Source organism: Nocardia transvalensis NBRC 15921, assembly GCF_000308875.1.
Taxonomy (GTDB): domain Bacteria; phylum Actinomycetota; class Actinomycetes; order Mycobacteriales; family Mycobacteriaceae; genus Nocardia; species Nocardia transvalensis.
This window is the reverse complement of sequence record NZ_BAGL01000055.1, coordinates 55,639-113,309: the sequence shown is the minus strand read 5'-3', so window position 1 is coordinate 113,309 and position 57,671 is coordinate 55,639. Positions and strand designations below refer to the sequence as shown.

The following is a 57,671-nucleotide window of genomic DNA, read 5'->3' as shown; positions in this document are numbered from 1 at the left end:
GGCGACTCCTTGCTCGATCGGTATCGCTCGAGCCATTCTTCTGCTGCGGCGAAATCGCGGGATTGTTTCAGCAGCTGTCCGAGATCCGCCATCGCCTCGATATCGCCCGCGTCGGCGGCCTTCCGCAGCAACTGTTGCGCTTCGGTCGTGTCCGCGCGTTGCTCGACCAGTCGTTTCCCGAGCAGTACGCCGAGTTCTCGCGTGGCCCAGATATCGCCTGCGGCAACCGCTTTGCGATACCAGGCCTCGGATTCGCTCAGCTCGCCGCGATTTCCGAGTAGCGCACCGATCTGCCCCAGCGCGGCGATGTTCCCGGCTTCCGCGGCTTTGCGGTACCACTGCTCGGCCTCGGTGTGGTTGCGGCGCTGATGGAGCAGCCATCCGACGCCGTACATCGCATTCGCGTCGCCCGTGTCGGCGGCTTTGCGATACCACTGCTCGGCGTCACCACGCTCACCGCGATCGAACAACAGCAATGCGAGACTTGTCATAGCGGGGACGTCACCGGAGTCGGCCGCGGTGCGATACCACTGTTCGGCGGCTGTGCTCTCTCCTCGATCCTTGAACAGGTTTCCCAGGTTGTTCATCGCAGTGCTCTCGCCGGCCGCCGCGGCCAGGCGATACCAGTGCACGGCCTCGTCCACGTCGCCCTGCGATTGCCGTAACCATCCGATGTTGTTGAGCCCCATCGGATTGCCCGCCTCCGCGGCTTTGCGGTACCACCGTTCGGCCTCTTCCAGTTCACCGCGTTCGTGAAACACCCACCCCAGACTGTTCATCGCACCGGCATTTCCGGCGATTGCGCCGGCCCGGTGCCATTGTTCGGCCTCGCCGAGTTCACCACGGACCTTCAGGACGAGTGCGAGGCTGAACATCGCGGCGGCATTGCCCGCCTCGGCGGCTTTGCGATACCAGTGTTCGGCCTGTACGAGATCATCGCGCGTGGCGAACAGTTCCCCGAGACGGTGCATTGCGTCGACATCGCCTGCGGAAGCGGCTACGCGATACCGTTGTTCGGTCTCCGCCAGAGCACGCGCCCGGTGCGAGTGCCGGAGACTTTCGGCGGCGTCCGGGTAGCCTGCGTCGGCGGCTTTGCGGTACCAGTGTTCGGCCTCCGTGAACTCGCCGCGGTTGTAGTAGATCACTCCCACGTTGTTCATCGCGATCGCGTCGCCGGCGTGTGCCGCTCGCCGGAACCAGTGCTCGGCCTCCGCCGAATCCTCGCGCCGAGCGGCGAGAGTCCCGAGGCCGCACATCGCCTCGACGTCGCCGTCTTCGGCCGCTGTGCGGTAGAACTGCTCAGCCTCCGTCAGGTCACCGCGCCCCCGCAGCAGATTCCCCAGAACCCGCATCGCGCCACTCTCGCCGGCCGCAGCGGCGCTGCGGTACCACAGTTCGGCGTCGACCAGGTTGTCACGGTGCCGAAACAGTGTGCCCAAGTTGTACATCGCGGCGCTGCTGCCGGCCGCAGCGGCGCTGCGGTACCACAGTTCGGCGTCGACCAGGTTGTCACGGCGCTGAAACAGTGTGCCCAGGTTGTACATCGCGACGCTGCTGCCCGCGTCGGCAGCAGTGCGATAGAACCGCTCGGCTTCCGAGTCGTCGCGATCCTCGAGCAACACTCCCAAATTGACCATCGCGCCGTGCTCGCCCGCCGCCGCGGCCGCGCGGTACCACTGCTCGGCGTCGCCGATCCTGCCTTCTCGATGCAGCTGCACACCCCGCTGTAACATCTCGCCCGGATCCATGCTCTGACCGGTTCCGGCCGCCCGGCGGTGCCGGGATTCCGCGGCCGCGTTCTCGCCGCCTGCGGCGGCAGTGTGATATCGGGTCTCGGCGGTGTAATTTCCGTCGGAATCTGCGGACCTGCCGCGACCCAACACCCGGCGAACAACTCGCCGTATCCCTTGCGCCCCACCCTGGTCGGTGAGTCCCGCATCGGGGGGATTAGCCGGCGCGGCCGCATCCCGGATGACCCAGGCACCGCGCTCGACCTCGTCCTCGAGCGCACCAACGGGCCAGTCCACACAACCGTCGAATATCCGCACACCCTCCACGAACGGGGCGACCAGCGCCGGATCGGCCGCGAGATCGACCAGCGCGATCCGGCCGTCGACGTGACTGAGCGCGGGAACGTCATCGATTCGAGCATCGACCCGCAGCGTCGCCACACACAGCGGGGAGTCGGGTTCGACCGGACCACCGGAGTACACCACCCTGGACCGGGCGGCCAGTTCCGCCCACTGCGGCAACACCTCACCCACCGCCGTGGTGCCGGGCCGATTGAGCACGACGGCGACACTGCCGCGATGGTCGTGCCGGACAAGGAGAACAACCGTGTGCTGTAGGCGGGTGTCGACGGCGGCGGTGGCGGCGAGCAGCATGCCCGGGAACACCGTGCTCGCGCGGCGATCGGCTCGCGGTTCAGCCGCAGCTGCGAAATCGGCCGCGCGATCGACATTTTCGGGCACACGATCAATGGAGCCAGCGCGGCGCCTTTGACGTCTCGGCACAAATTCCTCCTTATGACGGGCTCCGGACCCGCTGGGCGCCCGGCGGTTCATCGCGCCGCGGGCCAATTCGGCTCCATCGGTGGCGTCCTGGTCGCGAGCCTCATGGTCAGAATGGGGAGCGCCACCCAGATCACCAGGACGATCATCGCGATCGCGGGCGGAATCGACGGCGGCTCGCTGTCGGCAACGGCCGTGTGTGGTCGGTTGGTCGCGACGCCGTACAAGACGAGTAGTAGGACGAAATCCGCTACGAACAGCCGGCATCCGCCGACGATCAGCGTCGGCCGCGCGGCAACCGCGCCGCCCGCCAGCGCGAGGGCCCCGACCGCGACGACGATCGCTTTGATCACCAGAAGCACGTCCACACCGGGTCGCACCTGTTCGTCGGGCGCCCCGCCGACCAGCCACGCGAAGCCGTATACCAACAGGAGCCCCGCGCCGACGAGACTGCCGAATCCAGCAAGAATCCTTGCCCATACCTGTGCCGATCCCATGAAACGACTACAGCACGGCGATATGGGGATTCGGTGAAGAAGCTGGACAGATACGGTCAGGGTGAGAGCAACGGCAGGATGACGGTGAACCACAGGAGGATGCCGAGCGGTATCGCGAACCCGATCGCTCCGGGTCGGTGGAAGAGTGGCTTGCCGGGGTCCATCGGACGGCCCGGCATGCCCGGGATGGGTGGTGGCAGTTGGTCGATCCGTGAATGAGCACCCATATTGGCGATGATCGTGACGGCGTTGATCAATAGTGACAATGGACCCCACCACCCGAGCCAGACGCTCTCGATCGTCATCCGGCGCAGAGTCGCGAGACCACAGTCGCGGCAGAACGGTCCCGGCATCCGCACGAACTGCATCCACAGGATGAACCCGCGATGACTCCGGATGGTGACCGCGGCCGCGGGCGTTCCCCCGCAGTGCAGACAGTAGAGCGCCTGGCCGGCCGTGGTGGGCGGCAGCGGAGGCTGTGGCCGTGGGATGTCGTTCGTGGCCGGGCTCAGCTCGTGGTCCAGTCCGGTCAAGGAGATGCCGAGCACGTCGGATTGCAGTATGTCCAGAAGCTCGCGCCGGCCCAAACCGTCGTGCAGGACTTGCGAAGCGGCGGTGGAAGGGTCGGCGACCAGTCCCAGCGCCAGCATTCCGGGTGGTACTCCCTGCAGGCTGTAGCGTCGGGCGAGGCGGACGGCGGTCCGAACGGCCTCCGCGCAGGTATCGGTGAGCCGGATACCTTCCCAGTGCGTCGAACTGCCGGTGGCCGGATCCAGCACGACCTTGCGAGCGAGGACGTCGGAATCCCCGCAGTGCAAGGAGATTCGGCTCCAACTGCCGGACGTCTCGATCCGCATCAGCGCGACAAGCAGATCGCGGGAATCGACCGGCTGTGTGCCGGCCTGAGATCTGGCCTGCCAGAGCGCATTCACCACGGTGGGATGCAGTGGCAGGTCCACGGTGATGCCGGGGAAGGTCATGGCAGATCCGTTCGACTCGGCGGCACGGTCCATGTGAAAGTGCCGAAACGCTGGTGCCACTGCTGGATTGTGCGAAGTTTGTGACCGAAATCGGGGTCCCGCGCCAACCAGGTCGAGGTCGGGGCGGGCGATCTCAGCGAGAGTGAGCTGTGGCGTTGAATGCACACCTGGTCGTAGTGCGGCTGTTGGTTCATATCCGGGACAACTGCCGGAGGACGCCGATGGTTGGGCGCGAACCGCTCTCGGTTCGCGGGGCTCAGGCGATCAGGTCGAGCTGTACCCGGACGCGTTGCAGGGCATCGTGTACGTAGCCTTTCGCCGTACCTGTGGCGACACCCATGATGCGTGCGGTTTCGGCGTAGGTGTTGCCTTCGTAGGCTCGCAGCACGACCGCTTCTCGCTCGCGTGGGGGCAGGGTGTCCAGCGCGCTGATCAACATCTGGCGCAGGACGACGATGTCATCCATGTTCAGGCCCGCGCGGTCGGCGAGCAGCGCGATCCGCTCGTCACCGTCGGAGTCGAATCGTTCGCGATCGGTGGCCGCCCGCCGCCAGGCGTCACGAACGAGGTTCTTGGCGACCGTCCAAAGGTAGGCGCGCAGTTGGTCGGCCGTGGTGACCTCGGGCCTGGCGGCGTACACGCGCATCAGCGCGGTCTGCACGATGTCCTCGGCGTCGGTGCGGCTGCCGACCTGCCTCGTGGCCCAGGCGAGCAGCATGTCGCTGGCGGAGTCGAATGCCTCGAGCAACAGGTCGTCGAACCGATCCGCCTGCCGCGCCGGGGCACTGCCGCGACCGATGCGAATGACCGCCGGGCCGTGGGCATCCTGGGCGAGCCAGGACAGCGGGTCTCGGGCGCAGTCCGCGAGCACGGCGCCCAGGAGCGCCGTCAGTGCGGTCTCGGCGGGCAGGCCGGACTCGGGGAGGCTGTTCATGTGATCTCGCCATGCTGTTCGCGGCCGCCGGGCTGACGGACCTGTCGGTATCGGAACACAATACCGACGAGGGACGGCCGCGTTCACAACATCCGGCAGCGCCTTCGTCCGGTCAGGGCTTGGGCAGGGTGCGGCCGCCGGGCGCCGTGGGGCCGCCGGTCTCGGTGCAGTCGCTGAGCACGATGTGCGCGGCGCCGGGGACCGCCGATCCGAGGCTCGGGAATTTGGGTGCGCGCAGGCCGAGCCCGTTGATCGCACTCTGCTCGGCGTCCTCTCGATTCACGCCCCACGCCCAGGCGATGCTGTCGTCGGGCGCCTGGGCGACCGCACCGCAGCCGTTGACGAAGTACACGTAGGCGGAGCAGTCCCGCCCGCCGCCGCAGCGCGCGTCCGCCGCCCGGCCCGCCTCGGCCGGACTCGGGTAGTTCACGGCCGAGGCCACGGCGCCGGTGCGGAACGAGATGGCGATGGCGCCGTGCTGATCCGCGCTCGCGTGCGCCGTACCCGCACCCGCTCCGACCAGTACGCCGGCCGTCAGCAGTGCGAATGTGCCGGTTGCCGTCCGTGACAGCGACATGGGATTGCCCTCCGATGAGTTCGTGACGCCGATGTGGTCATCGGCTACCGGGTACGACCGTGGTTGTCCCGAAAAGGTTGGGCCCGATCACGAACCGGCCGGAATCCGACGTCGCCGCACTCCCCACCGCGGGGGACGGCGAGGTCGCCCCGGGTACTATCCCGTCGCCGCGCGGTCTGTGTCGCACCGCAGGGGGTGGAGGTAGGGATATGGGATTGCGGAACCCCGAAGTCGGCGGGTCCGGACGGTTGAACGCGACCGCGGTACGGGTGTTCTCGACCTCCGGGGAAGTCGTCGGGGCCGGATTCGTCGTCGGCCCGGGGCTGGTCGCGACCTGCGCGCACGTGATCGCCGACGCGCTCGGCGTCGATCCGGAAGGGGGACAGGCGCCCGCGGCGCCGGTCCGGATCGATGTCCCGCTGCTGCGCCCCGGAGCGCTGTTGACCGCCCGGGTCCGCCGGTGGGCGCCGATCGACGCGTCCGGCGGCGGCGATATCGCGGTGCTGGACGTCGACATCCCGGACGGCGATTCCGTTGCCGCACCGCCGTTCTGGCGTGCCGACGAACCCTGGGGCCGGGAGTTCCGGATGCTGGGGTTCCCGGTGGAGCACGATGACGGCGTCTGGGTCTCGGGCGAATTCCGCGCCCCGCAGGGCAGCGGCTGGCTGCAGTTGCAGGCCGCGACCGGCGGCCAGCCGATCACCGCCGGGTTCAGCGGCGCCGCGGTGTGGGATTCCAGTTCCGCTGCGGTGGTCGGCATGGCGGTGGCCTCGGACCGCCGCCGCTATACGCGCACCGCGTTCATGATTCCGATCGCCGAGGTGCTCGGCGCGGACCCGACGCTGCTGCCGAATCCGTATCGCGGACTGGAACGGTTCGACGAGCGGGACGCACACCTGTTCTTCGGCCGTGACGCCGATACCGATCGTGTGCTGGCGGCTGTGGATCAGCGCGCGGTGGTCGCGGTGGCCGGCCGGTCCGGCACGGGAAAATCCTCGTTGGTGAGTGCCGGGGTGATCCCGCGGCTACGGGAACGGGGTATGAGCGTCGCGGCATTTCGCCTCGCCGGTGATTCGTCGGCACACGGTACGGAGCCAACCTCCGCCGACCCGTCGGCCGACTCGGCCGCGGTGGTGGCCGCTCTCGCGCAACAGGTTGCGCGGCAAGCGGACTCGTCACCGGAGTCGGCGACTGAGCTGGCGAGCCTGGTTCCGGCGCAGGGGCTGGTGGTGTTCCCCGACCAGTTCGAGGATCTGGCCGCTACTGCTCCCGACCGGGCGCGAGCGTTGCTGGGGTGGCTGGTCGAATTCGCCCGCGCCGCCGAGGATGCGGGCACCCGGGTGCGGGTGGTGCTCACCCTGCGGTGGGAGGCGCTGAACGAACTGGTGGACGACGAGCTGGCGCGGCTGCTCGACGGCGCGACCGTCGCGCTGGCACCGATGGGCCGGACGCAGCTGCGGGAGGTGATCCGGGGTCCCGCCGAACGCGCCCCCGGCGTGGACGTCGCCGCGGATCTGGTCGAGCGCCTGGTCGAGGACACCGTCTCGGAGCCGGGCGGGCTGCCCCTGCTGGAGTCGATGCTCACCGAGCTGTGGGAACAACGCGGTGGTGGCCGGCTGACGCTCGCCGACTACGAACGTGCCGGGCGCGCCGGCGGTTCGATCACGCGGCGGGCCGAGCGGGCCCTGGCACAGTTCACCGACTCCGGCAGTGCGGCGGAGGCGTGGCGGCTGCTGCTGATGCTGGCCGCGCCGACCACGAGCGGCGGATTCGTGCGGGCGGTCGCCTCGCTGTCGGACTTTCCGGAATTGCGCGATATCGCCGGCCGGCTGGCGCGCGACCGGCTCGTCGTCGTGGGCCGCCGGTCCGACGGTGCGGAGACCGCCGAGCTGGCGCATCAGGCGCTGGTCGACAACTGGCCGTTGCTGCGCGAACGGCTCGAGCGCGACCGCGACTTCCGTTCCTGGCAGCGGCAACTCGAAGAGGAACGGCTGGGATGGGAAGCGGCACACCGCGACAGCGGCGCGTTACTGCGCGGCAGTGCGCTCTCCACCGCCGAGGAGTGGCTCGCCGCCCGGGCCACCGACATCCCGCAGGCCGACCGCCGGTATCTGTACGCCAGCCGTAAGCTGCGGCGACGCGAGGTGCGCCGCCTGCGCGCCGGTATCGCCGTGGTGGCGGTGCTGGCGCTGGTCGCCGCGAGCACCGCCGTCGTGGCGTATCGGAGCAGCAGGGACCGGGCCGAGCAGCTGCGGTTGTCGGCCGGGATCAGCCTGGCGCAGGAGTCGCTGCGGATTTCGGAGAGCGACCCCCTGAAAGCGCTCCAGTACGCTCAGGCCGCGCAGCGCAATGCGCCGGGTCGTCCCGAAGTCGAGGCGGCCCTGGTGCGGGAGCAGATCGCCTGGGCCGGAGTCGCATCGCTCGACCCGGTTCCCTGGGCCGCGCCCGAGTTGCTGAGCACCGATCGCGAGGGAACGCTGTTCCTGATCGTCGGCAAGGACGGCTCGGCGACGGTCTGGACCGGCGTGCTGACCGGTGACCCGCAACCCTGGGTGCTGCCGATCCCTCCGTCGACGACCTTCACCGCCGGCGCGGTGAGCGCCGATGGCAGCCGGGTGGCGCTGTTCACACGCTCCGGCGAGGTCATGATGTGGTTGCCGCGTGAGCGCCGGGGGCCGATCGCAATCCGAGCAGCGGACGGCGCGACCAGCAGCGTCTCCACCCTGGGAAGGTTCTCGGACGACGGGACACAGCTGGTGGTCACCTACGACCCCGACCGCGCCGAGAATCCGCGGGTGAACCGGCCCGACCGGATCGAGGTCTACGACACGTCGAGCACGCGACCGGCTCTGGTCGCGGCGTACTCCTCGCAGGACCCGACCGATCGGCTGCCCAGACGCGTCGACCGCACGACGGTATGGTTCCGCGAGCAGTCGGTGGACGCCGAGCCGGCGAATGTCGTGCGCGACATCGCGACCGGTGCTGTCGTGCGCCGGTTGCCGAGCGGCCGAGGCCGTGCGGGCGATGCGATCATCGGCTGCGCGACCACGCCTACCAGCGACATCGTGGTGTCGGATCCGGAGAGTGGTGACGAGCGGATTCGCCTCCGGGTGCCGTCCGCGATCTGTCAGAGCGCCTTCATCGACCAGTCCGAACGCTATGCGATCATGACGGACCTGGATGTGGGTGACGCATTCGGCCTGAGCTATGTGGTCGATCTACGGTCCGGCGAGCTGTTCAAGTTCCAGCAACTGCCGATCATGTCGAAGGACGGATTCTTCGTCCGGCCCACTCCGGAGGGGGTCGAGGTTGACGTCGCGTATCCGATCGGGCTGATGCGATACAAACCGGCGACCCGCGTCGACGACCTGAACCAGTTCCGGGATCCACCTCCCGTCGATTTCGTCTGGGCGCCCGGCGGCAACGCCACCCTGGCGATATATCGGGTGGCAGCGGACCGACGCCGGGTGGACGCGCTGCGGTTGTGGCCGAGTCAGACCCGCATGTCCAGTGCGGTGACCGGGAGCGGGCCGGGCGAACTCGACCTCGGTAGCGGGGATATCGCCTTCGGGTTCACCGGTGACGGCCGCTATCTGTTCGCGGTCGGGCAGACCGACGAGTTGCGCGTCTACGCGGCCGAGGATCTGCGGCTGGTCCGCACGATGGCGCTGCCTGTTCCGGCCGCACTCGGCAGAGATGTGCCCAAGAACGGCAAGGACATCAAGGTGCTCGGCGACGAGGTCGTGGTGCTCTATGCCGGTGTCCTCACCCGGTGGCGGGTCGACGACGGTGCGCCGGTGGGAAATCCGATACCGGTCTTCGAGAACACCGACGAACTGCGCATGCTGGCGGAGATCGGCAAGGCGGTCCCGCGTTCGGACCGCACTGGTCAGGTCGTCGTCACATCGCCGGAGGGGTTGGCGGTGTGGGACCTGCACGACGGTCGCAAACTGCGGGCGTGGAACCGGGACACGCTGAGTACGATGCCGTCGTTGTTGCTGCCGGCTGGGAAGCCCGAAATCTATGTGGGCGGGCGGATCTGGAATATGGACACCGGTGCGATGTCGACTCCGTCCCATCCGATCCCGACCATGTCCACGGTGCGTGGCGCCACCGAAGACGGCCTGATAGTGGCGGTGAAATCGGATTCGGTCGAACTGTGGGACGCCGGGCGCGGTCGCATGTTCGAATTCCATCCGCCGGGGCCCGGGCTGGAGGTCGGGGTGCGCGCGGACAGCATGGTTCTGATGTCGCAGGACGGCGCCGCCACCATAGACCTGAGCCGGGAGAACGCGTTCGCGCGCCTGTGCGCGATCAGTGACCGCGATTTCACTGCGGCCGAACGTGACGGACTGCCGATCGGCGCCGACAGCACCGAACCGTGCCGCGACTGACCGGAACCGTGCCGTCGGGCGACGATCCGGAATTCGTGAGCATGCCCGGCCTCGGGGAGCAGGCGGGTGAACACCGTTCACGGTTCGCCGGTCCGGTCGTGCGGAGCGAATCCCGCGATGTCGGCGCGCGAGGCGATCTGTAGCTTGTGCAGAATCGTGGCGACTTGCGCGTCGACGGTGCGGCGCGATTTTCCGCGCCGGGCGGCGATCGCGGAATTGGTCCACCCTGCCGCCGCCAGCGTCGCGACATCTCGCTCGGCGCTGGTCAGCGTGGTCCACGAGGAGGGGGACCGGGACGCATTCCCGACCGGCGCCGCGGGCGTGGCGCTGTGCAGAGTGCCCGCGGCCAGTCGCTGGACCTCGCTCCACTCCGGCCGCAGGTGTGCGCCGCGGGCCTCGGCGGCGGCGTATGCCGTGGGGCCCAGTACTTTTTCGGCGGTCCGGACGGCCTCGGCGGCAAGGTCGGCGAACGGTCCGAGCTGTCGGAGATCGATGCCGAGCCTGTCGCGCAGCCGCCGGGCGCCGCCCGCCAGGAGCGCGATTTCGGTCGCCACCGCCGCCGTCGCCCGCCGAGCCGGACGGCGGGCGGGATCGGTGACGGTTCGTGCCAGCGACCACGCGCGCAACTCCACGGCCCACAGTGCCGCCCACCGTTCGCGATCGGGCACGAGGTCGGCCAGCACCGTGCGTTGAATCGCCAGGGCCGCTTCGGGATCGCCCAGCCTCGTCAGCACCGGCACCGTCAAGGGATACGTGCACGACGCGCTGGCCAGGATCCGAGCACGGCTCGCGGCGGCCTGAACCTCGCGCGCCCATCGGATCCCGTGTCAGCCGAACGCGCGGGTGAGTTTCCGGTCGCCGCGCACGAACATGCAGGCGGCGCTCTTGTTCGCCTCCGAGGACTCCCGGGGGAGAAGTGGGGTGGTAGGTCATGGGTACCGCACATACGCGACGGCGGTGACGAGGCCCGCGCCGACCAGGGCGCCCGCCACGACGAAACTGCCGACGGCCACCCGCTTGTCACGCTCGACTGCCCGCACCGATTCCTCGTGGGTGACGTAGCCGGCATGGCCACCCCACTGGCGTACCTCGCAGTACGACGCACAAGAGGGGCCGCCGATCGCAAGGACCGTCATCAGGACTCCCGCGGCGGCGGCGAGGCACCCACCCACTATCAGACCGATAGCGACGTAGCGGACCAGCGTCGATGAAGCGCTGTGGTACCGGGCGGATGCCGCGCGGGGCGGTACGGGTGACTGCTTCACGCGATCGCTCCGATTCCCATGCTCGCTACCGTCATCCTCGCGCCCCTCCGTCTCGTATCCGCAGACGCCGGCTGCCCGTGTGCAGGCGCGGAGTCCGCGTATTTCCTCCCGGTGTGCCACGCTCTGACCCGAGCCGCGCACCGTCGCGCGAGGTTGCTGCGTGATCGCGGCCGGGTGCGGCGCTGTTCGGTGATGCTCACGCGGGTATAGACCCGCTGGGCGGCGAAAAGGTTGGGTGGAGACTTCGTCACGTGGTTCGCGTGACGCGAGTGGTGGGAGGAGCCTCGGATGCGGGCAGGCGTATCAGGCGGGGGCACTGCGGGTTTCGGCTCGGTGGCCGTGCGAGTTCTCGCCGAGTCGGGAGCGGTCGTCGGTGCGGGGTTCGTCGTCGGCCCGCGGCTGGTCGCGACCTGCGTGCATGTTGTATCCGAAGCTGCCGGGGCCGATGCGCGGGAAACCCGGCCACCGGACACCGCGGTCTGGATCGACTTTCCGTTGTCGCCCGCTACCGGCCGTGTCCGTGCGCGGGTGCGCCGCTGGGCGCCGATCACGGCCGACGGCGGCGGCGATATCGCCGTGCTGGAGATTGTCGAGGCCCTGCCGGAACCGGTGGTGGCGCCGCCGTTCTGGCGCGCCGAGGAACCCTGGGGCCGGGAGTTCCGAATGCTGGGGTTCCCGGCCGAGTTCGACACCGGCGTGTGGGTGTCGGGAGAGTTCCGGGCGACGCAGGGGGTGGGCTGGCTACAGCTCCAGGCGGCGACCGGCGGGCAGCCGATCACGGGCGGGTTCAGCGGCGCCGCGGTGTGGGACGCGGCCTCCGGGGCTGTGGTCGGCATGGCGGTGGCGGCGGACCGGCGGCGATATACGCGGACCGCCTTCATGATTCCGATCGCCGAGGTACTCGACATCGATCCGGCGATGCTGCCGAATCCGTATCGCGGGCTGGAGCGATTCGAGGAGGGTGACGCCGCGCTGTTCCACGGCCGTGACGCCGATATCGAACGAGTGCTGGCCGCTGTGGACCAGCGCTCGTTCGTGGCGGTAGTCGGCGGGTCGGGCACCGGGAAGTCGTCGTTGGTGAGCGCCGGTGTGGTGCCCCGGGTGCGTGAACGGGGTATGGCTGTCGCTGCCGTTCGCCTCACCGGCCTGTCGACGACCTCGGATGCGCAGGTGCACGACGGAGGGGACGATGTGTCCGCTCTCCTCATGGATGTCGTGCGACAGACGGTGACCGACGAGAGCCGTAGAGCAGAACTGATCGAACGCATCCCGGATGCGGGGTTGCTGGTGTTCCCGGATCAGTTCGAGGATCTGGCGGCGACGGCGCCTGCGCAGGCGCAGGACCTGATGCACCGGCTCATCGACCTCGTCGCCGCCGCCGACACCGCCGGCAAGACGATACGTGTGGTGCTGACGCTCCGGTGGGAGGCGGTCGGTGAACTCGTCGACACCGAGATCGCGAGCCTGCTCGACGGTGCCACGGTGGCGCTGGCGGCCATGGAGCGTGACCAACTGCGGGATGTGATTCGCGGGCCGTTGGCCCATGCCCCGGGTGTCGGTATCGATGCCGATCTCGTCGAACGGCTCGTCGACGACACGGTGCATCAGCCGGGCGGCTTGCCGTTGCTCGAGTCGGCACTGACCGAACTGTGGGAACAGCGCGGCAGCGGGCGGCTGACCCTGGCCGACTACCACCGTTCCGGTGGCGTCGCCGGTGCGATCACCCGCCGCGCCGATCGCGCGCTCTCCCGGTTCACGGAGCCGGAGGCAGCGGCGGTGCGGCGGCTGCTGACGATGGTCGCGGTACCGGCCAGGACCGGTGCCGGATTCGTCCGGTCCGCGGTGGCATTGGCCGAACACCCGGATCTGCACGGTCTCGCAGGGCATTTGGCCCGTGAGCGCTTGGTGGCTGTCGGACGGCGGTCCGACGGCGTCGTGATCGTCGAACTGGCCCACCAGGCCCTGATCGACAACTGGCCCACCCTGCGCGGCTGGCTCGAACACGATCGGGACTTCCGTTCCTGGCAGCAGGAATTCGACAGCAGGCGAGCCGAATGGGAAGCGGCGCACCACGAGAGCGGAGCATTGCTGCGCGGTAGCGCGCTGGCTACCGCCGAGGAATGGCTGACCGCTCGCGCCTCCGATCTCTCCCCGGCACAGCGCCGGTATATCCAGGCGAGCCGGCGCGTGCGGCGCCGGGAGGTGCGCCGCTGGCGGATGGTGACCGCCGCAACGGCCGTGCTGGCGCTGGTGGCCGCGACCACGGCGGTCGCGGCGTACCGCACCAGCCAGGAACGCGCGGAGCAACTGCGGCTGGCGGCCGGGATCAACCTCGCCAAGGAGTCGATGCGCTTGGCCGACTCGCAGCCGCTGACGGCCCTGCAGTTCGCACAGGCGGCACACCGGCACGCTCCGGGCAACCCGGAGGTCGAGGACGCCCTGCTGTACCAGCAGGCCGCTCTCGGTGCGCTCGCCCGTTTCACGCCCGGGGAGATGCCGACCGGTGCGGACCGCATCCTGGCGTCGGCCGCCACGGACGGGGCGGCGTCGGTGGCTGTCGGCGTCGACGGCACGGCCCGGGTCCAGACCGGACTTCGGGAAGGAAAGCCGGTGATCTGGAAGGTGCCGGCCGAGGAGCGCGTGGCGGCGGTCGCGATGTCCGGCGACGGCGGGACACTGGCCGTCGTCGAGCGGGGCGGACGGGTGTCGGTGTGGGATGTGCGCAGCCGCACCGGGCCGGTGCACGTCCGGGCCGGTGTGCCGTCGTTGCCGGACCATGCCGTGAAAGCGCGGCTTTCGGCCGATGGCGGGATGCTGGTGTTGTCGATCGATCCGGAACGAGGACCCGAGAAACCGTCCCCGCCGGATGTTCTCGAGGTGTACGACACCTCGACCTCGCACCCGACTCGCATCGCGGCGCCTCCCGCCGCGGCGGATCGGCGCGATCAAGTTCCGATATGGGTCGGCGCGAACGGCACGGAAATCACGTTCGCCGAGACCGACGGCACGGAATACTTCAACGTGGTTCGCGACCTCGGCGGGAATGTGATCCGCGTGCTGCCGGACGGAATCCCGTCTCGGGGAGGCATATATTCCTGCCTACCGGCACCGCCGGACCAGCGGCAGCGCACCCTGGCGGTTTTCGATATCCGAACGGGAGTCGAGCGGTCCCGTTTCGATGTGGATTACGACTTCTGCGTCCGGACGAGATTGGACAGTACCGAACAGTTTTTCATCGACGGTGACAACCACGCGGGCGACGCTGTCTTCAGTATCAGGTTGATGAGCTTGACGACGGGCAGGATCTATCGAGCCGAGGTCGGCCGCAGTACCGGAGGGAACAGCACGATCGTCACGGATACCGACCGAGGGCCGGTACTCAACGAGTTCGCACGAGAAGGTCTGCTGCGCTCCTCGCCCGCCGAGCCTGTCGGCGACGACGGTATGTTCACGCAGGTGCCGAATGCGACGGCATGGTCGAACGCGGAGACCATCGCCACCTATATTCGCGACCCCGCCGCTGCCACGAGCAGCCTCGAGATCGACCGGGTGCGGCCGCGGGCACAACGTCTGGCGCGGCTCGCTCTGGGTGGCGCACCCGACGATATCGATCTCGGCGACGAACCGGTCATGAAGTTCACGCCCGACGGCCGTTATCTCGTCGCTGTCGGCGAGCGGCCGCAACTGGTGGTCTTCGACGCCTGGACCCTCGATGTGGTCCAGCGTATCCCGCTGCCGGTCCCGGTGGAGCTCGACGGGGTCGACGGGTTGCGCGGCGCCGTCGTGTTCTCCGGCTCGGACGAGGTCCTGGCGATGTACGGCGCCATACTCACCCGCTGGCGAATACGCGACGGCCGATCGGTGTCCGATCCGCTGCCACTGTGGCGTGACGAAGACGAACTCGTACGGCTGAGTGCCGACGGTGGTCTCGGGCGGCCCGCCGGCCGGCCCGACGAGATTCTGGTTACCTCTTCGAAAGGGGCCGCGGTGTGGAACGTGGCCGATCGGCGGCGCGTCAGCACTTTCGATGTCAAGGAGCGCCAGGAATACAAGGGTGCGTACTACGACCCGATCGACCCTGTCGTGTACGTGCAGACCGGACGTGTGGAAATGTGGAATCCGGCGACCGGTGCGGTAACCGTACCGTCGCGGCCGATGCCGCCCGTGCCGTACCTACGTGGAACCACTCCGGGCGGTCTGTGGGTGGCAATCGACGGGGCCGCTGTGAATCACATCGACATCTGGGACCGCAATCGCGGGAAGATATCTTCGCTGAAACTGCCGGGCACAATATACGATGTGACCGCCGATGATAATACGGTACATATCCTGTATCGCGGTGGGACACTGCGTATGAATCTGGACCGGGACAATATATTCGATCGCCTGTGCGCAATTCACAACCGGGACTACTCCGCGGAGGAACGTGCTCAGCTGCCGGTCGGGGCCGACGACGCACCGCCGTGCCGGAAGTGAGATCGCTACCCAACCTTTCGGCCACCCGGCCGGTCTACGTCAGCATGGGCCGGTCGGATCCCCGGGAGGAACAGATGACAGCGAGTCGGACGGACGGCGCCGCCGAGATGACGGCCAGGGCACGGCACCTCGATGCTCAGGGCAACCACGCCGGTGCCGAACACTGGTATCGCGAAGCCGCCACGGTCGGCGACGTCGCCGCGATGGCGAGCCTGGGACGACTGCTCCTCGACCGCGACGAACTCGTCGAAGCCGAGCGCTGGCTTCGCCGGGCGGTGGATGCCGACAATCTCGATGCCACCGTCGCATTGGGCCGATTGTGGGAGCGGCGTGGCGAGCGTGCCCAGGCCGAATACTGGTACCGCAAGACCGCCGATACCGGCAACGCCGCGGCGCAGAACAAGATGGGAGTGCTGGCCCAGGATGACGGAAACCTCGTCGAGGCCGAGCACTGGTACCGCAAGGCGGCCGCCGACAACCCTTATGCCGCACACAATCTGGCGTCGCTGCTGAGCCGGTGCGGCAATCTCCGAGAGGCGGAGCACTGGTGCCGTACGGCCGCCGCGGGCGGCATCACCCGCGCGATGAATCTCCTCGGATCGCTGCTGGAGGACACCGACGAGTTCACCGAGGCCGAATACTGGTACGGCGAAGCCGCTTCCCGTGGTGACATGGACGCGGCGTTCAACATGGGTCGGCTGCTTCACGATCGAGTGGCCAGGTCGGGCGGGGGCGCACTGTTGCGGCGCTTGTTCCTGCTGCCGGAGCACCGCCACGACCTGCTGGAAGCCGAACAGTGGTACCGGCAGGCGGTAGCGGCGGGCAATATCCTCGCGATACACAACCTGGGTCGGCTGTTGTACGAGCGTGGCGATCTCGTCGAGGCGGAACACTGGCTCCGCCGCGCGGTCGACGGCGGCGCTCCCGGTGCTGTGAAAAGCCTGGGATCGTTACTGCGCAAGCAGGGAAAGAGCGCCGAAGCCCGGCACTGGTTGAGTCAGGCGGCCGCTGCCGGAAACGTCCGGCCGGCGTCACGGCCCGGCAGGAAAACCCCCGAACTCGCTCAGCCGGACTCCTACCGCCTGCTACTCACCATGGTGATGGGCAGTCACGCCACTGCGGAACGGTTGATCGCCTACGAGGCAAAGAAGATGTCGAATGCCGACCGGGCCACATTGATCATGCGTGCCGTCGACCGGCTGCGTGAGGATCGGAAACGCCAAGGCTGATCCGCCCGCACCGCGACCTTCGATACCGAACACGGCATTCTCGGCCAGGCGTGGTCGCCGATGGGCGGCCACCGGATCGCGCGTCTCACGGCCGGGCGTCTTCCCGGTCGTGGCTGGTCCTGCCCGGTGAATCTAGGCTGGGCAGCCGTCGGAGTTCGGGTCTTCGGCAGTGTGCCGGGCAGTAGTGGGGAGGTGTGGTGTGACGGGATATTCGAGCCGACGGCCACGGCTGGGGAAGGCCGGTGTCGTCGCGGTCATGGTCTTGGTGATGTCGTGGATCACTGGGGGTGTGGCCGCGGCCGAGCCGGTTCACGCACCGGTGCGGCGGGCGCCGGCGGGCGGATTCCAGGAACTGTCCGTGCCTTCCAGCATGGGGCCGATCAAGATTCAGGTGCAGTGGGCGGCGCGCGGCGGCAGCGCGGCGCTGTATGTGCTCGACGGGCTGCGTGCGCCGGCCGATCACAGCCAGTGGACGACCGACACCGACGCGCTGCGCCGATTCGCGGGCGACGACGTCACGGTGGTGTTCCCGGTCGGCGGCCGCTCGAGCTTCTATACCGACTGGCACCGGCCGAGCAGCACCAATCGGCAAGCGACGACATACCGGTGGGAGACGTTCCTCACCACCGAATTGCCCGCTTTCCTTGCGCGTTACGGCGTTTCGCGCGCCAACAACGCCATCGTCGGCGCCTCCATGGGTGGGAATGCCGCGCTGACGCTGGCCGCTCACCACCGCGACCAGTTCACCTTCGCCGGATCGTTCTCGGGGTTCCTGCACCCGACCTTCCCGATGTGGGACGAGGCGATGCGCGCGGCCATGTGGGACGAGGGCAACTTCAACGTCGACGACATGTGGGGTCCCGCAAGCGATCCCGCCTGGCGTCGCAACGACGCCACCGAACAGGCCGAACTGCTGCGCGGGCTCCCGATGTACGTCTCGGCCGGTAACGGCGTGCCGGGCCCGCTGGATCTGCCCAGCGGCGTCGGCAACACGGTGAATGCCATGGGCCTGGACGCGTTGGCGATGGTGGCGACGCAGATGTTCCGAGATCGACTGGCGGCGTTGGGCATTGCCGCGCGCGTCGATATCGTCAACGGGACCCACACCTGGCCGTACTGGCAGGAGGCGCTGGCGACGGCGCGTCCGATGATTCTCGAAGCCCTCGGCGCCGGCTGACCCGATCGATACCGGGAATTCAGTCGTTCGCGGGCGGCCAGACGTAGAAGCGTTCCGGGGTGATCCGCACGATCAAGCGCTCGGCGTCCGGTTCCGGGGGCGGGGTGGCGCCGTTCATGTAGCGGTCGTACATCTCGTGCAGCAGCACCTTGCCCGGGTCGGCGGTGATGTCGACGCGGCCCCGGACCTCGACGTAGCGGCCGTCGTCCCGGCCGTACAGCAGCAGGCTGACGCGCGGATCGCGCCGCATGTTGCGGGTCTTCAACCGGCCCTCGATGGTGCTGAACACGAGGGCGTCGTCGTCGTACTTCACGAAGATCACCGACGATTGCGGGCGTCCGTCGGCGTTGGTGGTGGCGAGAATCGCCGCGTGCGGCCCATCGATGATGGTGCGGGCCGCGAGGTGCGAGGCGGTGGTCATGCCGGTCCTTTCGTTCGGGTTGCGGGGATATGGACCACGGCCGCTCGGAAAAGGAATCGGGTCGAGCCGAAAATTTCGTGCACCGCGTCCGCGATACAGTCCCGGCGTCCCGGAAAGGAAGGTCGTCGTGCCGACGGAGGACCGCTCACCGAACGCCGAATTCACCGCGCTCACGCAGCCGCACCGGCGCGAACTACTGGCGTATTGCTACCGCATGCTCGGCTCGCACGACGATGCCGAGGACCTGGTGCAGGAGATATACCTGCGGGCCTGGCGCGGCTACGGCGGATTCGAGGCGCGCTCCTCGGTCCGGACGTGGCTCTACCGCATCGCCACCAACGCGTGCCTGACGGCGCTGGCGCACCGCAGCCGCCGCGTACTCCCGTCGGGCCTCGACACCGCCAGCGCAAACCCTTATGCCACACCGGATTCCGCCGACACCCGCACCGAATGGCTGGGGCCGCTGCCGGACGCCCTGGTGACACCCGCGTCCGACGATCCGGCGGCCGTGGCCGTGACCCGCGACAGTCTCCGGCTGGCGCTGATCGCCATGCTCCAGCAGCTGTCGGGACGTCAGCGCGCCGTGCTGATACTGCGCGACGTGCTGGACTTCCCGGCCGCCGAGGTCGCGGACCTGCTCGGCACCAGTACCGCCGCGGTCAAGAGCACCCTGCAACGCGCCCGCGCCCGTCTCGACGGTCTCGCGGATATCGCGGCACGCCGGAACGAGCCGACCGACCCGCGCGGCCGCGCCCTGCTCGACGAATACATCGCCGCGTTCGAGAGCGCCGACGCCGCCCGGCTCGAGCGCATTCTGCACCGGGACGCGGTGATCGAGATGCCGCCGTCGCGAACCTGGTTCTCCGGCAAGCGGACGTGTGTCGCCTACCTCGCGAACCAGGTGCTCGGCGTACCCGGCACCTGGCGGATGCTCCCCACCACGGTCAACGGCCAGCCCGCCGCCGCGGCCTACCTCCGGGACGACAGGGGGGACTACGTCGCCTTCGGAATCGGCGTTCTGACAACGGAATCCGGCGAGATCACCCGGATCACCGTGTTCGGCGATCCGGAACTCGTGCGCCGCTGCGGATTCCCGGCGAACGACCCCGCGAGCCGAAGCCGCCGGACAGCTCAGGGCTGACAGCTGTCGATCCGCGCCGCGGCGGACGGGGGATCGTCTCCGTAGAGTTCCCGCTCCCACAGTTCGGCGGCCACTCGCTCGACCCCCTGGGTGAGGTGGCGGCGGTAGGTGGAGAAGGGGAGCCCGAGGACCTCGGCCGCTCGTTCCTGCGTCGGGGCCGGGTGGAGATAGGTGCGATCGAGAACGCGGTGGAGTTTGCCCGCGCGCGGGTCGGCCCGCAGCGATGCGATGATCGTCGTGAGCATCTCGCGCAACGCGTCGCCGGTGGCGCCGCCGGGACAGGCCCGGACAACTCGCGACCGCAGCAGCGGATTGCGGTCGAGGCGGCCGCCGCGACCCAGTTCGCGCAGGGCCGCGCGGACCGCGTCGGTGAATTCCGGTTGCGAGAGAACGAGTTCGGGGTCGGGCTGCGCCGATCGGGTGGGGCCGGGGCCGACGACACGGTCGTTGGTCAGCTCCAGCCACTGCTCGATGCCGACCCGGCGCCAATCGTGGGCGTACACCGCGTAACTCAGCCCGCCGATCGGGTAGTCGGTCGCGCGGTGGAAGTCGATGTGGTTCATGAACGGCTCCCAGTCGTCCGAGGCGGCGAACGCGCCGATGAAATCCCACGTCGCGCCCCGCTGAGACAGCCACGCGTGGGTGGAGAACGCGGTCACCACGTTCATCGTCGGGGAGGGGAGCTGGTTCATGTCGGCGTCGACGAGGAATCGCCCGGCGTGTACCGGCGCTCCGGGCCTGGGCGGACCGTACCGTGTGGCGTAGTCCCACATGGCGCGGGTGCCGGGGTCGCCGGCCAGGTCGGCCTCGGTCGCCTCGTGCAGGGCGAGGCGGCAGAAGTAGCCGACCGGCGCGCTGCCCGATCCGCGCACGGCGACAAAGCGTTCGGGCTGGCGGGCCAGCCAGTATTCGACCAGATCCGCCTGGTCGGACCCCTGGTGGCGCTTCGTCATCGCCAGCATCGACTCCCGGTCGGACGGCCGATACCGGTCGGGGAACGCGCGCCCGAACGTCGACCAGTCCCAGTAGCCCGAGATCGCCGGATTGTGCCGATGCAGGAACACCAGGTCCGCGATCGGCGGGCCGCCCTGGTCGCTGCTGTCGAGCAGGCCGATGAGATGACCGCGGACCCGCTGGTGGATGGCAGCATACGATTCCGGGTCACGCCAGCGCAGGTCGGCGTCGAGCACGTCGCGGGCGATGTCGTGGGGAGCCAGCCCGACCGGGCCGTGCTCCATGATCGCCAATCCGCGCAGCCACTCGAACACTTCGGCGCAGCCGGGTTCCCCGATCGCGGCCCGTAGCAGCGCCTCGGTGGTGTGGCGGACGTGCGCGCACACTTCGAGCGCGACACGGTGGCGTGGCCCGGGTACCGAGTCGACGAACCGTTCCAGGAGTGCTCGCACCGCGTCCGGCGCCTCGACCAGACTCGCCGGCAGTTCGCTCGAGGTCTGCCGCACGACATCGACCAGCAGCGACAAGGCGAGCGGATGGCCGTGGGTGAGCGCGAGTATCCGCTCGTGCGAGTCCTCGTCGACCGCGGCGGCGCGCAGATAGGCGCGGGCCTCGTCCGGGGCGAGGTTGCGCAGCGAGATCACTCGCAGCAGCTCCCGCCAGCCCGGATCGTTCGACCAGGCCCGCCCCGGTGGGTACCGGCCCGCGACCACGACCAGCGCCGTGGTGGGCAGCCCGGGCAGGAACGTTTCCCGCAGCCAATCCTCCAGGGGCGTAAGGCGTTCGAACGTGTCGATGAACAGGACGAACCTGGCCCCGGCCGGATCGAGAGCGCTGCGGAAGGCCTCGGGCGTCGGTTCCGCGGTGCGGCCGTCGATCCGGGCGGTGCGCACGCCGGCGGCCTCGGCCACCTCGGCCAATTCCGCGAGCAGCGCGGTCTTCCCGACGCCACCGGGACCGTAGAGATAGAGGACGGTGAACAGGGGTTCCTCGGTCGCGAGCGCCGCGCGGAACAACTCCACCTCACCCGTGCGCCCTACGAACCGGCGCCGCCGCGCCGACCGCAGTCGGTCGGCGACCGTTCGCGACGGCGTCGAAGGAATCGTCATTTGCCCTGTGTATCAGCATCCGAGCAGTACCCGGGCGAGAACGCCCGGCCGTAGCAACGCCCTCGGCGCATCGACGAACGTCGACACGCGGAGGAACCGCGCGGCCACCACCGGGTCGTGCCTGCCGACCTCCAGTAGTTGCCGCACACAGCGATTCGCCACGCGAACCCGGAGCGATCGCGGCCCCTCCACCAGCGGCTGAGTGAGGTCCTGTCCGACCGCCAGTTGCCAGGCGACCCGCACCGGTGCGGCGGCGGCGCGAAAGTACCGGCGTTCCAGGTCCTCACCGTTGTCACGCAGGGCTTGCCGCAGCGCCGTCGCCTCGAGCGCCGTCACCGACATGCCCTGGGCGTAGATCGGATTGAATCCGCACAGCGCGTCACCGAGTGCGATCAGCCCGCGCGGCAACCGGGCCGCCCGGTCGTAGCGGCGTCGGCGGTTGGCGTCGTAGCGATAGGTCGCCACCTTCGACAGCGGCTCGGCGTGGCGAAGCGCGTCGAGGACGTGCGCCGGAACGTATCCTTCGACGCCGTCGACCATCGAGTCGAATGTGCTGCCCGGGTGGTTGTTCCGGTAGCCGGTGGCAGTGAACAGCCAGGTTTCGTCCTCGGTGGCCAGCAGCGCCATGCCGGTGGGGCGGACCGGTGTCGGGCCGATGAGCACGATCTTCTCGGGCTCGGTGCCGGGTTCCAACCGCAACCGCACGCTCGAGTAGCCGATGTGCACGGCGACCGAGTCCTCGGCGAGGGCGCCGTAGCCGAGTTCGGTGAGCCAGACCGGGACTCGGGTGCCCCGGCCCATCGCATCCACCACGAGGTCGGCCGCGAGCACCTCCTCCGCGCTCCCCGGGATGCGGGCCATGATCCGCACGGCGTCGATGCGCTCGCCGTGCGGCGTGGGCACCAGGCCCACCACATCGCGCCCGTCCGCGATCCGGACCGACGGGAGCGCCACGACCCGCTCCCTGATCCGCCGTTCCAGGTGCGGCCGGGTCGGCAGATGCGTACGAACTCCGGGTTCGACAGCGGCCGAGAGCCGGTTGCCCGCGATCGAGAAATACAACTCGGTGTAGTCCTCGATCACCTTCGACCCCTGCGCGACGAGTTCCGCCAGCAGCCCGGGAAACAGCGCTTCCAGTGCCTGCGACCCGCCCGGCAGCAGCGCGTGCACGTGCTTGCCCTGCGGTACACCCCGGCGGGGCCCCGGCACGTCGTCGAACCGGTCGCGTTCGACGACGGTGACCCGGTCGTAGGCGTCCGACAGCACCCGCGCGGCGAGCAGACCCGCCAAGCTCGCGCCGAGGACCACCGCATGCTCACCTCTGCGAATCATCGCTCTCCTCCTGATGTTTCAGCGACGACGGCAAGCATGGGGCTCGGCATTGCTCGATTACCAGCCCATTTCACTGCTCGTTCGTTGTTTCCAGACCTCGGCCGCTACCGCGTGTTGTTGCGGTGCGGATCGTGTGTATCGCGTTGTGGCGCAGGCTCTGTGCGAGTGTGGTGGCGGCGGGCAGGGGAGTCGGGTGTCGCGCTCATGTGGGGGTCACCGACAGATTCAGGTGGGCCAGGCGCCGCACGATCAGGCTGGGAACGTAGGCCGGTTCGGGTTCTCGCTGTACGACGGTGCTGGTCGTGTCCAGCAAGATGCGTACGGCCCGAACGGCTTCCGCGCGGGCGAGGTGAGCGCCGAGACAGAAGTGGATGCCGCGACCGAAGCTGTGGTGCTGTGTCGGCCGGGCGCGGTCGAGGTCGACGTCGCCAGGGTGGTCGAAGATGCGGGGGTCGCGATTGGACGCACCCCACATCAACATCAGCCGGGCGCCCTGTTCCAGGCGCACCCCGGCCAGGCGCGTGGCCGTGGTGGTAACACGAAAATGCCCACGGAACGGGCTCTCGATACGCACCGCCTCCTCCACGAGCGCGCCGATACGCCCGGGATCGGCACGCACCGACCGCTGCAGATCCTGGTCCCGGCTCAGGAGTCGGACCGCCGTCCCGAGCAGGCTCGTGGTCGATTCGGCGCCCGCGGTCACCAGTTGCACCAGCAGCATGGCGCCTTGGTCGCGCCGGAGCGTCCCCGAGGCGACGGCCGCGGCGACGGTGTCCAGCACACCGCCGGACGCTCCCGGGCGGACGTCGTCGAGCCGGGCGCCGAGGTAATCGGCGAACTCCAGCACCGCCAGCGCCGCCCGGCCCGCGCGCTCGGGGTCGGCGACACCGGAGACCAGGTCGATCGCCGCGTCCGACCACTCGGCCAGCCGCCGGTGATCGGCAGCCGGCAGCCCGATCAGCCGGGCGATCACCTCGACCGGGACCCGGTGGGCGACCGCACTCATCCAGTCCCCGCCGCCTGCGGCGACCAGTCCGGCGACAGCGGGAGCGACGGCGGCGTCGATCGTGCCGGTCAGCTGCGCCACCGAGCCCGGACCGAACCACGACCGCACCAGGGCCCGCTGCGCGGTGTGCGCCGGCGGATCCGCGGTCGCCAGCACATCCAGGCCGCCATCGGTGCCGGACACCGATACCGTCGTCGACCCCGACGCCGCCGAGAGCATCGCGACCAGGTTGCTCGAATAGGTCTGCGGGTCGGCCAGAACGGTGCGGATCGCATCGAATCCCAGCACCACGTACATGCGCTGATCGGGCGAAAAATGGACGTCACCGGTTCCGCGCAGCTCCTCGATCACCGGATAGGGATCGTCGAGCGCGGCCGGGGAGAACAGGTCGGACACGGTCATGGCGGATACCGTCCTTTCACACGTGATATAACGTGTTATACAACATGTAGGGCCGACTGCGGTACCCTCGACCGGTGAACGATGACGCTGCCGCCCTGCTGCGCGAGTCGCGCGATTCTCTGCGTGTGGTGCGCGAATTCGGTCCGGCTGAACGGGAACGGCGTAACGACATCGCCGCGGTCGCCCGCACGCTGGCGTCGCGCAACGGCTACAAGGGTGTCACCATCCGTGCTGTCGCCGCGGCGGCGGGAACCACGCCGGTCACCGTGTACCGATACTTCGGTTCCAAAGACGGCCTGATCCAGCATCTGATGGCCGAGTGGGCGCTCGGGGCCCTCGATCGCCTCACGCGGCTGCCCGCGGATCCCGACGCCGGCATCGCCGACCGAGTCGCGACCGCGTTCACCCGGCTCCTCGACTGGGCTGCCGAGGATTGCAATTTGCTGCAGGCCGGGATGAATTCGGTGCACAGCGGGGACGGCCCCGGCATCGGAGTGTGGCGTCCGTTGTTCACCGAACTTGTGCGCGCCGCGGTCGCCGACCCCGACTGGACAGACGATCACGATCGCGCGCTGGTGCTGGGCCACGTGCTGACGACGTGTCTGCTGGACCTCACGACCAACCCCGCCAACATCTCCGATATTCGTCATGTCATCTCCCGCGCAGCACATCTGCTGTTCGACGAGCACCGCGAGCAGTGAATTCGAGAGTATTACTCGCCGGATACTGTCATAATCGTCCGCGTCGAATGTATCCGTACGATCGAGCCGAGGGATGTGCGTGCCGTGGCATCGAAAGATTGGCTGATCGGACGCGATCGCAGCGCAGCGGCGTCGCACCGCATCTACGCCGCGGCAGCCGAATTGATCGCGCGTGACGGATTCGACAAGTTCACCATCGACGCTTTGGCCGCGAAAATTCATTGTTCACCCGCCACGATATATCGCCATGCCGGTGGCAAAGCCGCCATACGGGAAGCGGTGCTCGGCATTTTCTCCGCGCGGGTCGTCAACCTGGTCCGCGACAGTATTCGGGATCTCGACGGCCCGGAGCGGGTGGTCACCGCCGTCATCGTAGCGCTGCAACGGATCCGGTCGGATCCGCTGGGCCCGATGATGATGAATTCGATAATGAGCAAACACGAGGGTGAATGGCTTGTCGAATCGTCCGCGGTGGAGGGTCTCGCCGACGAGATGATCGGGCGGCCGTTACGGGACCCGTCGGCGGCACAGTGGCTCATCCGCGTGGTCTTCATGTTGTGGCGCTGGCCGGTGAAGGATCCCGAGGCGGAATGCCGGATGATCCGGACGTTCCTGGCGCCCGGGTTTGCCGACGGTATTTGACCGGCAGATCGCCGACGGCGCGGATTCCGTAGTCATTTGGGCGGTGGCACGGAGCCCCGTTGTGCGGGCCACCCGCCGTCGGGGGTCGGGATGCTGAGGGGCCCGGTCGGTGTCGGATCGGCCCGCCGCAGCGGGTCCGCGCCGGGTGGTGCGGTGGCGGTGTTGTCGCCGGGCGGGCGCGGGGCGTTCGCGGCACCGCGGGGGAGGATCGACGGGTCGGCGTTCGGGCAGCGTGCGTGCAGGTACGGCTCCGGGAAGTCCGGTACGGAGCCGGGCAGCCTGGGAAGGTCGTAGTCGCATGCGTATTTCGGGTACGCGCTCACCAATGCCCAGGCGGCATTGTCGTGCAGGCCCGTGCCGATGGCGTCGAGAGTCGAGCCGGTGCGTTGCTGCGGGAAGAAGAACTCCTGCAGGGCGGGAGTGTGTACGTAGGCCATTTGCGAAGTGGTGGCAAGGTTTCCGAGTAACTGCACCATGGTCGGTGAGTTGTCGGCGATAAGGGTGTCCACTGCGGTGAGAGCCTGCGGGGTGGTGCCGAGGAGAGTCTCGTAGCCGCCGGTCATCGATGACATGCCCGCTGTCGTCCGCGACAGGTTCTGGGCGGTCGCCCGCAGGCCCCCGGCCGTGTCGCCGAGGGTGGTGAGGACCGTCTTGCTGTTGTGCAGCAGCGAAACCGTCTGGGGCAGTACCGAATCCAGGGTGGACAGCAGGAACATGCCGCCCTCCAGGATGGCCGCGAGCTTGTCGGGGCCCGCCGAACTCGTTCCGAGTTCGCGCGTGATGGCCTCGACGCGTCCCGGATCGATTTGCGTCAAGGTGCCGTCGAGGTGGGCGAGGAGGGTGGTCAGCGTGGTCGGGGTCGAGGTCTGTCGCTGGGCGACAACGGATCCGTCGGTCAGGTACGGCCCGGCATCGAGAGCGGGAACGAAGTCGAGGTATTGCTCGCCGGCGGCCGACAGGGACGCGACTCGCACAGTCGCCGTGGCCGGGATCCGCGTGCCGGAGTCGACGGCGGCGACAGCGACGATCGTGTCGCCGACCGCGTCGACCGACTGCACCCGCCCTACCCGCACGCCGCGGATCGTGACGTCCTGGCCGGCGAGCAGGCCGCCGGACTGCCCCAATTCGACTCGCACCCGGTACTGCGACCGGAGCGGGTCGAGCCGCAACGAACCCAGCACGAGATAGCCGGTGCTGAGGACGAAAACCAGCACCAGGGCGAGCAACGAGGTCAGCGTTCGGTGCCGGGCCAGGCGTCGCGCGATGTATACCAGCACTCGGGCCGGACGTTCGAAAACCATGTGCCGCACGCCTCCTCGCGTCATCGGACCGGCTCGACCTTGTTCTTCAGTCGGTCGAGGGTGTATCGCAGCGACCCGATGAAACTCGCCCAGTCCGTGGCGTCGGGCATTCTGCCGCCGGAATCGGCGGGTGTGTTCGGGTCGGGCACCGCGCCCGCCGCGAGCCGGACGACATCGACATCCACGTGTGCCGACGAGGCGTCGGTGACCTTCAGAATGATCGGGATGATGCTGTTGAGCGCGTCGAGATCGGCCTCGGGGTTGTTCGCGGCGACGTTCAACCCGTCGGCCAGCCTGTTCATCGAGTCGACCAGGCTGCGGTCGCTGGTCCCGTTCACCGACGGGTATCGGTCGAGTTGCCGCGCAATACGATTCACCTGGCCGATCAGGTCGACGAGTTGCTGGGTGTTGTCGCCGATGACCTGCGAGGCGGGTGCGGCCGCAGCGACGGCGTCGCTGAGGTCGCCGCGCTGTGCCGCCGCCGTCGCGCTGAGATCCGCGGCGCCGGCCAGGATGGCGCGGATGCGGTCGGAGCGGGCCGCGAGGTTGTTCACCAGATCCCTGGTCTGTTCGATCAGGGCGCCCAGCCGGTCGCCGCGACCGCCGACGGCCTGGCCGAGGTTGTTGGCCAGGCTCGTGACGTTCTCGATGGCTCCGCCGTTGACGAGTAGCGATGCCTTGGTGAGCACCTCTTCGATGGTCGCGGCCGCGGAGGTCTGCGGCAGCGGAATATTCGCGCCGTCACCGAGATCCGGGGCGCCGGGGTCCGGGTGGGCGGGGGGTGTCAGTGCCACGAAGACGTCGCCCATCGGGGTCGCAGAGCGCAGTTCGGCGGTGGTCCCCGCGGGCAGTTGCACGCCGGACGCGATGCGCATCGAGACGACGGCCGTGTAGTTCTCGGCTCGCATCGATTCGACCTGTCCGATATCCGCGCCGTTGAACCGGACGCGTGCCATGGTGGGCAGATTGAGGGCGTTGGCGAAGGTGGCTGTCACCGCGTAGCCCTCGACACCGGGGGCCGGCAGTGGCAGCTTGTCCAGGCTCACCGAACATCCGGTGGCCGACCACGCGGTCACCGCGACCGCCACCGTCGCGGTGACGCCCAGCAGCCGTCGGCGTGGGCTCCGGTGTCTCGTGCCGAATATCGCTTTCATCGTTTCGCCGTCCCTGCTATTTCGGCGGTGCTCCCGCGATCACGGAGAGCATCCGGCCGATTCCGAAGTCCGGACCCATATCGCGCGGGGTTCCGGTCGCGCAGCCGAGTTCCGTCACACCCAGCAGGTTGCACACCGCCTTGAGCATCTGCCCGTCCAGGAAGAATTTGTCCAGGCTCACGGTGCCGCGCAGCGCGCCGATGTTCTGATCGATCGCGTTGTAGGCGTTATCGGTCACCAGCGGGAAGACGTCGAGGAATTCCGCGAGGTTGTCGTTGTAGTCCGCCATAGACGTGGTCATGGTGTTCGCGTTGCCCGCCAGGTTCTTCAGATTGCCTCGATTACGTTCGAGCAGTTCGGTCATCCGGATGAGAATCTGGTTGAGCTTCGTCCCGGTGTCGCCGGCTCCCAGGTTCTGCTCGGCGAGGATGCCGCTGAGGGTGTGGACGCCGGAGCCGAAGTCGCGCAGGGCCTGATCGTTGCGGGACGCGGCCGCGGTGAGCGTGTCGAGGTTCCGCACGATGGTGGTCACGGCGGCGCGGGTGGCCTCGCCGTGGTCCGGGCCGAGTTGCAGGGCGCGGGTCAATTCGGTCATCGCGGCACGCAACTCGTTTCCGTTGCCGACCGCGATCTTCGAGCCGACGTCCAGGAGTCCGGCGACCGGTCCTCCGCCCGTGCCGTCGCCTCGGAGCGAGGTCGACAGTTTGTCGGCCATCGCCAGCAAGCTGTCGAACTCCACCGGAACCCTGGTGCGGTCGGGCCCGAGCACAGCGCCGTCTCGCAGGGCGGGACCGTCGCGGTAGACGGGCGTGAGTTCGATGTGGCGGTCGGTCAGCAGGGAGTCCGAGACGGTGACCGCCCGAGCGTCGGCGGGAACCCTGACCTGTTTGTCGACGGTCATGGCGACCTCGACGTAGCTCACGCGGTCGGTGATGCGGGTGACCGTTCCGACTCGCATACCCAGCACCGAGACCGGGTTGCCGACGTAGAGGCCGCTCGCACTGGGGAACTGGGCGGTCACCGTGATCGACGTATCGGCCAAGCCGGGGACCGGGGCGCTCGAACAACCCGCCACGACCGCGCCGAGCAAGGCGACGACGGCGAGTTTCACGCTCCGCACGATGCCGCTCATTTGCAGTCCTGGAAGTAGGTGGGTTGGTTGACCTTCTGCGCGTAGCCGCTCAGCGCGCACATGAACGAATCGATGAACGCGCCGTCGGGTCCGTTGCCCACCAGCTCCTGACCGGTCCCGGTGGCATTCGCGAACAGCCGCCACGGCACCGGCAGGATCTGCAGGATGTTGCGCAACAGATCGTCGTGACCGGCGATCATCCCGGTCATCTGCGTCAGGTTGTCGAGCAGCTGCTGGATCTCGGGTTGGTCGTCCACGGCTATCGGTTTCAGCTGCTGCACCAGACCGGTCGCGGCGTCGAGTAAGCCCACGATGGCCTGCTGCCGGGAAATCAACTGCTGCAGTACATTCCGGCCCTGGGTGATCATGCCCGCGAGTTCGGCCTGTTGGTCACGCAGCAGCGACGTGACCTGGTCGGTGCTGGTCAACAGTTGCCCGAGCTGGGCGCGCCGGTCGCCGATCACCGCGGCGAGGGTCTTCATGTTCCGCAACGTCTCGGGGACCAGCGCCGGGGCGCTGTGCAGCTGGTCGGTCAGCGCGCTCATCGTCTGGGCGACCTGGTCGGCGTCGATGCTGCCGAAGGTGGTCGTCGCGTTCTGCAAGGCTGTTTCCAGGTCGTAGGGAACCTCGGTGTGGGACAGCACGATCGCGTTGCCCGGCAGGTGACCGGCACCCGCCGGACGCAGTTCGATGTAGCGCGACCCGAGCAGCGTCGTCAGTTTGATCGCCGCGCCGGTATCGGCCCCCAGCGGCAGGCCGCGGTTGAGCTTCATGGTTACCACGACGTGGTCGCCTGCCAGCTTCGTCCCGGTGACATTTCCGACCTCGATGCCGGCCAGCGTCACCCCGTCGCCGGCGCTCACCCCGGCGGCCTGCGCGAAGTCCGCCCGATAGGTCTCCTTACCCAGGTGCAGCGAATTGACGAACACCGTCACCCCGACCACGACCGCGAGCACGACGACCGCGGCCAGGCCGATACGCAGCTTGCTCAGATCCTCCAGCGGACGCCCGCGCCCGCTCCGGCGCGGCAGGATTCGCTTCCCACACACCATGACAACCTCACCTACAGATCCCTGAGTGCTCGACACGGCCGCTGGGCGTCGCCTGCCCCAGAATCGCCGACATCAGCGGATCGACACCCGGAATCATGCTCACCTTCACCTCGCACACGTACGCGTCCAGGTAGGCGCCGTTGTCGGTGATGCGGGCCAGCCCCTTCAGCAGGTACGGCAGGTTGAAGCCCACGTAGGCGAACTTGTCCTTGTTGTCGATGAAATGCTGGGCGAATCCCGGTTCGCGGTCGACGAACCGGTTCAGCGCGGGGCTCGCGCCGCGTACCGTGTCCGCCGCCCGGACCAACGTGCCGGAAATCGCGTCGATCTGTCCGAACAACTGGTCGCGCTGCCGCGCCAGTCCGTCGAAGATCCGGCGGGTCTGCTGCAGAACGGTTTTCAGGTTGCCGTTCTGCGCCGACAGGTCCCCGAGCACCCCGCTGAGATTGTCGATCACCAGCCCCAGGATCTGATCCGGACCGGCGAATGCCTGTGCCAGCGAGGCGGTTTCGGCGATCAGTGTGGTGATCGCGCCGTCGTCGCCCTGAAGTGCCCGCACCACTGCCGCGCTGATGTTGTCGACCTGCTGCGGATCGAGCACGCTGAACAGCGGCTCGAAACCGTTGAGCAGCTTGGAGATATCGAACGAGGGCTCGGTGTGCTCGACGGGGATCCGGCCGCCCGGCGCAACGGGCTTCGGATCGCCGAAGTCGCGCAGCGACAATCCGAGGTAACGCTGCCCGATGAGATTCTGATAGGTCACCGACGCCGCCGTATTACCGGAGACCATCTGTCCCTGCTGCACCTCGAAGGTGACCTTCGCGCGGACACCGTCGAGATCGACGGCCTGCACCCGGCCCACCCGCACCCCGGCCATGCGCACGTCGTCCCCGGCGTGCAGGCCCGAGACATCGGTGAAGATCGCGGAGTACGTCTCGGTCTTCCCGCTCACGCTGCGCGACAGCGTCGCGAACATCATCCAAGTCAGCCCGATCGACACCACCAGGAACAGGATCAGGCCCGCCAGCGGCGTGCGATAGCTCATCGCGGACCTCCCGGGGGCGCGGACGAATCATTCGGCGCCGGAGTCACTTTCACGTCATTGCCCCGCAGCAGCGGCCCGAGCAGGATGTCGGCCGCGGCATTCGGTGCACCGCCGAGAACGGCCGCGACCCGCGCCTGCTCCTGCGGGCTGCCGGTCTCACCCACCGTGCCGCCGAGCACGATCGGGCTGGCCGCGGGCGCCGCGTCCGGCCCGATGATCGTGGGTCCGCCGGGCGGGCCGGTCGCACAGCTCGGCCCTGTCAGGTCGCCGTAGCGCGGGCAGTCGGCGCGTGTGTACTGCCGGTGCGGCGTCAGCTCGACGATGACCTTGGCGGTCGCGCGCTGTGTCACGGGATCCCACATTCCGGAGAACGGTCCCGACAGCCGTGCCAGGGAGACTGTCATCTGACTGAAGTTGCGGCTGCCGTCGGCGATCACCGACAACGGTGGCGAGAGTTCCGCGGTGATGCCGGTCAGGTCCGCGGTGTGGTTCTCCAGTGCCGTAGCCACCGTTGCCGAGGTGTCGAGTCCACCGGTCAGCATGGCCTCCAACCGCTGTCGCTGCTGCTCCACGGTCCGCAACGGGAGGACCGAGTTGTGCACGGCGCCAAGGAGATCGGGCGCCGAGGAACGCAACCCGGTCAGTGCCTCCGACAGCGTGTCGAGGGTGGCGCCGGTCCCGTCCGGCGCCATCGCCGCGTTCAGCGCTCCGGAGATCCTGGTCAGTTCGGCGCCCGCTCGGACCGCGTCCTCGCCGTGTCCGGCGGTAGCGCGTTCGATCGCGGTCAGGACACCGAGGGTCGGATCCGACCCGGCCCGGCCTGCGGCGGCGACGATACGGCTCAGTGCGGTCAGCGAGGTCTGCAACCGGACGGTATCCACGCTCCGGTCTTCGGCGATGTGCGCGCCCGCGGCGAGGGAAGCGCCCGGGCCGTTGTACACCAACTGCACCGAGGGCACCGCGAACACGTTGCTCGGCACGACCCGCGCGGTCACGGTCGACGAAATCCCGTGGCTGCGGTCCGGTATCAGATCGATGTGTACCTGGTTCGGGCTCCCGTTTCTCGCCGGTGTCACGCCGTTCACTCGACCGACCAGGAGGCCCTGATACTTCACATCCGATTTCGCCGGCAGACCGTCGCCCACATCGACCAGATCGGCGGTGACGCTGAGGGTCTGCCGGAACGCGCCCCCCGACCGGGCGATCATCAGGCCGGCTGCCGCCGCGCACACGACGAGTACCACGAGACCACGCAGGAACAGATTCCAGCCGGGCAATACTTTACCGTCTGATTCGAATGCGATCGACATCTGCTGTCACCCACTGATTCTCGCCTGCGCCGGCATGAAACTCAGCGTGGACAGCACCGATTCCACGGTCAATGCCATCGGAGGAAGTCGACAACCCTGATTCACCGCTCAGCGACCGCGGGCTTCTCAGGTGAACGTCCCTACCAGGGCACATCACACGAACACAGCTACCGGATTCTCTCACCACGAGAATCTGCGGTAATCGACCTCGTGGACACCGAAGCACGACCGGTGTCTCCCGAGAGCGCGTACGGCGAGCGGACACCGGGCGCCGCGCCGAGAAAAGCCCTTCATCATCGTGAGAACGCCACCCTGCAGTCACCGCTGCAACAGTCCAGCTCACGGCCGTTCGGTGCGAAAAAGGTCACCCGGGGACAAGGCGGCGAGCATCGCAGCTTCCCTTGGCGCCATTGACCGACCGGATCGGTTCGTCCCAGCCTGAAACGGCAACCAGGCCCACCGGCGCCCCGCACAGCCGGACCTACCGAGAGGGCACATCCCATGACCGTGGTACACACCGTGCGAGGCGCCGCCGCCGCAATCAGGCCGATTACCGCAGCGATGCACATGAACCTGACGGGCGCGATACAGGCACGACGCCGCGGCTACCGAGGCTGGGTCGGCGCCGTGAACACCGACTACGACCCATTGGATCCGGCCACGGCGGCCCAGCCGTTCGCCGCCTACCGAGCACTGCACAGTACCGGCCGCGTCCACTACAACCCCGCCCGCGCTACGTGGATCCTGAGCAAGCTCGACGATATCCGTACAGCACTGCGCAACACCGACGCGATCACCAGCAGCCAAGGCGTCACACGGATACGCATGACCGGCGATGTCGTCGTACTGACCGACGGCGAACGGCACACAGAGCTACGCAAACAGGTGCAACCCGGATTCTCCAGAAAAGCACTGGACGATTGGCAGTCTATTACCGAGGAAATCGCCACCGACCTCGTGACCGACGCACTCGCCGATCGCGGCGGCGATATAGTCCAGCGCCTGGCCGTACCGATGCCGCTGCTGCTCATCGCACGAATCCTCGGAATCCCCGATACCGACATCGACGATTTTCGCCATTGGTCGGAAGACGCGGTAAGGATCATCGACTTCTCGCCGACGCCCGTCGGGATCACCGGCACCGTACGGTCCATACGCGCTGTCACCGCATTGCGGCGATACATCCGACAGCAGCTGGCATCCGGCACTCTGAAGGGATCGAACACTATCCTCGGCCGGCTACTCGAACACAGCACCGAGGAAAAACTCACCGACGAAGGACTGTTCTACATCGCGATGCTGCTCCTGATCGCCGGCAACGAAACGACCACGAACCTGCTCGGCGGCATGTTCGACACCCTCGCCCGCAACCCCGACCAATACGACCTCATCCGGTCCGACCCCACTCTGATTCCCATGGCCGTCGAAGAACAACTGCGGATATCGAGCCCCATCCAGAATCTCTACCGATACACCCGGTCCGACCACCGGGTCGGAGACATCACCATTCCCAGCGGCTCGCGCATACTCATATCGTTCGGCGCGGCGAACCGAGATCCCGCGGTCTTCGACAACCCCGACGAGTACCGCGTCCACCGGAACCCCCGGGCACACATGGCATTCGGACACGGACCGCACGCATGCCTCGGCGCGCCCCTGGCCCGCATGGAAGCCCACGCCGTACTCCACCAACTGGTCACCCGCGTCGACCGCATCACGGCGACCGGCCCCACCACCTGGTCGACCAACAGCTCCCTGCGCGGACCCACCCACCTACCGATCCGACTGACCCCGTCACAACCGCGGGCAGATCTGTAACAACCTCCGCTTGTCGGTATGCCTGGGCCTCGTAGGCGGCTCGCAGTCGTCGGCATTCCGCCTGGTGGACATGTGCAGCGGTGTGCGGGCGTACTGAACTCCGGGTTGTCGCGGAAGTCCACGAGGCCGTGAACACCACTGCTCGTGGTCGTCGTGGGACCCCTCCCGTGGCACCGCTATTAGCTTCTGAGGACATCGAACCCGAGAAATGTTCGATGGCCGTAACGACAGAACCGAGGTGCAGACAATGGATTCCGTTCGGAAGGTCGACGAGAACAGCATGTACGAACCACCCCTTCTGGTGGAGATCGGGAAGTTCACCGAACTGACTCGCGGGTCGAGCTACGTGATAATCGAGGGCTACCCGAGCGCGTGGGGGTCGAACTACTAGTCGCCGTTCGGCGATGGCCCACGGCCGCTGCGGTCGTGGGCCACCGCCACCGTTTCGCTGGAGATCAACCATGCGTGCTGGTACACAATCCTGGTTCGTCGCCGCCCCGGACAGTCCCACCGGCGACACGCTCGCCCGCCTGCGGACCCGGGCCGTCCACGTGATCACGCACCCTTCGGGCCGGCCGTGGCTGCTGGGCCGGTGGCACGCGGACGAACTGACGCTGGCCTCGGCCGGCAACACGCTGCTGGCCGTCATCGGCCGGTCCGCCGTGTCGCCCGCGGAACTCGAGACCCACGCTCGGAAGGTGCGCGGAATCGCCGACCTGGCGACGACGGCCCGGACCCTGCACGGCAGCTTCCACCTGGCGGCCTCTCTCGACGGCACCTGCTACCTGCGGGGCACGGCCTCCGGCTCGCGTCGGTGCTACTACACCACGGTCGACGGGGTGACACTTTGCGCGGACCGTGCGCGCACGTTGGCCTGGTTGACCGACGCCGAGGTGGATGTCCGCCGCCTGGCGGCTCATCTCGCCTACCCCGTACTGCCCTATCCGCTCAGCGGACGTTCGATGTTCCGCGGAGTGCACGCCGTCGCGGCCGAGGCGGCCGTGGTGCTGGAGCGCGACGGCGGCCACCGGACGCCACGGTGGTGGCATCCCCCGCCCGTGCACCCGACCCTCGATGAGGGTGCCGCAGCATTGCGGGATGCGCTGCACGACGCGGTGGCGCTGCGGGCACGTCCGGGCGAGGTCATGGGCGCCGACCTGTCCGGCGGCATGGATTCGACGTCAGTCTGCTTTCTGGCCGCGCGAGCGGGCGCCCGGCTGGTCACCGCCACACTGCACTGGTCGGCTCCGGGCAACGAAGACCGCGCCTACGCCGACCATGCCGCCGACCGACTCCCTGGAATCGAACGGCTTGTCTTTCCCGCCGCGGGACCGCCCGGGCTGCTCGCCGGGCTCCGCGACCGCCATGACCCTGCGGACGAACCCATGGGCATCGTCCGAGATCGGGCGCAGCAACGAGCGATCGCCGAACTCATGGTCGCGCAGGGGGCGTCGTGCCGGCTGACCGGCCACGGCGGCGACTATCTGGTACGGCCCCACGTCTTGTACGTGCACGGACTACTGCGCCGCCGACCCCTCGCGGGCCTGCGGCACCTCGAGGGATTGCGGGCGCGCGGCCGCTGGAGCCTGGGCGCGAGCATTCACCTGCTCAGTGACGGCAGCGCCTACTCCGACTGGCTGACCGCGGCGAGCGCCCCGCTGCGCGACACCGCAACGGCACCTGCGTTCCCGCCGACGCCGGGCGAGTGGGGAGAGCGGTTCCGCCTTCCGGCCTGGGTCGACGACGACGCCGCGACCGTGGTCGGCGCGCTCGTGCGCTCCGCCGCGACCGAGGCGGCGCCCCTGTCGGACGATCGCGGGAAACATGCCTGGATACACCAAATTCAGGAAGCGGGCCGCGGCGCCAGAATCCTCGCCCACGTCGCGGGCACGACCGGTCTCGAGACCGACAGCCCGTTCTGCGACGACGCGGTGGTCGACGCCTGCCTGAGCGTGCGGCCCGAACATGCGCGTGACCCCTGGTCGTACAAACCCCTGCTCGCCAAGGCCATGGACGGAATCATTCCGCCGCGAATCGCCAACCGCAGCACGAAAGATCACTGCACGGAGGAATGGTTCGCCGGCCTGCGGGCACATCGGCGCGAGCTCATGGACTGGGTCGAGGACTCACACCTGGTCGCCGCCGGGATCGTCGACGAAACCGCACTGCGTCGCGCAGTCGCCAGCCCGGCCGTGCTCACCGGTGGTTTCACACAACTGGACAACACGTTGGGCGCCGAGGAGTGGCTGCGCGACCTGGCCGCACATCCGGTCCCCGCCTACCTCGCCCACACCGGCCGCGCCTGACGCGATGCTTTCGGAAACGTTGCGGCAGAAAGTCATTCGGGACAGGGCGGCGACTGCGCGACCCGCCACACTTCTAGGGAGGACGTTGAAATGAACCGGCTCCGTGAGGATGTCAGCGTGTGTGCCACCGAAGACGGTGCGGTTCTCCTGGACGAACGAAACGGCCGCTACTGGCAGCTCAACACGACCGGCGCCGAGGTCCTCGCCGCGTTCTTGGAGGGTGCGACAGTCGACGAGATCGCCGGCACGCTGCTCGAAACCCGGTCGGTCAGCCGGCGGCGGGCGGTGGCCGACATCGCGGATCTCCTGACCCGACTGACCGCAGCCGATCTTGTGAGGGCCTCATGACTCACGACCAGATTCTTCCCAGCGACACCCCGCCACCGGTGCTGCACCGCGTGGGGCCCTATGCGGCCGTCACCGCGGCCGGAGTGCTCGCCCGGCTTCCACCCCGCCGCCTCCGCCGCGTCTTGACCGTACTGCGCCGAGGCGCGGCACCGGCAGACTACGATCACGCGCTCCGTGCGCGACGAGCCGTCACCGCGGTCAGCACCAGGTGCGCCGGCCTTTACTGCCTCCAACGTTCCCTCGCCACCGCGGTGCTGTGCCGCCTCCACGGCACCTGGCCGACGTGGCGCACCGGAATACGCACCTCGCCCACCGCGGCGCACGCGTGGGTCGAAGCGGACGGCCGACCGGTGGGCGAACCTCCGGACACGGCCAGCTATCACCCCATGCTCACCGTCGCGCCCGACCCCCGCAGGAGCTGATTCGTCAACCCGCCACTGCCGAGACCTGCGAACCACGTGGTCCACACCGAGACCGCGACGTGCTCACGACCCTCGACTCGGACCTCCGCGTCATGGTGTGCAGCACCCGCCAGGGAACCGACATCGCCTGCACGCTCGACCTGCTCCGCGTCGTCGGATCGGCACAGTTCGGGAGCTGACTACACGGCACGTAATCCGATTCCGGGAAGGCCGACCGGCCGAGTCAGGCTGGGGGCGGTGTGGATTCGGTCTCGGCGAAGCGGTCGGCGATGTCGCGGGCGGTGACTTTCGCGAGGTCGACGAGGAAGGGGACGCGTTCGGGGATCATGAGGGTGGTCGGCCCGCGCAGGCCGAGGGCGAAGCGGCAGCGGCCGGAGCGGTCGAGGACGGGCAGTCCGATGGTGCGGTAGCCGGGGTCGAGTTCTTCGTCGTTGTAGGCGTATCCGCGGGCGCGGGCGTGGTCCAGTTCGGCGCGCAGTTCGACGGGGCCGGAGACCGATCGATCGGTGCCCTCGTCGTAGGGCAGGGCGCGCAATTCGTCGTCGGTGGTGTCCGACCAGGCCAGCAGCACCTTGCCGAGTGCGCTGGCGCGCAGTGGCAACCGCACACCCTGTAGGCGGTGGCCGTCGCTGTCGCGCCAGCGGCTGGTGCCGAGCAGGACCGCGTGGATGCTGTGCCGGATGGCGACCGACGCGCTCGCGCCGGTGGTGTTGGCCAGCTGTTCCAAACACGGTTCGGCGAGGTAGATCCGGTGCTGCCGGTAGGCGATCTGGCCGTATTCCGCGAGTGCGCCGCCCATCCGGTAGCGGCTGGATTCGTCGTCCTTCTCCAGGAATCCGGCCTGTACCAGCGCGGCCAGCAGGCGATGGGTGGTGCTCACCGCCAGCCCCTGCCGGCGGGCCACCTCGGAGACGCCGCGCTCGTGCCCGTCGCGGAAGCAGTCGAGGACCGACAGGGCACGGGCGACGGTCTGCACACCGGAGGCTTCCACGCGAGCGACGGTAGCACAGGCGATCGAACGTCAACGCCCAGAATTTTCCGATATTCGGAAAGCGACTTATAACCCCGCGCAATTCGGTTGTCAATCCTTCCAATCCACGGAAAGGATTACCTCGCGGTGACCGGTGCGGATGCCTAACGTCCGACGGCAGTGATCGGCTCTCCGGAAGAGGTACTCCACGATGTTTGGCACGCGGCACCGCCGCCGGCGTCTCGCGCTCGCGCTCGCTCCCGTGGCGGTGCTGGTCGCCGCGTGTGGCTCGGGGGCGACCACGGGCGCGGACCACGGAACGGTCGTGATCAAGGTCGCCGACCCCGGGAACGAGGGCCCGCTGGCGGTCGGGAAACGGGACGGCACCTTCGACAAGGCGCTGGCGCCGTTGGGCGCGCGCATCGAATGGGTCACCACCACACCGGGTTTCAGCTCCATGCTGAAACTGTTCAACACCGGCCAGCTCGACGTGTCGGGGGCCGCGTTCAGCCCGGTGGTCGGCGCGCTGTCCAAGGATGTCGCGGTGCGGATCGTGGCGGTCCAGGATCCGGCGGGCAAGGATCAGAGCGGCATCATCGCGACTCGTGATTCCGGTATCCGCGCGGTGCCCGACCTGATCGGGAAGCGGGTGGCGGTCAACGCGGCGGCCAAGGGTGAATACATCCTGCTGAAGGCGCTGGCCCAGGCCGGTGTCCCCGCGGACAAGGTGACCCGGGTTCCCTTGCAGCAGAAGGACGCCGCCCCCGCCTTCGCCACCGGCAAGGTCGACGCGTGGGCCTCGTTCCTACAGCCCTACCAGGAGGCCAAGGCCAACGGCGGGGTGGAGATCGCCACCGAGCAGAGCATCGGATCCAAGGACAACTCGGTCGTCGTCTTCCGCACCGAGGTCCTCGACGGGCATCCGGATATCGCCGCCAAATACCTCGAGGTGTTGCAGGAGCTGACCGCGCGCCAGCGCACCGATCCCGCGGCATTCGAGAACGTCTTCGAGACGACGGGCCCGCGGGCGCTGTCGGGCCAGCGGCTGGCGGACGCGCTGCGGGTCGGTGCGGAGGCCACGGTGCCGCGGTTGCCGCTGGACTCCGACGCCGACGCACTGGCGGACGTGGTGGACCTGTTCTATGCCAACGGTGTCGTCTCGCGCAAGATCACCGCCGCCGACATCTTCTACGACCTGCGCTCGAAACTGACGCCCGAGCAACTGGGCGCCCTGCGGGCAGGGCAGTGAGATGGCGACCGAGGTGACTTCCCTTGCGCTGGCGCCGCCGCGTTCGAGAGCCGAACGGTCGAGGCCCGCATGGCTTTCGGTGACGCTGCGGTTCGTCCTGCCGGCGGTCTTGCTGCTGGCGTGGTGGGTGGGTTCGGCCACGGGCGCCCTCGAGCCCCAGGTGCTGGCCGGTCCGCCGAAGGTGTGGTCCGCGGGCGTCGAACTGCTGCGCAGCGGTCAGCTGGTGGACTTCGCGACCGCCTCGCTGCTGCGCGCGGTGTTCGGCGTCGGGCTCGGTGTGTCGGTCGGGTTGGTGCTCGGCCTGCTGTCCGGGTTGTCGAGTCTCGGTGAGGAACTCGTGGATTCGACGATGCAGATCGTGCGCGCGGTGCCGTTCCTGGCGCTGGCGCCATTGTTCATCGCCTGGTTCGGCATCGACGAGCTGTACAAGATACTGCTCATCGCCGTGGCGACGGTGGCGCCGATGTATGCCTACACCTATCTCGGCGTCCGCAACGTGGACCGCAAAATGGTCGAGGCCGCACGGGGTTTCGGGCTGGCCGGGCCCCGCCTGGTCCTGGAGGTGGTGCTGCCCGCGGCCCTGCCGGGTGTGCTCATGGCACTGCGTGTGTGCCTGGCCATCAGCATCACCGGCCTCATCGCCGCCGAACAGGTCGGCACGACCGAAGGTATCGGGTACCTGGTCACGCTGGCACAGGAGTACAACCGCACCGATTACATGGTGTTGTGCATCGTGCTCTACGCACTGCTGGGCTTGGTGTTCGACGGCGTGGTGCGGCTGGTGGAACGGTTCGCGATGCCGTGGCGCGGACAGGTGGCGATGCGATGACCACGGTCTCGGAAACCGTTGCGGTGCAGCGGGAAACCACCGCAGAGGTCGCCGTGTCGATCACCGGCCTGCGGAAGGCGTTCGGCGACAAGGTGGTCCTCGACGGCGTCGACCTGACCATCCGGCGCGGCGAGTTCGTGGTGCTACTGGGCCCCAGCGGCACCGGGAAGACCACCCTGCTGCGACTGCTCACCGGCCTGGAGACACCGGACACCGGCACCGTGCTGGTCCCGGACCGCCGCACCACCGTGTACCAGGAGCCGCGGCTGATTCCGTCCAAACGGGTGCTCGCCAATGTGACTGTGGGGCAACGCCGTTCGCGAAGTACGCGGGAGGCGGGCCTGCGCGCGCTGGCGGAGGTGAACCTGGCGGGCAAGGCGCGGCAGTGGCCCGCGACGCTGTCCGGCGGCGAAGCCCAGCGCACGGCACTGGCCCGGGCACTGGTCCGCGAACCCGATCTGCTGTTGCTGGACGAGCCGTTCGCGGCCCTGGACGCCCTCACCCGGCTGCACATGCAGGAACTTGTCGGCGAACTGGTCGCGCGGCATCGCCCGGCGGTGCTGATGGTCACCCACGACGTGGACGAGGCGGTCCGCCTGGCCGATCGGGTGCTGGTACTCGACCACGGCCGATTCGCCGCCGATCTCACCCTCGACCTCGCCCGCCCGCGCGAGCACAACGTTCCACGGGCCGTGCGCTACCAAGCGGCACTGCTCGCCCACCTCGGCGTCGGCGACCCGCCCGCCGAAAACCTCCGGGAGCAGCACACATGACCACATCATCGGCACACGAGCCGGCGCTCGACACCCTCTGGTACACCCGCTGCCCGGTCCCGACCGCCAGCGGCCTGGCGCACAGCCTGGGCTGGCTGAGCGAGACCGCCGCCGGGAACGACCTGCGGTTCGGCGTCTTGCAGGACGCGGGGCCGGAACTGGCGGTGCGGCACTTCGATCACACCCTGTCCGGGTTGATCCGCGAGGGCGGCAACGTGCCCGCCCTGGCCGCGCGCGCCCACGGATCACCCACCCGGCTGATCGGACTGACCTGGATCGACGAGGCGCAGGCCGTGCTGGTCGGCCCGGATTCGCCGATCGGCTCGGCCACCGACCTCGCGGGGCGCCGGATCGGGGTCCCGGCGTGGGCTCAGGACCAGGCGCGGAGCTTTCCGCGCGCGATGGCGCTGCACGGCTTCGCGAGCGCACTGCGGCTCGGCGGCCTCGGCTTCGGCGACGTCACCGTCACCGAAGTCGGCGTGGACCGGAATCCGCAGGTGCGCACCGAAGTTCAGCAACGCGGCCGCAGTGTCACATGGGGCGTCGACGAGCTGCTGCGGGGTGACGTGGACGCGATCTATGTGAAAGGCGCACGGGCGCAAGAGATCGCGCGGGAGCATGGCCTGCGGGTCGCCGTGGATCTGGACGCCATCGAGAGCAAGCGGTACCGGGTGAACAACGGCACCCCGCGGCCGATCACCGTGCACGCCGACCTGCTGGAGCGGCGGCCCGAGGTCGTGGTGGGCTTCCTCGCCCAGAGTCTGCGCGCGGCCGACTGGGCCGCCGGAAACCTCGACGGGGTGCGCGCGGTGCTACAGCGCGAAACCCTTTCCGGCCCGGACGGTGTCGTCGCCGCCTACGGCGCGGACTTCCATCGCGGTCTGCACCCCTCGCTGTCGGACGAACGCCTGGAGCTGATCGGCATCCAGAAGCAGTTCCTCTACACCCACGGGTTCCTGGCCGCCGACTTCGACCTGGCGTCCTGGGTCGCGCACGAACCGCTGCGACAGGCACAGGAACTCGTCGCGGCCGAACGCGCGGCGGCATGAGCGGCGGGCACGCGGAGACCTCCGCGCCGGAATTCCTGTGGCGGTTACCGACCCGCGGCGACGGCCGCCGGGCCGATCCGGGCTTGCGCCATCGCGGCGGTTTCGGCGCGCCCGCACCGGCCGGCCCGGCCACCGATGTACGGCCCGGCCGGTTCGGGCCGTTCGACGACCTGCACCAGATCGTCCACGCGGCGGAACTGTCCGGCCTGGACGGAGTGCTCGCGCCGTACGACCCGCACGGCGAGGAGTCGTGGATCGTCGCGGGCGGCGCGCTGCGGGCCACCCGCCACTCCCGCGTCGTCGTCGAATTCCAGCCCGCCTTCGGCACCCCGGTCTACGCGGCGAAGATGTCGGCCACGCTGCAACGGCTGTCCCGCGGGCGATTGGGGTGGCGGCTCGCCGTGGACACCGACGCCGCCGAGGCGCGGGCGCGCGGCGACCGCGTCGGCGGAGACGATCGCTACGCCCGGGCTGCCGAATTCCTCACCGTCGCCCGCGGCGTGTGGAATGCCGACCCGGTGGCCGCCGCCGGTTCCGGGGGACCGGATTCGATTACGCCGGAGAGTATTTCGACGTGGTGGACGGTGGGTTCCGGGGTATTCTGTCCGGCCTGCCCTTTCCCGAGATCCAGTTGACCGGCGACTCCGACGCGGCCCTGCGGCTCTCCGCCGAGCACGGCGACGTCCACGTGTTCACGGAGACAGTGGAGGGGCCCGGCCGGTCGCTCACCGCGCTCCGGGATCGGGCGAACCGCGCGGGCCGGACGGTACGCGCAGCGCTCGAACTGCCGATCATCGCTCGCGAGACCGAATCCGAGGCCTGGGCGCGAGTGGACCGGCAGTGGCGTGAACTGCATCCGAGCGGGCCGGACGCGCAGGCGTGGCGTATCGGCGACGACCGCTGGGCGGGGTTCGCGGATCTCGGCTATCCGCAGGCCATCGGCCTGGTCGGCAGCTACGAGCAGGTGGCGCGGAAGTTGCGGGAGTACGTGGCGGCCGGTGTGGACACCTTCGTGCTGTCGGGCCACCCGCACATCGAGGAAGTACACCGCGCCGGGGAACACCTGCTGTTTCACGCCGACCCGGCCGGTCGCACCCTGAGGGCGCAGGAGGCCCCCGCATGAGCATCGACATCTACTGGCGCATCGGCATGGAGGGCGATCACGCGTCGCTGCGCACGCCCCGCCGCTACAACCGCGGCCACGCCAACGGCTACGGCCCCGGCAATATCGCCCCCGCGATCCGCCACGGCGAACTGGACGGCTACGGCTACATCGACCATATGGCGGCGGTCGCCAAGGCCTCCGAATCGGCCGGTTTCCTCGGCGGGCTGCTGCCGTCCTTCCCGGTCACCGAGGACCCGTGGGCGGTGGCGTCGGCGCTGGCCCGCGAGACCACCACCTACCGCTTCATGGTCGCCTTCCAGCCCGGCTTCCTGCATCCGGTGCAGGCGGCCCGGATGTCGGCGAGCCTGCAACGCGCGACCGGCGGCCGGCTCGTCTACAACATCATCAGCGGCGGGGGAGGGCCGGCCCAATTGTGGTGGGGCGACAAGGTTTCCCACGACGACCGGTACGCGCGTACCAGCGAATTCCTCGACGTGCTGCGCGGTGTGTGGGATGGCGAACCGTTCGATCACGACGGCCGCTTCTTCCGCACCGCGGGCGCTTTGCTGCCGCCGGGCCTGGCGGGACAACCGTTCCCGGAGGTGTACTTCTCCGGTTCCTCCGCCGCCGCCGTGCACGCCGCGGGACGGCATGCCGACTACTACCTGTCCTGGCTCGAGCCCTACGCCGACCTGCGCGCCAAGTTCGACGGGGTCCGCGCGCACGCCGAAACCACCGGTCGCACACCGAAGTTCGCCGTGCGTATCGATATCGTCGCCCGCCATACCGAGGAGGCCGCGTGGGCGGAGATCGAGCAGGGCTGGGCATTCGTCGATCGCGACGCCGCCAACCGCGCCGCGCAGGGCGACTCGGTCGGCGCGGCGCGCATCCAGGGCTGGGTGCCCGAAACCATCACCGGATACCGCGATCTCGAAGTGCAGCCGAACGTGTGGTGCGGCTTCAGCCTGATCCGCGGCGGGCCCGCCTTCGGCCTGGTCGGCAGCTACGAGCAGGTCGCCCAGCGACTCGACGAGCTGATCGACCTCGGCGTCGACGCGTTCATCCTCGCCGGCAACCCCCATCTCGAGGAGGCCTATCGCGTCGGTGAGGAAGTGCTGCCGCTGCTCGGCCGCTCCCGGCTCACCGCGCCGGCCCCCGCGGCAACATCCGCCGCGCTGCTGTAAACCCCAGACCCCCACCATTTCTCAGGAGTACAACCATGTCCGTCCGTGTCGGCTACTTCCCGCACAACAACTCGCTGTTCGTCCTGCGTCATCGCGGCATCCTGGAACGCACGCTGCCCGATGTGGAATGGGTCGATCTGCGCAGCCTGCCGCAGCCGGACCCGGTCGATCCGGCGACCGCGCTGCCGTCCCAGCATTCCGATTGGCTGTTCACCGACATCGGCTACGACTTCATCGGCACCGGATTCACCCCGCCGGTCACCGCGCTCGGCAACGGCAGAGACATTGTGTACGTGGGCATTTCGGAGCCTCGGGTCGAGAACGGCCGCCTGGTTACGCTCGCGTCCTCCGGTATCGAATCGGTGGCCGATCTCCGCGGCAAGCGCGTCGGAGTCGCGCACGGCTCCTGGCAGACGACCCTGGTGTTGTTCGCGCTCGACAATGCCGGGCTGAGCTGGTCGGACATCGAACCGGTCGACACCGGCGTGCACGACGGCGGGACGGCATTGCTCGACGGCGAACTCGACGCGTGGGTCGGCGCCTACCCGAGCCTGAGCGCCGTCGAAGCCACCGCGGACCTGCGGACCCTCATCGCCACCGACGGCCTGTTCAGCCACCCCTCGCTCTGGTTCACCCGCCGCGACTTCGCCGAGAACCACCGCGACGCGCTCACCGCGATCATCGACGCCCTGCAGGAATCCGACGCCTGGATCTCCGAAAACCCCCGCGCCGCAGCGCAATACTTCGTCGACGACGTCATCGCCCGCGGCGGCGCCGCCGACCTCGACGCCTGGGAAGCGGCCCTGCGCGGCCGCCCGTTCGGCCTCAACGCGGTCACCGACGCATTCCTCGACGAACAGCAGCGCGCCGCCGACCTGCTGGCCGCCAACCGACTACTGCCCTCCGGCGTGCGGGTCCGTGACGCCGTCCTGCCCTGGATCGGCGGGGTCGTCGACGCCGCGAAAGCGGGCGTGTGATCCGCACCTGGCGCCGGCCGTTCGCGGAGACGGCGACCTCTCCGGAGCGCGCACGCCTGCGTCAGGTCAGCTGGATCGGATAGCGTTGTGTGCCTTCTCGTTCCAGCCAGGTGCTGAAGTCCATGAGGGCTGGGTGTCGTGTGCGTAGCGCCGGGATGTCGGCGTGCCAGCCGCCGCGGTGATTGGCGAACTCGTATCCGGCGAGGGCGTCGGGGTCCTGATTCGTCAATGCCTCGCGGGGGATCGCACGGTAGTCGACGGTGTGCCCGACGGCCGTGCTCATGGCCTCCGCGATGCCGGTCATGGTCAGCTCGTCACCGGCGAGTTCCACTGTGGTGCCGAGGTATTCGTCGGGCTGGGTGAATGCCAGCGCGGCGAATTCGCCGATGTCGGTGCCCGCGATCAATTGCACGGGCACGTCCGGGTGGATGACGTCGGTCAGCACGCCGTCGCGCAGCCCGAAGCGCGGGTCGATCTGGTTCTCCATGAAGCGCACCGGGCGCAGCACGGTGGTCGGCAGGCCGAGCCCGGCGGCATACGTCTCCAGCTCCGCCTTGCTCTGCCAGCGCCGGATGCCGTGGTCGGCGTCCGCGGAACCGACCGAGGCATAGACGAAATGCGCGACGTGTGCCGCGGCGGCCGCGTCGGCGACTGTGCGGCCCAGCCGCAGCTCGTCGCCGGTGGTGAATCCGGGCGGTGTCCCCGGATAACCGGCGGTGGGTTGCACGCTGAACACCCCGTGGACACCGGCCACCGCGGCGTCCATTGCGGCGCGGTCGCCCATGTCGCCGCGCACCAGGTCCGCGCCCGCCGCGGCCAACGCCCGTGCGCCCTCCGCCTCCGGATCGCGGACCAGCGCACGCACCCGCCACCCGCAGCGCAGCAGTGCGCGCGCCGCCGCACCTCCCTGAGTGCCCGTGGCTCCGGTTACCAGCACTGTCTCCATCGAATCTCCTCGCCTGACATTAAGTGGGGACTATCCCCGTTTTCGGTGGGCTACGATACGGGGACTGTCCCCGTTTGGCAATGTGGAGGCGCCGTGACACCAGCACCGTCCAAGCCGACGCGCGCCGATGCCCTGCGGAATTACGAGCGGCTCGTCACCGCCGCCGCCGAGGTCTTCGCCGACCGTGGCCCGCAGGCGCCACTGGACGACATCGCGCGCGCGGCGGGCGTCGGCAATGCCACGCTCTACCGCCATTTCCCGACCAGGCTGGCGCTGCTCGAGGCCGTGCACCGCGACCGCATCGAGGGGTTGGCCCGCCGGGCCCGGGAACTGGCCGAGACCTGTCCGCCGGCCGCGGCGCTCATGTCGTGGCTGGACACGGTCGCCGCGCAGAGCAGTGCCACCCGTGGCCTGCTGACCGCGTTACTGGCCGTGGCCGACGCGCCGGACGAATCCTGGTGCCGCGAAACGATATTCGCCTCCGCCACCACCCTCCTGCGCTCCGCCCAGCACGCGGGCGAGATCCGCCGCGACGTGACCACGTCGCAACTACTGAAAGTGGTCAACGCGATAGCGATCGCGACCGAGCAGGACCCGGATCCGGCGGGACAAGCCCACGCACTACTCGCCATCCTCTTCGAGGGCCTGCGCGCCCGGCCATGACCTGCTAGCCCATGCCTCGAGGCGTGATTGTTCCGGCCGGCTTTCGGGGCTCGCCGAATCGGTAGCTCTGCTTGACAACGTCCTGGGTATACGGTTATCTAAGGAATTGAATTCTGTTGCGTAGCAGTCGAATCTGTGAACAATCCAGGTGCTGCGGCTTTACTTCGACAGCGCTGTCGCCCAGGTCACATCGTTTCCGAAGTGTCTCGAAGAGTACGGGGTATTGTAGGGGTGGCGTATGTTGCATGCGGTGCCAGAAGGCGCGGGGGTAGGCAGTTCGGTTACCGTTTCCGGCGCTGCGAGTGAGGTGTTCCGCAGACTGCTCGGCCGCGGTAATGAGTTCGTTGCGGTAACGGAAGCTATTGCGGTACTCGACGAGAGCGTGTCACTCCAGCGAATCTCTGAAATCTTGTCTGTCGAAGCCTCCGTCGTGCACCGGGTCGTGAGCCTTCTCGAGGACGACGGTCTGGTGACCGGTGGCCGGCTGCGTGATTGTGAACTCGCACAATATGTGCTTTCGACTATGCGATGGGATACGCGGAGACATCTGCACGAGGCGGCGGCCGCCCTGCTCCACCGGGATGGTGCGGCCCCAGCTCTCATTGCGGCCCAAGTGATCTCGGCGGGTGGCACGCGTTACCCCTGGGCGCCGGTGGTCCTGCGAGACGCCGCGGAAGAGGCACTGACCCTGGATCAGATCGGCCGTGCCGTCGGATATCTCGACCTGGCTTACCGAATTGCCACCGACATCGAGGAACGGGCCGCGCTCGCGGCGCTGCTGACGGCGGTCGAGTGGCGGGTGAACCCCTCGGCCGCCACGCGGAATTTCGCCCGCGTCCATGCCGCCGTCAAGGCCGGCACGCTGCCATTGTTGTCGCTGGGCAGTGCGGTGCGGTTTCTGCTCTGGCACGACCGCATCGATGACGCACGGGCGGCCATGGCGCTGCTGGAACGGGATTCGCCGGACGCCGAGGTCGCATTTCTTCGACGTTGGGTCGCATACACCTACCCGGAGTCGTCGGCCGGACCGGTGCGGGGAGGGCTGCGTCAGGTTCGGAATACGTCCGAGGCCGGAGCCGTCTACGCACTCGGCGCGCAATTGCTGACCGAGTTCGGCAACGGTGCGGCTCCCGCCGCGACCCTGGTGGTCGCGCACCGTCTGCTGTCTCGGTACCGTTTGGATTCCAGCACCGTCGAGGCGTTGAGCGCTGCGCTGGAGGGCCTGATCTACGCGGGAAAACTCGTGGTGGCCGCGGCATGGTGCGACGCCCTGCTGGCCGAGGCCGTGGCTCGCGCGTCGCCGACCTGGCGGGCGATCTTCGCCGGGTTGCGTGCCGAAATCGCGGTACGGCAGGGCGATGTCGAGCGGGCGGCCGACTTCGCCGTGGGCGCGCTGAATCATGTGCCGGCCGCCAATCAGGGCATGCTGGTGGCTCGGCCGCTCGCCCATCATGTGCGAGCACTCACGATCGCGGGCAAATACGATCAGGCCGACGCTCAACTCGACCGGGACGTGCCGTTGAGTGTCTTCGACTCACGGCTCGCGCTGCCCTATCTGCACGCGCGGGGCCATCTGGCGCTGGTCACGGGCCGCATCGAGGATGCCTTGATGGACTTCGAACTCTGTGGTGCGTTGATGCGCCGGTGGGGGATGGATATGGCGGGCCTGGTGGCCTGGCGTAACGACCTGGCGCTGGGTTTCCTGCACGCCGGTGAGACGGGCCGTGCGCGGGCCGCCGCCGAGCAGCACCTGCGTCACGTGGGTGATGTGCGCAGGCATCCGACCGCGGGGGTGTCGCTGCGGTTGGTCGCGGCCACATTGTCACCGCCCGAACGTGTCCCTCTGCTGCGCCAGGCCGAGCGGGTCGCACGCCACGCCGACGATCGTTTCGAGCATGCCACCGTCCTGGCCGATCTGGCCGAAGCCCTCGAGCTGGCGGGGCAGCCGGACCACGCGCGGCCGATCAGCCGCGCGGCTGTCCGGCTGGGGCAGCAGTGTGGCGCGGAACCGCTGGTCCGGCGGCTTGTCGGTCAGCCGCGGATGCAGACGCTGGAGGCGGTAACCCAGACCCTGACCGCGGCCGAGCAGCGGGTGGCGGAACTGGCGTCGAGTGGTCTGCGCAACCGCGAGATCGCCGGCGCCCTGGGGATCACCACCAGCACGGTCGAACAGCACCTGACCCGGGTATATCGAAAATTGCAGGTACGCAGGCGTACTGAGCTCCGATTCCGGCTGAGCGCGGCGAGCTGACCACGTTCCCCTGAGGTGCGGAACGACGTCAGGCTGGGACAGACTCGATGACGGACAGCGGAGTGATCGTCGGGACGATCGTCCGGACCCGGAACCGTGCCTGCCGCAGGAGAGCCTCGTACTCCTCGCGGGTGCGTTCGCGGCCTCCGATGGTGAGCATGACGTGGAGGTCGAGCCAATGGCTGAAGTGCGGACGGTTGCGGCGGGTCGGCACCACGCACTCGATCAACAGCAGCCGGCCCGAGGGCGGTATGGCGTCACGCACCGAGCGCAGGATTTGCAGGGCCTGGTCGTCGGCCCAATCATGGATGATGTTCTTGAGGAGGTAGGCGTCCGCACCGGGTGGCACGGCGTCGAAGAAGGAGCCGTTCTCGATGGTGCAGCGGTCGGAAACTCCGGCCCGCGTGAGCGTTTCGGAGGTTCGGCCGGTAGCCGAGGCCAGATCGAAGACCACTCCGCGCAACCCCGGGTTTGCTCCGAGGACGGCTGCGACAAGTTCGCCGGAGCCGCCTCCGACGTCCACGATGCGACCGAATCGGCCGAATTCGTACGCCGCCAGCAACGGCCGCACGCTCATCGCGGTGGTCACCCGCATCGTGTCGTGAAACTTCGCGGCAAGCTCCGGTTCCGCGGCCAAGTGGCGAAAGCCGTTGGTGCCGTGCGCCAATTCGTGTCCGGATCGGCCGGTTCGCACGGCGCCGAGCAGCTGGCCGTGGGTTGCCCACAATATCGGATCGCCGGGGGCCAGCACCAAGGGCCGGACGGTCTGCCGAGATGCGGTGCGCAGTGGGTCGGCCAGCGCGTTGAGGGCGAACCGACCGTCCGGAAGTTCGGTGAACACGCCGTAGCCGGCGAGCGCGCGCAGCAGCCGATACGTGCCGTCGCGGTCACTGCCGGCCCGCCGCGCGATCTCCTCCGCGGGCAGGGCGCCGTGTTCCAGTAGGTCGGCGATGCCCAGGGACGCGGCGACATAGAGGGCTTGGGTGGGCAGCCACCCGTTCGCCAGGTCCAGCACCGCCAGGGGTGTCGGCACGGCACGCTGCAACTTCCGGCGCAGGAGGCCGTGCGTCCGTCCGGCGATCCGCGTAAGCCATACGGGCGGAAGGACTTTGGGTCCGTATCGGGTCATGACTGCTCGCTCGACAGCGGCCGGGGCTGGTCGGACACAGCTCCGATCAGCTCCCTGTAGGGGTCGTTGCCGGGCAGGACGGATACGACGTCGCCGCTCTGCCGGAGCAGGACCGCGACGCCCCGGGCCAGCCCGTAGGTGTCGAACACGGCGCCCTCGGGATCGCGATAGCAGGGTTCGCCGGGGTCTCCGCCGCGGGACACCGGAATACCCGTGATCGGTGTCGTGTCCATCATCGCGACGTACCCGACGGCGTCCTGCCACGTGTGCCCGGATGCGGCGCAGTACAGCAGGGCGAGACCCGCGGTGGTCAGCTCGGCGGCCGCCAGCTCGTGATCGCCGGACCTCAGGGTGAATCCTGGTACTACGCGGGCGGTCTCGGTGGTCGGTCGCCGGATGCGGGTCAGCGGCGCGAGTGCCGCGTCGGTCGCGCGGTCGATGCGGCGGCGCCACGGCAGCGCCAGCAACGCTATCAGCGGCATCGCGACCACCGCGCCGGTCAGCCAGCAGACGAATGCGGTGAGCACCAACGCCGATACCGATCGCCGGCTCGACACGGCGCGGATCAACGCGCCCCAGCGGCGGAACAGGTAGCCGGCCGTGCGGTCGGCCGCGGCGATCGGGTGCACCGTGCGGGCGCCGGTCACCGGTGCGTCGCCCGTCGCGAATGCCGTGGCGCACTCACGAATTCGCTCGAGTTCGGCCTCGGAGACGCCGGCGCGTCCGAGTACGGCGCCGTCGCGCTTGCCGTGCAGCAGCCAGCGCAGAGTGCTCGCGATGGTGACGAACTGCGGGCGGGTGTCGGTGGCGACCACCGCGCCGAGGTGGCGTGCGCCGAGCCGGCCGAGCCGGCGGTGGACCTCGAGTGCCGCCGAGTACCACATGTTCCGGCATGCGATCACCGAGAGGACGTTTCGGCCGGCCACCAGATGCGGACCGCGGTTGAGCAGCGTCCGGATCGGCAGCGAGGGTGCGAGAAACCAGATCTGATACCCGAGTATCACCAGTTCGGACGGATCGGTCGTCAGCTCTTCGGGAGGAGTCCGCAGATCGATGGCGGCGGTGGGATCCACACAGTCGGGGAAGATGCCGAAGAATCGGCGCAACGACCACGGAAACGGATACGGATGCACCGGTGCGACATCGACTCGGCGAATCTCCCAGCCCGCCGCCCGCAACGGTTGAATGAATGCCTCGACGGTTTCGGTGAGCTGTCCGGTCTGCGAGTAGTGGAAAACGACCGCGCGCCGGACGGCGGCGGTGTCGTGCGAATTTTGGGATTCCATGGCGTAGCCACCTTCGGGCCGTACCGAATGAAGAAATGTGAACGCCCGGACTCTACCGAGGCATTCAATGGACGGTCAAGGTGCGCCCCCGCCGCCGTAGGGGTGCGGGCGTAGGGGTTGATTCGCTCGTAAAGCGTTGTGCTGCAGATAAATACGGCGCGGTCGTATTGACTGCGAATATTTCCCGATGCGAAACTGGTGCGCACAGGCTTCATGACGACGGCGAGCCTGGCCGGCAGATTGAACAGAGGTGCGACATGTCGATCGCGGCAGAAATACAGCAGGACATACTCGAGTACCTCGAATCTCACTACGGGATCGAGCCCGAAGAAATTCACGGGCATTCCACACTGACCTCACTCGGTGTCGATTCGCTGGGACTGATCGCGATCGCGGACATGGTGAAGAAGAATTACGGAATCGAGCTGGACGACGAGCGCATCGCGGCAGTGCGGACATTCCGGGACTTCACCGAACTCCTGGAACGCAAATTGGCATCGGGTCAGAGCAATACCGGAGTGTGACCATATGAGCGCCTATATCACCGCTACCGGCCGCTTCCTGCCGGGACAGCCGGTGCCGAACGAGGAGATCGAGGACTACATCGGACGTGCCGGACTGGCGTCGGCCGACCTGCGGGAGATGATCCTCACCAACAGCGGCATCAAAACCAGGCACTATGCCATCGATAAAGAGCAGCGGACGGTCTACTCGAACACGCACATGGCCGCCGCCGCGGTGCGCCAGGCAGTGGAGAGAGCCGGCTTCGGGAACGACGAGGTCCAACTGCTGGCGGCGGCGACCACGATCCCGGATCTCCTCGGACCGGGACACGCCAGCATGATCCACGGTGAATTGGGGTACGCGCCGATGGAAGTCATGACGGCGCACGGTATCTGCAGCTCGGGAATGATGGCGCTGAAAGACGCGTATCTTCAGGTTGCCATCGGTGAGAAGCGTAACGCCGTGGTGGTGGCGAGCGAATTCGCCTCCCGCGGATTCAAGAGTTCGCGGTACGCCGAGATGCGGTCGGTGACCGAGGACGGTTCGCTGCCGATGGAGACGGCGTTCCTGCGCTACATGTTGTCCGACGGAGCCGGGGCGGTCGTCGTTCGCGACGAACCGAACCCGGAGGGCGTCAGTTTGCGTATCGACTGGATCACGCTGACTTCGTACGCCAACACCGAACAGGCGTGCATGTTCTTCGGCAGCAACTCCAACGACTGCGCGAAAACCTGGGGGGACTACGCCACAGCCGCAGACGCCGTCCACGACGGGGCCATGGCGCCGCGACAGAAGCTCTCGCTCCTGCCCCATCTCGTCGACGTCGGCATCGCCGAATACGAGCGCCTGATCGCGGCGGAACGATTCGATCCGGCTGCGGTGACCTGGTTTCCGGTGCATTATTCCAGCGAGCGGATGAAGGAACTGCTGCTCGGTGAGTTCAAACGCCGCGGAGTGCGGGCCGGCAGGCTGGAAAGCTGGTACAGCAATCTGACGCGGGTCGGGAACATCGGCAGCGCCAGCATCTACCTGATCATCGACGAGATGATGACCGAGGGTTTGATCTCCGAGGGCGACACACTGCTGTGCATGGTCCCGGAATCGGGCCGCTTCATCGTGTCGTTCATGCATCTGACCGCCGTGACCGCGGACCGCTGAACGAGGTCGAGGCAGGGCACCATGGCCGACGAGCAACAGCTGCGAACCTACGTGCGCACCGCCGCCCACAAATTGCGCGTCGCACGGGAACAATTGCGCCGGTGGGAAACTCGCACACGCGAACCGGTCGCCGTTATCGGCATGGGATGCCGCTATCCGGGCGGTGTCGACTCACCGCCGGCGTTGTGGCGGATGGTGCTCGAGCGACGCGACGTGATCACGGACTTTCCGACCGCACGAGGCTGGGACACCGCCGTGCTGGCCCGTGTCGATCCGGGCCGAAGTCGCTCTGTCCCGCGCGGCGGATTCGTGGCCGACGCGGGAAATTTCGACGCCCGGTTCTTCGGCATCAGCCCGCGTGAGGCACTGGCCATGGACCCGCAACAGCGGCAGTTGCTGGAAGTGACGTGGGAAGCGTTCGAAGACGCCGGTATCGATCCGACCCGGTTGCGGGGCAGCAGCACCGGCGTCTTCGTGGGCCTGTTCGCCAGCACCTATGCCCGCCTGGACGGGCGCTACCGCCCGCTGTCGAGCGATCAACTGGCCGGCCTGGCCGCTTTCCTGATGACCGGTGCGGCCGCGTCGGCGGCCTCCGGAAGACTGGCCTACAGCTTCGGGCTGGAGGGGCCTGCCGTGACGATCGATACCGCGTGCTCGTCATCGCTGGTGGCCCTGCACCAGGCCGTCGGCTCCCTGCGGTCGGGTGAGTCCGAACTGGCAGTGGTGGCCGGCGCCACGATCATGGCGACCCCGGACATGTTCGCGGCGGGTACCGAACGCGGCATGGCGCCGGACGGACGCTGCAAGGCCTACGCCGCGGCCGCGGACGGCACGGGCTGGTCGGAGGGCGTCGGAGTGCTTGTGCTGGAACGGCTTTCGCAAGCCCGCCGCAACGACCATCAGGTACTGGCGCTGGTGCGGGGCACGGCGGTCAACCAGGACGGCGCCTCGAACGGATTCACCGCGCCCAGTGGCGCGGCACAGCGGCAGGTCATCAGGAAGGCGCTGGACGCGGCGGGCTTGTCACCCCAGGACGTGGACGTTGTCGAGGGGCACGGCACGGGCACGGTGCTGGGCGATCCGATCGAGGTGAACGCCCTGCTCGACACCTATGGGCGCGATCGCCGGTACCCGGTGCTGCTCGGATCGATCAAATCGAACATGGGCCACACCCTCGCGGCCGCCGGCGTCGCCGGAGTGATCAAAACGGTCATGGCGCTGCGGCACGGAGTCGTCGCCCCGACGTTGCATGTGGACCGCCCTACGCCCCACGTCGATTGGCGCCCGGACAGCCTGCTGCTGGCGACCGAGCAACGGCCGTGGCCCGACACCGGCAGGCCACGGCGCGCGGCCGTCTCGTCGTTCGGCATCACCGGCACCAACTCGCACGTCGTCCTGGAGCAGGCGCCTCCTGACGAGAACCCTCGCCTCGACGAGCGGCAGCGACCGCCGGTGAACGTGTGGGTGGTGTCGGCGCACTCGCCGCAGGCCTTGCGGGCACAGGCCGGCCGCCTGGCGGGCCGGCTCACCGCCGGCGACCGCCCGCGGGTCGAGGACATCGGCTACTCGCTGGCGGTGACGCGAGCGCGATTGCCTCACCGGGGCCTGGTAGTAGGCCACGGATACGACGATATGGTCGAGGGGCTCGTCACGCTCGCCGCCGGCGGTGACACTCCGGCGGTGATCCGTGGCATGGGGTCGCCGGAGGCCAAGACGGTGCTGTTGTGTCCGGCGGAGTCGCACTGGCGGGCCGGTACCGGGCGCGCGCTGTATGCGTCGTTCCCGGCGTTTCGTGGCGGCTTCGATGAAGTATGCCAAGGATTCTCGGCCGCAGCGCCGCATCTTCTCGCGGCGGCATTCGATACCGAAACCGCCGAACCGGGCACCGCCATCGCCGGGCCCGCGACGTTCGCCACCACGGTCGCCGTGTATCGGCTGCTGACCTCGTTCGGGGTGCATGTCGACCGGGTGATCGGCGCCGGAGCCGGTCGGCCGGCACAGGAATACCTCTCGGGGGAATGCTCGCTGGCTGACGCGGTCGAGAAGGTCGTGGCGGCGGATCGCGAGTCGGGCACCGACGACCACACCGCCCTTGCGGTGACCGAAGCCGTCCACGACGGCGGATCGATCTTCCTCGAACTGGGCTACGGCTCAGCGGCATCGGTCGTCCGCGACACCGCCGTAGCGGTCCACGGCTCCGACGCCACCGTCGTCACCATCGCGATGCTGCCGGCCGGCCCGCACGACACCGACGAGGCCGCGGCCTTCGCGACCGCGTTGGCACGCGCACACGCCGCGGGTACCCCCGTGGACTGGTCTGCCTGGTACCCGGGCGCCCAGCGAACGCCGTTGCCCACCTACGCATTCAGCCACCGCCACTACTGGATCGGGAATTGACGGTGGCGGGCGGCGTCGCGGTGGTCGGCAGTGGAATCTCGGGATTGGCCGCCGCGTACCACTTACATCGTGCGGGCCGCCAGGTGCAGATCATCGAGCGCGATGCGACCGCAGGCGGTCGTTTCGGCGCCGGACGGATAGGGGAGCGGCCGGTGCTGGCCGGCGCCCGGCTGATCGGGCACAAGTACACTGCGGTACGCGAATTCCTCAGTGCGCTCGGGTCTTTCGACCTCGAACCCTATCCGGTTCCGCCGGTCGGCGTGCTGAGCGGCTCAGGAGTCGACCTGGATCCGCGCGCCGCGGCCCGAATCGGTCAACGCCTGATCGAGACAGGGGCGGCGCCGCATCACATCGCGAAGCTGTCCTATCTCATGACGCGAGCCCGCGACACCGACGGCGTACTGAATTCCCGCTATGTCGCCAAACTCGCGGAGATCGGCGACCAGCAGCCGCTGAGTGCTCATTTCGGCTCGACGATCGCCGAGTCGGTGCTGCGGCCGATGACCGTCTGGGCCCACGGGGCCGAGCCGGACGAGGTCTATATGAGTTCATTCGGCGCCGTCGCGGCCACTCTGTCCGACCGATTCGATCAGCTCGGTGACGGGTTGGCCCCGGTGCTCGCAGCACTCGGGCGGCGGGTGCCGCTGCGGACACGAACCACGGCGACACGCCTGATCGTGCGCGAGGGCCGAGTCCGCGGTCTCGAGGTCGTCGACGCCGACAATACGACCCGGGAAACGGACTACGACGCTGTCGTCCTCGCGACCTCCGGCAGGGCCGCCGCCGACCTGGTCGCCGCCGACTTCCCGGCGTTGGCGGCGTTGCTCGCGCAGTTGCGGTACCGGTCGGCGACGGTGGCATTGGTCGAATACGACCGGGCCGTCTTTCCTCCTGCCCTCGCCGCCCTCGCCTTCGATGACGCATCGTGCTGCTCTGCCGCCGTCCAGAGCACGGGCTGGCGCGAACTGATCCGGTATACGTTCACCGGCCGGGCCGCCGCGACAATTCCGTCGCCGCAGGAGTTTCGGAAGTGGCTGGAGAATGCCGAAGATCGCGTCACGACCCACCTGGGGACGTCCTTGCCGGACCGCCGAGCCGTCGCGATCTGGCGATGCGCCGTCGCGTATTGCCGCTACCCGCCCTTCCACACCGAATTCGTCGGCAAGGTGGACCGCGAACTCGCCGACATCGCTGGGCTGGCGCTGGCCGGAGACTACCTGCGAGGCACGTCGCTGGAAGCCTGTTACCGGTCCGGCGCTGCGGCGGCAGCGCGAGTGCTCGGCGAAACCGGCTAGCGCAGTGCGGTGACGCCGACGCCATCGCGGTACTCGAGTTGCGTCCGAGAGGAGACTGACCCACGGGTGGTCGGAGTTGCCTCTGCGGCGGGTGTCGTGTGGTCGAATATGGCATGCTGTTTCGCCAGCTCGAGTACTTCGTCGCGCTTGCGCGGGAGCGCCATTTCGCGCGTGCCGCGGCCGCGTGTTATGTGTCGCAGCCGGCGTTGTCGGAGGCTATCCGCAAGCTCGAGCGGGAGCTGAAGGTTCCGTTGGTGCAGCGCGGGCGGAG

At 68.6% G+C, this 57,671-nt stretch carries 45 protein-coding genes and 1 pseudogene (2 of these 46 only partly in view); 26 read left to right on the top strand and 20 right to left on the bottom strand.

The window, feature by feature from the left end:
- The 4 genes from ON41_RS17280 to ON41_RS39095 form a co-directional block, all read right to left on the bottom strand.
- Nucleotides 1–2,990, bottom strand: partial view of a YqgE/AlgH family protein gene (locus ON41_RS17280; RefSeq protein ID WP_083905423.1) — the 5' portion only. 580 nt of this gene lie to the left of the window's left edge; the window shows 2,990 of its 3,570 coding nt (coding positions 1–2,990); its start codon is at nt 2,988–2,990; its stop codon lies off the left edge, out of view.
- Between the two features lie 73 nt (nt 2,991–3,063).
- On the bottom strand, nt 3,064–3,987 hold the full coding sequence (locus ON41_RS40330; protein ID WP_157185509.1) for a hypothetical protein: 924 nt from the start codon (nt 3,985–3,987) through the stop codon (nt 3,064–3,066).
- Nucleotides 3,988–4,243: 256 nt separating this feature from the next.
- Nucleotides 4,244–4,921 (bottom strand): RNA polymerase sigma factor, encoded by a 678-nt coding sequence (locus ON41_RS39100; RefSeq protein WP_051161728.1) that lies wholly within the window; start codon nt 4,919–4,921, stop codon nt 4,244–4,246.
- 112 nt (nt 4,922–5,033) lie between these two features.
- Nucleotides 5,034–5,498, bottom strand: coding sequence for a DUF4189 domain-containing protein (locus ON41_RS39095; RefSeq protein WP_051161726.1), 465 nt, complete (start codon nt 5,496–5,498; stop codon nt 5,034–5,036).
- A gap of 209 nt (nt 5,499–5,707) precedes the next feature.
- Between ON41_RS39095 and ON41_RS17255 the strand changes: the two genes are divergently transcribed.
- Complete coding sequence (locus ON41_RS17255) at nt 5,708–9,892, top strand: S1 family peptidase (protein ID WP_040748663.1); 4,185 nt, start codon at nt 5,708–5,710, stop codon at nt 9,890–9,892.
- A gap of 77 nt (nt 9,893–9,969) precedes the next feature.
- Here ON41_RS17255 and ON41_RS17250 read toward each other — a convergent pair whose 3' ends face one another.
- Together ON41_RS17250 and ON41_RS17245 are read right to left on the bottom strand one after the other, a co-directional pair.
- Nucleotides 9,970–10,632, bottom strand: a complete 663-nt coding sequence (locus tag ON41_RS17250) for a helix-turn-helix transcriptional regulator (RefSeq protein WP_157185508.1) — start codon at nt 10,630–10,632, stop codon at nt 9,970–9,972.
- A gap of 189 nt (nt 10,633–10,821) precedes the next feature.
- The gene (locus ON41_RS17245; RefSeq protein ID WP_157185507.1) at nt 10,822–11,028 is read right to left on the bottom strand and encodes a hypothetical protein; all 207 of its coding nucleotides are present in this window, start codon (nt 11,026–11,028) and stop codon (nt 10,822–10,824) included.
- A gap of 417 nt (nt 11,029–11,445) precedes the next feature.
- On the opposite strand from ON41_RS17245, the gene ON41_RS17240 reads away from it, so the two are divergent.
- The 3 genes from ON41_RS17240 (at nt 11,446) to ON41_RS17230 (ending at nt 18,039) form a co-directional block, all read left to right on the top strand.
- Complete coding sequence (locus ON41_RS17240) at nt 11,446–15,633, top strand: serine protease (RefSeq protein ID WP_157185506.1); 4,188 nt, start codon at nt 11,446–11,448, stop codon at nt 15,631–15,633.
- A 74-nt stretch (nt 15,634–15,707) separates the two neighbouring features.
- Nucleotides 15,708–16,862, top strand: coding sequence for a tetratricopeptide repeat protein (locus ON41_RS39090; protein WP_169336492.1), 1,155 nt, complete (start codon nt 15,708–15,710; stop codon nt 16,860–16,862).
- Between the two features lie 256 nt (nt 16,863–17,118).
- On the top strand, nt 17,119–18,039 hold the full coding sequence (locus ON41_RS17230) for an alpha/beta hydrolase (RefSeq protein WP_051161803.1): 921 nt from the start codon (nt 17,119–17,121) through the stop codon (nt 18,037–18,039).
- A gap of 19 nt (nt 18,040–18,058) precedes the next feature.
- On the opposite strand, the gene ON41_RS17225 is transcribed toward ON41_RS17230, so the two are convergent.
- Nucleotides 18,059–18,460 (bottom strand): PPOX class F420-dependent oxidoreductase, encoded by a 402-nt coding sequence (locus tag ON41_RS17225; RefSeq protein ID WP_040748658.1) that lies wholly within the window; start codon nt 18,458–18,460, stop codon nt 18,059–18,061.
- 127 nt (nt 18,461–18,587) lie between these two features.
- Here ON41_RS17225 and ON41_RS17220 point away from each other — a divergent pair, with 127 nt between their 5' ends.
- On the top strand, nt 18,588–19,601 hold the full coding sequence (locus ON41_RS17220) for a sigma-70 family RNA polymerase sigma factor (protein WP_051161722.1): 1,014 nt from the start codon (nt 18,588–18,590) through the stop codon (nt 19,599–19,601).
- Here ON41_RS17220 and ON41_RS17215 read toward each other — a convergent pair.
- The 3 genes from ON41_RS17215 to ON41_RS17205 form a co-directional block, all read right to left on the bottom strand.
- Nucleotides 19,592–21,664: an AAA family ATPase gene (locus ON41_RS17215; protein WP_051161720.1), complete on the bottom strand. Its 2,073-nt coding sequence runs from the start codon at nt 21,662–21,664 to the stop codon at nt 19,592–19,594. The two genes, ON41_RS17220 and ON41_RS17215, sit on opposite strands and share 10 nt — an antisense overlap.
- 12 nt (nt 21,665–21,676) lie before the next feature.
- Complete coding sequence (locus ON41_RS17210; RefSeq protein WP_040748657.1) at nt 21,677–22,996, bottom strand: FAD-dependent oxidoreductase; 1,320 nt, start codon at nt 22,994–22,996, stop codon at nt 21,677–21,679.
- 202 nt (nt 22,997–23,198) lie between these two features.
- Nucleotides 23,199–24,404 (bottom strand): cytochrome P450, encoded by a 1,206-nt coding sequence (locus ON41_RS17205; protein ID WP_040748656.1) that lies wholly within the window; start codon nt 24,402–24,404, stop codon nt 23,199–23,201.
- A 74-nt stretch (nt 24,405–24,478) separates the two neighbouring features.
- Here ON41_RS17205 and ON41_RS39085 point away from each other — a divergent pair, with 74 nt between their 5' ends.
- Nucleotides 24,479–25,105 carry a TetR/AcrR family transcriptional regulator gene (locus ON41_RS39085; protein ID WP_051161718.1) on the top strand — a complete coding sequence of 209 codons (627 nt, stop codon included), beginning with the start codon at nt 24,479–24,481 and terminating at the stop codon, nt 25,103–25,105.
- Between the two features lie 84 nt (nt 25,106–25,189).
- Nucleotides 25,190–25,747, top strand: coding sequence for a TetR/AcrR family transcriptional regulator (locus tag ON41_RS17195; RefSeq protein ID WP_040748841.1), 558 nt, complete (start codon nt 25,190–25,192; stop codon nt 25,745–25,747).
- A 32-nt stretch (nt 25,748–25,779) separates the two neighbouring features.
- Here the strand turns inward: ON41_RS17195 and ON41_RS17190 are convergent, their stop codons facing one another.
- From ON41_RS17190 to ON41_RS17165, 6 genes are read right to left on the bottom strand one after another with little or no spacing between them, the layout of a single operon-like run.
- Nucleotides 25,780–27,048, bottom strand: coding sequence for an MlaD family protein (locus ON41_RS17190; protein WP_040748655.1), 1,269 nt, complete (start codon nt 27,046–27,048; stop codon nt 25,780–25,782).
- 20 nt (nt 27,049–27,068) lie between these two features.
- The gene (locus tag ON41_RS17185) at nt 27,069–28,202 is read right to left on the bottom strand and encodes an MCE family protein (RefSeq protein ID WP_040748654.1); all 1,134 of its coding nucleotides are present in this window, start codon (nt 28,200–28,202) and stop codon (nt 27,069–27,071) included.
- Between the two features lie 16 nt (nt 28,203–28,218).
- The gene (locus ON41_RS17180; RefSeq protein ID WP_051161716.1) at nt 28,219–29,334 is read right to left on the bottom strand and encodes an MlaD family protein; all 1,116 of its coding nucleotides are present in this window, start codon (nt 29,332–29,334) and stop codon (nt 28,219–28,221) included.
- Nucleotides 29,331–30,386 carry an MCE family protein gene (locus ON41_RS17175; protein WP_051161714.1) on the bottom strand — a complete coding sequence of 352 codons (1,056 nt, stop codon included), beginning with the start codon at nt 30,384–30,386 and terminating at the stop codon, nt 29,331–29,333. Before ON41_RS17175 ends, ON41_RS17180 begins: the two co-directional genes overlap by 4 nt.
- A 7-nt stretch (nt 30,387–30,393) precedes the next feature.
- Nucleotides 30,394–31,431 (bottom strand): MCE family protein, encoded by a 1,038-nt coding sequence (locus tag ON41_RS17170; RefSeq protein ID WP_040748653.1) that lies wholly within the window; start codon nt 31,429–31,431, stop codon nt 30,394–30,396.
- Complete coding sequence (locus ON41_RS17165) at nt 31,428–32,741, bottom strand: MlaD family protein (protein ID WP_040748652.1); 1,314 nt, start codon at nt 32,739–32,741, stop codon at nt 31,428–31,430. The genes ON41_RS17170 and ON41_RS17165 overlap by 4 nt, the downstream gene beginning before the upstream one ends.
- 567 nt (nt 32,742–33,308) lie before the next feature.
- Here ON41_RS17165 and ON41_RS17160 point away from each other — a divergent pair.
- The 5 genes from ON41_RS17160 (at nt 33,309) to ON41_RS17140 (ending at nt 37,635) form a co-directional block, all read left to right on the top strand.
- The gene (locus ON41_RS17160) at nt 33,309–34,559 is read left to right on the top strand and encodes a cytochrome P450 (RefSeq protein WP_373281349.1); all 1,251 of its coding nucleotides are present in this window, start codon (nt 33,309–33,311) and stop codon (nt 34,557–34,559) included.
- A gap of 247 nt (nt 34,560–34,806) precedes the next feature.
- Nucleotides 34,807–34,950: a lasso RiPP family leader peptide-containing protein gene (locus ON41_RS17155; RefSeq protein ID WP_157185504.1), complete on the top strand. Its 144-nt coding sequence runs from the start codon at nt 34,807–34,809 to the stop codon at nt 34,948–34,950.
- 70 nt (nt 34,951–35,020) lie between these two features.
- On the top strand, nt 35,021–36,865 hold the full coding sequence (locus ON41_RS17150; RefSeq protein ID WP_051161710.1) for an asparagine synthase-related protein: 1,845 nt from the start codon (nt 35,021–35,023) through the stop codon (nt 36,863–36,865).
- Nucleotides 36,866–36,955: 90 nt separating this feature from the next.
- The gene (locus ON41_RS17145) at nt 36,956–37,213 is read left to right on the top strand and encodes a lasso peptide biosynthesis PqqD family chaperone (RefSeq protein ID WP_040748649.1); all 258 of its coding nucleotides are present in this window, start codon (nt 36,956–36,958) and stop codon (nt 37,211–37,213) included.
- The gene (locus ON41_RS17140; protein ID WP_051161708.1) at nt 37,210–37,635 is read left to right on the top strand and encodes a lasso peptide biosynthesis B2 protein; all 426 of its coding nucleotides are present in this window, start codon (nt 37,210–37,212) and stop codon (nt 37,633–37,635) included. Before ON41_RS17145 ends, ON41_RS17140 begins: the two co-directional genes overlap by 4 nt.
- A 223-nt stretch (nt 37,636–37,858) precedes the next feature.
- On the opposite strand, the gene ON41_RS17135 is transcribed toward ON41_RS17140, so the two are convergent.
- A complete protein-coding gene (locus ON41_RS17135; RefSeq protein ID WP_051161706.1) occupies nt 37,859–38,626 on the bottom strand; it encodes an IclR family transcriptional regulator in 768 nt (255 codons plus the stop codon).
- 190 nt (nt 38,627–38,816) lie between these two features.
- Between ON41_RS17135 and ON41_RS17130 the strand changes: the two genes are divergently transcribed.
- The 7 genes and pseudogenes from ON41_RS17130 (at nt 38,817) to ON41_RS17100 (ending at nt 45,771) form a co-directional block, all read left to right on the top strand.
- On the top strand, nt 38,817–39,854 hold the full coding sequence (locus ON41_RS17130) for an NrtA/SsuA/CpmA family ABC transporter substrate-binding protein (RefSeq protein WP_040748647.1): 1,038 nt from the start codon (nt 38,817–38,819) through the stop codon (nt 39,852–39,854).
- 1 nt (nt 39,855) lies between these two features.
- Nucleotides 39,856–40,683, top strand: a complete 828-nt coding sequence (locus tag ON41_RS17125; RefSeq protein ID WP_051161703.1) for an ABC transporter permease — start codon at nt 39,856–39,858, stop codon at nt 40,681–40,683.
- Nucleotides 40,680–41,456 (top strand): ABC transporter ATP-binding protein, encoded by a 777-nt coding sequence (locus ON41_RS17120; RefSeq protein WP_051161702.1) that lies wholly within the window; start codon nt 40,680–40,682, stop codon nt 41,454–41,456. Before ON41_RS17125 ends, ON41_RS17120 begins: the two co-directional genes overlap by 4 nt.
- Nucleotides 41,453–42,505 (top strand): ABC transporter substrate-binding protein, encoded by a 1,053-nt coding sequence (locus ON41_RS17115; RefSeq protein WP_040748646.1) that lies wholly within the window; start codon nt 41,453–41,455, stop codon nt 42,503–42,505. Before ON41_RS17120 ends, ON41_RS17115 begins: the two co-directional genes overlap by 4 nt.
- Nucleotides 42,502–43,628: pseudogene (locus ON41_RS17110) on the top strand (LLM class flavin-dependent oxidoreductase). Before ON41_RS17115 ends, ON41_RS17110 begins: the two are co-directional and overlap by 4 nt.
- Nucleotides 43,625–44,794 carry an LLM class flavin-dependent oxidoreductase gene (locus tag ON41_RS17105; protein ID WP_040748645.1) on the top strand — a complete coding sequence of 390 codons (1,170 nt, stop codon included), beginning with the start codon at nt 43,625–43,627 and terminating at the stop codon, nt 44,792–44,794. Before ON41_RS17110 ends, ON41_RS17105 begins: the two are co-directional and overlap by 4 nt.
- A gap of 35 nt (nt 44,795–44,829) precedes the next feature.
- A complete protein-coding gene (locus ON41_RS17100) occupies nt 44,830–45,771 on the top strand; it encodes an ABC transporter substrate-binding protein (RefSeq protein WP_040748644.1) in 942 nt (313 codons plus the stop codon).
- Between the two features lie 61 nt (nt 45,772–45,832).
- On the opposite strand, the gene ON41_RS17095 is transcribed toward ON41_RS17100, so the two are convergent.
- Nucleotides 45,833–46,717 (bottom strand): NmrA family NAD(P)-binding protein, encoded by an 885-nt coding sequence (locus tag ON41_RS17095; protein WP_040748643.1) that lies wholly within the window; start codon nt 46,715–46,717, stop codon nt 45,833–45,835.
- 93 nt (nt 46,718–46,810) lie between these two features.
- Between ON41_RS17095 and ON41_RS17090 the strand changes: the two genes are divergently transcribed.
- Both ON41_RS17090 and ON41_RS17085 read left to right on the top strand, forming a co-directional pair.
- The gene (locus ON41_RS17090) at nt 46,811–47,380 is read left to right on the top strand and encodes a TetR/AcrR family transcriptional regulator (RefSeq protein WP_040748642.1); all 570 of its coding nucleotides are present in this window, start codon (nt 46,811–46,813) and stop codon (nt 47,378–47,380) included.
- Between the two features lie 238 nt (nt 47,381–47,618).
- Nucleotides 47,619–49,631, top strand: coding sequence for a LuxR family transcriptional regulator (locus ON41_RS17085; RefSeq protein ID WP_085995695.1), 2,013 nt, complete (start codon nt 47,619–47,621; stop codon nt 49,629–49,631).
- Between the two features lie 28 nt (nt 49,632–49,659).
- On the opposite strand, the gene ON41_RS17080 is transcribed toward ON41_RS17085, so the two are convergent.
- Together ON41_RS17080 and ON41_RS17075 are read right to left on the bottom strand one after the other, a co-directional pair.
- The gene (locus ON41_RS17080; protein ID WP_051161701.1) at nt 49,660–50,664 is read right to left on the bottom strand and encodes a methyltransferase; all 1,005 of its coding nucleotides are present in this window, start codon (nt 50,662–50,664) and stop codon (nt 49,660–49,662) included.
- 92 nt (nt 50,665–50,756) lie between these two features.
- The gene (locus ON41_RS17075) at nt 50,757–52,046 is read right to left on the bottom strand and encodes a hypothetical protein (RefSeq protein ID WP_040748639.1); all 1,290 of its coding nucleotides are present in this window, start codon (nt 52,044–52,046) and stop codon (nt 50,757–50,759) included.
- A 257-nt stretch (nt 52,047–52,303) separates the two neighbouring features.
- On the opposite strand from ON41_RS17075, the gene ON41_RS17070 reads away from it, so the two are divergent.
- The 5 genes from ON41_RS17070 to ON41_RS17050 all read left to right on the top strand — a co-directional run.
- On the top strand, nt 52,304–52,570 hold the full coding sequence (locus ON41_RS17070) for an acyl carrier protein (protein ID WP_040748638.1): 267 nt from the start codon (nt 52,304–52,306) through the stop codon (nt 52,568–52,570).
- A 118-nt stretch (nt 52,571–52,688) separates the two neighbouring features.
- Complete coding sequence (locus ON41_RS17065) at nt 52,689–53,708, top strand: 3-oxoacyl-ACP synthase (protein ID WP_246461614.1); 1,020 nt, start codon at nt 52,689–52,691, stop codon at nt 53,706–53,708.
- A gap of 21 nt (nt 53,709–53,729) precedes the next feature.
- On the top strand, nt 53,730–56,105 hold the full coding sequence (locus ON41_RS17060) for a type I polyketide synthase (protein ID WP_051161700.1): 2,376 nt from the start codon (nt 53,730–53,732) through the stop codon (nt 56,103–56,105).
- Between the two features lie 2 nt (nt 56,106–56,107).
- Nucleotides 56,108–57,400, top strand: coding sequence for an FAD-dependent oxidoreductase (locus ON41_RS17055; RefSeq protein ID WP_040748636.1), 1,293 nt, complete (start codon nt 56,108–56,110; stop codon nt 57,398–57,400).
- Between the two features lie 113 nt (nt 57,401–57,513).
- Nucleotides 57,514–57,671, top strand: partial view of a LysR family transcriptional regulator gene (locus ON41_RS17050; protein WP_051161797.1) — the beginning only. The gene runs 787 nt beyond the window's last position; the window shows 158 of its 945 coding nt (coding positions 1–158); it begins with the start codon at nt 57,514–57,516; its stop codon lies off the right edge, out of view.

What these genes read in the sequence shown, in the direction of transcription:
- ON41_RS40330 (WP_157185509.1), bottom strand. Translation starts at nt 3,987, where the DNA reads ATGACCTTCCCCGGCATCACCGTGGACCTGCCACTGCATCCCACCGTG.
- ON41_RS39100 (WP_051161728.1), bottom strand. Translation starts at nt 4,921, where the DNA reads ATGAACAGCCTCCCCGAGTCCGGCCTGCCCGCCGAGACCGCACTGACG.
- ON41_RS39095 (WP_051161726.1), bottom strand. Translation starts at nt 5,498, where the DNA reads ATGTCGCTGTCACGGACGGCAACCGGCACATTCGCACTGCTGACGGCC.
- ON41_RS17255 (WP_040748663.1), top strand. Translation starts at nt 5,708, where the DNA reads ATGGGATTGCGGAACCCCGAAGTCGGCGGGTCCGGACGGTTGAACGCG.
- ON41_RS17245 (WP_157185507.1), bottom strand. Translation starts at nt 11,028, where the DNA reads ATGACGGTCCTTGCGATCGGCGGCCCCTCTTGTGCGTCGTACTGCGAG.
- ON41_RS17240 (WP_157185506.1), top strand. Translation starts at nt 11,446, where the DNA reads ATGCGGGCAGGCGTATCAGGCGGGGGCACTGCGGGTTTCGGCTCGGTG.
- ON41_RS39090 (WP_169336492.1), top strand. Translation starts at nt 15,708, where the DNA reads ATGACAGCGAGTCGGACGGACGGCGCCGCCGAGATGACGGCCAGGGCA.
- ON41_RS17230 (WP_051161803.1), top strand. Translation starts at nt 17,119, where the DNA reads ATGGTCTTGGTGATGTCGTGGATCACTGGGGGTGTGGCCGCGGCCGAG.
- ON41_RS17225 (WP_040748658.1), bottom strand. Translation starts at nt 18,460, where the DNA reads ATGACCACCGCCTCGCACCTCGCGGCCCGCACCATCATCGATGGGCCG.
- ON41_RS17215 (WP_051161720.1), bottom strand. Translation starts at nt 21,664, where the DNA reads ATGACGATTCCTTCGACGCCGTCGCGAACGGTCGCCGACCGACTGCGG.
- ON41_RS17210 (WP_040748657.1), bottom strand. Translation starts at nt 22,996, where the DNA reads ATGATTCGCAGAGGTGAGCATGCGGTGGTCCTCGGCGCGAGCTTGGCG.
- ON41_RS17205 (WP_040748656.1), bottom strand. Translation starts at nt 24,404, where the DNA reads ATGACCGTGTCCGACCTGTTCTCCCCGGCCGCGCTCGACGATCCCTAT.
- ON41_RS17190 (WP_040748655.1), bottom strand. Translation starts at nt 27,048, where the DNA reads ATGGTTTTCGAACGTCCGGCCCGAGTGCTGGTATACATCGCGCGACGC.
- ON41_RS17185 (WP_040748654.1), bottom strand. Translation starts at nt 28,202, where the DNA reads ATGAAAGCGATATTCGGCACGAGACACCGGAGCCCACGCCGACGGCTG.
- ON41_RS17180 (WP_051161716.1), bottom strand. Translation starts at nt 29,334, where the DNA reads ATGAGCGGCATCGTGCGGAGCGTGAAACTCGCCGTCGTCGCCTTGCTC.
- ON41_RS17175 (WP_051161714.1), bottom strand. Translation starts at nt 30,386, where the DNA reads ATGGTGTGTGGGAAGCGAATCCTGCCGCGCCGGAGCGGGCGCGGGCGT.
- ON41_RS17170 (WP_040748653.1), bottom strand. Translation starts at nt 31,431, where the DNA reads ATGAGCTATCGCACGCCGCTGGCGGGCCTGATCCTGTTCCTGGTGGTG.
- ON41_RS17165 (WP_040748652.1), bottom strand. Translation starts at nt 32,741, where the DNA reads ATGTCGATCGCATTCGAATCAGACGGTAAAGTATTGCCCGGCTGGAAT.
- ON41_RS17160 (WP_373281349.1), top strand. Translation starts at nt 33,309, where the DNA reads ATGAACCTGACGGGCGCGATACAGGCACGACGCCGCGGCTACCGAGGC.
- ON41_RS17155 (WP_157185504.1), top strand. Translation starts at nt 34,807, where the DNA reads ATGGATTCCGTTCGGAAGGTCGACGAGAACAGCATGTACGAACCACCC.
- ON41_RS17150 (WP_051161710.1), top strand. Translation starts at nt 35,021, where the DNA reads ATGCGTGCTGGTACACAATCCTGGTTCGTCGCCGCCCCGGACAGTCCC.
- ON41_RS17145 (WP_040748649.1), top strand. Translation starts at nt 36,956, where the DNA reads ATGAACCGGCTCCGTGAGGATGTCAGCGTGTGTGCCACCGAAGACGGT.
- ON41_RS17140 (WP_051161708.1), top strand. Translation starts at nt 37,210, where the DNA reads ATGACTCACGACCAGATTCTTCCCAGCGACACCCCGCCACCGGTGCTG.
- ON41_RS17130 (WP_040748647.1), top strand. Translation starts at nt 38,817, where the DNA reads ATGTTTGGCACGCGGCACCGCCGCCGGCGTCTCGCGCTCGCGCTCGCT.
- ON41_RS17125 (WP_051161703.1), top strand. Translation starts at nt 39,856, where the DNA reads ATGGCGACCGAGGTGACTTCCCTTGCGCTGGCGCCGCCGCGTTCGAGA.
- ON41_RS17120 (WP_051161702.1), top strand. Translation starts at nt 40,680, where the DNA reads ATGACCACGGTCTCGGAAACCGTTGCGGTGCAGCGGGAAACCACCGCA.
- ON41_RS17115 (WP_040748646.1), top strand. Translation starts at nt 41,453, where the DNA reads ATGACCACATCATCGGCACACGAGCCGGCGCTCGACACCCTCTGGTAC.
- ON41_RS17105 (WP_040748645.1), top strand. Translation starts at nt 43,625, where the DNA reads ATGAGCATCGACATCTACTGGCGCATCGGCATGGAGGGCGATCACGCG.
- ON41_RS17100 (WP_040748644.1), top strand. Translation starts at nt 44,830, where the DNA reads ATGTCCGTCCGTGTCGGCTACTTCCCGCACAACAACTCGCTGTTCGTC.
- ON41_RS17095 (WP_040748643.1), bottom strand. Translation starts at nt 46,717, where the DNA reads ATGGAGACAGTGCTGGTAACCGGAGCCACGGGCACTCAGGGAGGTGCG.
- ON41_RS17085 (WP_085995695.1), top strand. Translation starts at nt 47,619, where the DNA reads ATGTTGCATGCGGTGCCAGAAGGCGCGGGGGTAGGCAGTTCGGTTACC.
- ON41_RS17075 (WP_040748639.1), bottom strand. Translation starts at nt 52,046, where the DNA reads ATGGAATCCCAAAATTCGCACGACACCGCCGCCGTCCGGCGCGCGGTC.
- ON41_RS17070 (WP_040748638.1), top strand. Translation starts at nt 52,304, where the DNA reads ATGTCGATCGCGGCAGAAATACAGCAGGACATACTCGAGTACCTCGAA.
- ON41_RS17065 (WP_246461614.1), top strand. Translation starts at nt 52,689, where the DNA reads ATGATCCTCACCAACAGCGGCATCAAAACCAGGCACTATGCCATCGAT.
- ON41_RS17060 (WP_051161700.1), top strand. Translation starts at nt 53,730, where the DNA reads ATGGCCGACGAGCAACAGCTGCGAACCTACGTGCGCACCGCCGCCCAC.